We start from the raw sequence: 56,478 nt of genomic DNA, 5'->3' as shown, positions 1-56,478 counted from the left end.
ATCACGCCTAGAAATGATCACAGGTGTACACCGCGCGCTTCCGTTCGAGGCCGGTTGTGACAGGCCGGACGCTCTGCTGCAGGACCCGCCTGCCGCTCGGGGCGGCTGGAGCACTCCACCGGCCTCGCTCACGACCGACGCCTCGCAGGAGTCGCCCTGATCACCCCACCCCAGGGGGACCACGACGCGGTGCTGCCGAACCCGGTCGGGGACCGGGGCGAGCGGCCGTAGCTCGACGTCGATGTCATTCCTTGCGGGTGGACCGGCCGGCTTGGCGGCCCAGGACGCAGTGGCCGGGTCAGGATGGGACATGAAGGCCTCCGGACGGTGCAGATTCGACACCTTCACCACGCCGGAGGCCTTCGCCATTCACCAAGACCCACGCGTCAACAACGCTCATGGGTTCAACACGCTGGGATCGTCGTCGCACTGGCCGCGCATCTCTCCTGCGCCGTGTGGGCCCGGTTGGTCCGCCGCTGACACAGGTCGGTTCTGCTGCCCGCGTCACTGCCCATACAGCCCATCGGCATCGCCCTCCCGGCACTGCTCGGCGCTGCTCGGCGGTGCTCGCCGGTGCGACGCCCGCGCTCCGATCGTCTCCGCCGTGCTGTTCGGTGCCACCTTCATCCGTGTCAGCACGATCGCCCTGTCGATCGGAACGCATCTTCAAGTTCCTTGCATCGGAGCCCTGTTGACCGTCGGGTATGACGCACGCCAGGTCCTCGGCCCGCTGCTCGCCGCGCTGCTGCTGAGCCATGGCTGTCACCAGGCGCTTCTGCCGTGCGGCGCGATGGTCGTCGTGGCTGCGGTCGCGTCCGCCGGATTCTGCCTGCGCTTCCCCGGACCGTCTCGAGCCCGTGATCTCGGCTGGCCTGAGGTCCGCACCCTCCGGGAGGAGTTGGCGCGAGCAGGCTGCTGGCCGGTCTCGGAGTGGACCTTCTGGTCCTTGCAGCGTCGGTGGGCGGAGAGCAGACGTGTCCCCAGCAGGGCGCAGAAGGAGGCGCGCGGTGAGGTGTCGTGCGGCGGTGGCGGTCAGGAGGCGGCGAGCCACAGGTCCGGCCCGAACACCTCGTAGTGGATGTCGGAGGCTGCGGCGCCCCGGTCGAGCAGCTGCCCGCGCACCGCGCGCATGAAGGGGAGCGGACCGCACAGGTAGGCGCGCGTGCCGGGTGCGATCGGTACGTCCGTGAGGTCGACCCGGCCGGTGTGGTGCCCGTCGCCGACGACTTCCTCGGCGGGGTGCTCGTACCAGAAGTGCGCGGTGGCACCAGGGAGTTTGGCCGTCAGCGCCTCGTGGTCGGTGCGTAGCGCGTGCGCGCTGGGTGAGCGGTCCGCGTGCACGACCGTGACAGGTCCTGCGTGGCCGGTGGCCGTGAGCTGCTCCAGCATGGCGAGCATGGGCGTGCAGCCGATGCCCGCCGACGCCAGCAGCAGCGGGGCCTCGTCGGCCACGAGGACCAGATCGCCGTACGGGGCCGAGACGCGCAGCCGGTCTCCTTCGCGGACGTGCGCGTGCAGGTGGCGCGAGACCTCGCCGTCGGGAGTCCCCGCGGCGCCGCGCACCCGCTTCACCGCGATCGAGCGGGTCGTGGCAGACGGTGCGCCGGTAAGGCTGTACTGGCGTATCTGCCGTGCTCCGTCGGCAAGTTGAACCTGGACGGAGACATATTGCCCGGCCTTGAACGCAGGCGCGGGTCGGCCGTCGGCGGGCCGGAGCGCGAACGCGGCGACGTCAGGGGTCGCATCGGTGCGGTCGATGACCTCCCACTCCTGCCACACGTTTGCGTCGACGACACCCGCTTCCGCGTACAGGCGCTTCTCGATCGCGATGAGCGCGTTCGCCATCAGCCAGTACACCTCGTCCCAGGCGTGGGCCACCTCGGGTGTCACCGCGTCGCCGAGGACCTCGGCGATGGCGGCGAAGAGGTGCTCGTGCACTGTGGGGTACTGGTCGGCCCGCACTCCGAGCGACGCGTGCTTGTGGGCGATGCGATGCAGCATCACGTCGGGTCGGTCGTCGGGGTGGTCCACCAGGTAGGTGGCGAAGGCGGCGATGGAGCCGGCGAGGGCCTGGCGCTGGGCCCCGGCGGCCTGATTGCCGCGGTTGAACAGGTCGCGCAGAAGCTCCGGGTGTGCGGCGAACAGCCGCTCGTAGAAGCGTCCCGTGATGTCCTCGATGGCGGCGCCGACGGCGGGGAGCGTGGCGCGGACGACCATGGCCGACTGGTCGGTGAGCATCAGTGGAGCTCCTTAATATGCATTATTGATTCGTATTTAAGGGTGTGGGGAAGGTGAGATGCTGCGGGAGCAGGGTGCTCAGCCGGCCCCGAGGGTGGGGGAGAGGGTGACGAGCAGAGGTCCCGTCGGAGCCTCGACGAGGTCGCTCAGCGTCAAGGGATCGAGGGACGCGAAGAACGCCTCCTGCGCCTGGCGCAGCGCGCCGCGCAGCCGACAGGCCGCACGCAGAGGGCACGGTGTGGTGCCGTCGCAGTCCACGACGTCACCGGCACCCTCCAGCTCCCTTACCAGCCAGCCGATCGACGCCCCGCGTCCGGTGGCGGTGAGCGCGAGCCCGCCACCTCGTCCCCGCCGGGCCTCGATCAGGCCCAGGTGCTGCAGCTTGGCCACAGCCTTCGCGGAGTGGGTGTACGGGACCGCCATGGCGGCTGCGACCTCGCGCGTGGTGGGCTGGTTCCCCTCCTCGACCGCGAGACGCATCAGTACGCGCAGCGACAGGTCCGTGAATCGCGTCAGCCTCATGAGTGCAGACTATAAAAGCTTGCATTTAGGATGCAAGTTAAGTCGCGTGTCCGGTGGGGATGTGAAGGTGGGGGGCGAGGAGCTCTCTCGGCGATCACTCGCCGTGCGGTTGAACACCACGCTCGAGAAACCTACCGGCCGCTGTCCGCTGCGGCGCCCGAACCGCATCTGACCTGGCCGCCCTGACCCCGCGCGAAATCGAAGTGCTGCGGCAGTTCGCACAGGGCCTGAGCAACACGGAACCGGCCGGTCGCCTTCACCTCTCGGAGACCACGCTCAAGACCCCTGTCTCCCGCATCCTCGCCGAACTCGGCTGCGGGACCATGTCCAGGCCATGGTGCTCGCCTGCGAGACCTGCCTGGTCCGGGCGAACGCGGCGCCGGTGTCTACGGCTTCGGCTGCTGCTCCGGAGGGGTCGGGGGAGGTGTCACCGTTTCGCCCTGGATGACGCGCGGCGCCTGATGCGTGTCGCCTGCCGGGGCCTGCTCCTTCATGGCCTTCGCCTCGGATTTGAGGATGCGGGCCGACTTGCCCGCACTGCGGGCAAGCTCGGGCAGCTTCTTCGCGCAGAGCAGCGCAACCACCACGATCAGGATGATGCCTATCTCGCTGATCCCGAACACCTAGTCCTCGCCGCCCTCGTCTTCGTCATCACCTTCGAAGAAGTCCCCGACCTCGTCGACGACTTCGGCAGCGACCATGCCGCCGACCACACCGACGGCGAGGCCGGCCGCGCCCGCCGCGACGACCGTGCCCATGCCCGGGCCGGAGCGGTGCCCACCGTCGTGGTGAGCATGGTCCTCGTGGTGGCCGGCGAATCCGTGACCATGGCCGTACGAGGCGTGGCCGCCGTGAGCCGCGCGGTGCTCGACCAACTGCCGCATCCAGCCGTCCACCACCGCGTTCCAGTCCTGGCGGTGGACGTCGTCATGGGCGATGGTGAACCGGGTGAGTGCGTCGTGACCGCTTGAGAACAGTCCGCCGCGCTTGTCCGCCTCCAGAACGACGTCCATGCCGCTTGGTGTGGCCAGGAAGGTCACCTCGATCTCGTTCACCGCGTGGGCGTACTGCGGCGACGGGGCCAGCTCGATCTCCTGGAAGAAGGGGAGTTGCTGGCTGGTGTGGCCGATGTGCCCGTACTCCAGGTCGGCGGTCTTGAAGCCGAAACCGAGCTGCCCGAACGCTTCCAGGATCGCCTCCTGGACAGGCAGCGGTCCGACAGCGAGCGGGTCGATGTCGCCCTTGTCCTTTGCGCCCGCGACCGCCAGTTCGGTGCGCACACCGAGGACGATGCCGAGCGGTTGGCCGTGCAGCTCGGTGATCGGTGTTTCCCAGGGCAGCGTGACTGTGAACGGCACGCTGTGCTCGGTGTCGGCGGCCAGCCGGAAGCCGCCGCCGACCACGAACCGGCCGAACGCCACGGCGCCGTGGCTCTCGCCGTCCTCGTGCTCGGCCTCGGCGCGGGCGACGAGTTCCAGGGTGATGTGCTCGATGTCGAAGTCGCCGCTGCCGCCCCGGAGATGGACATGGCCGGAGAGGATGCCTCCAGGAGTGGCGGCCCCGGGGGCGAGGACGGTGTCGACGGTGGGGCCGCCCACACCGAGTGAGCCGAGCAGTCGTTTGAACACCATCGAGGCGTTCACTCCTTCGTGCGCGTAAGAGAAGTTTCGAGGGTTGCGGGGATGCCGAGTACGTCAAGGGCAGCATCCGAGTTCTACAAGCCTGTAGAAGCATAGGGGGCGCGGGCCCCTGACTCCGGCTGTACGCCGTCGCGTGGCGGGAAAGGCCGAAAGGTGCCGTCATCGGCGACCGCCCAGGCGCTTGACGAGCGCATTTTGCCGTGCATTTGCCTGGGCCCTGCAGGGCTGCCCCTCTGGCGACAGCCCGGAATCACCCGATTCCCTGAACGAGAAGGAGCCACAGCCCGCGATGAGGTGAGCCGCCCAGTAGCGCCCCCGTGCCGTGTGCCGACCGTCGACCTGTTCCCACGCATCTCGACCGTTCACAGCACTAGAAGAACTGAACTGCCCGCGCCACAGCCCGAAACGGCATTTTTTCCGGCTCAGCTGCCACCCAGGTCGCGAGCTGCATCCGGTGGTGAAAGGTGCCGTCGCTCCCCTTTCGGCACCCGCCGGGAACGGATACCTTCCGGACAGCACACCCGTCGCCACAGGAACCAACAACACCAACCAGGGATGAGGGTGTCCGATGGCTGATGCCGTGAATCGGTCGTGCTCGCGTCGCAGAATGCTCGTGTCCGGCGCCGCGCTGGCCGTGGCGGCCGGGGTCTCGGCTGCCCCACCCGCGCGGGCGGCCGGACGTCGCGGCCAGGTGGTGCCCGTCGCGTGGCGGGCGCTACGCAGGGGACCGGCCCGCGGGGCGGACGCGGAGAGGCTGCACACCATCCTGCTCAACGCGAACCGCTTCGCGCTCACCACCTGGTACACCACCCGCTTCGGCGATCAGGGCGAGGAAGGACCGCTGTCGCTCGGCGGCACGGCCGAGAACAACATCCGTCCCGTCGCGGCGGAGGCCTTCGCGCTCGCCGCGTCGCTCGCCACCGGCGCCTACGACAGCCGGCAGACCGGCGTCACCGAGTCCCGCGCCCGCGCCGTCGCGGTGCGGCTGCTGACCTCCGTGGCGGGACACCACCGGGTCAACGAGGCAGGCGGCTGGGGCAACGTGTGGCAGAGCGCCTTGTGGGCGGCGATGAACGGCTTCGCCGGCTGGCTGCTGTGGGACTCTCTGCCGGACGCCGCCCGCGAGCGGCTTCGCCTGATGGTCGAGGCCGAGGCCGACCGGTTCGTCGGCTACCAGGTCCCGTACTGGAAGGACCGCGACGGAGTCGAGCAGACCCCCGGCGACAGCAAGGCGGAGGAGAACGCCTGGAACGCCATGGTGCTGCAGGTCGCCACCGCGATGATGCCGGAGCATCCGCGCTGGTCCGCGTGGCAGGACAAGAACCTCGAACTCATGATCTCCGCCTTCGCCCGGCCCTCGGACCTCACCAGCCGCACCGTGCTGCACGGCCGCGCCCTCGGCAGCTGGCTCGACGGCTGGAACATGGAGGAGGACGGCCTGGTCATCAACCACGGGATCATCCACCCCGACTACATGGCCACTGCCGTGCAGAACACCCACGCCGTGCTGACCTGCGCGCTCGCCGGCCGGCCGGCCCCGAGAGCGGCCCTGCACAACGTCGACGTGGTCTACGCCGCCCTGGTGGACCGGGAGTTCACCAGCCCGCCCTTCCAGGCACCGGGCGGCACGATGTACGTCCGCGGCTCCCACGAGCTCTACTTTCCGCAGGGCACCGACTGGGGCGTGGCCCGACGGATGGACTTCGTGGCGATGGACGTCATCACCCGAGAACTGCGCCTGGACCGCGCGGCTAGTGCGGGCGGAGCCTACTGGGAGCCGCTGCACGCCGGGCGCGCTCTCTGGATGCAGCAGCGGAACCCGGACGGGGCCACCTACACCGCCGGGGACGCCGACACGTACGCGGGCCGGGAGGAGTGGGTGGCGATGCACGCCGCCTGGTCCCACCTGACGCGCTGGCTGGTCCACCAGGACGCGGTGCGGGTGACCAACAAGCCGTACTGACCAACCGCCCTGAGCGGAGGACGGGGCAGCCCGACTCGTTGCGTTGCCGCCTCAAACGCCCACATCGTGACACTGGCGGTACCGGCAGCGGCCCCGCTTCCTCGTACAAGCGCTGCTGCCGCGAGCCTGGGAATGGACCGCGGTCACCGCCGGGACGGTGCATCGGATCAGTGACGGCGGAAGCGCACCCCCCAGCCCAGCAGCCGCATGGCAACAGTTCTGGTCGTGACATGAGGGGGCGTCGTGACAGCCACCAATCGGTGAGTGTTCCTGCCGCGAGGGAAGCCCAAACAGCTGGGTGAGCGTGTCACCCGTCCACTCCACCCCGCGGGCCGTTTGGGCGGACAGGTGGTGCGATGGAAGTCGGTGGCGTCGTCTACGAAGGAGCTGGTCATGCACGAGATGTGGGTTGGAGCGGATGCCGCGGGCGGTGGGCTGGTGTGGCACGTACTGGCGACCGGCGCGGCCACCACGCTGTGCGGACAGCTCAGGCAGGGTGAGAGTTTCGCCCAACACGACTCGACCGACCGACACTGCCTGGATTGCATGACAGCGTTGCAGGACATCGTGCAAGCGCCGGCGGGGGCTTGATCGGCGACGGTGCTTGCCAAGACCCATGCAGGGTGCCGTCCTCGACAGCATGGACGACCCGTACGGTCACCTCCATGACAAGGGCAGGCTTGGAGCCCCGGGCCCGCTGCTCGCCGTGGGCCCGAGCTCAAGAATGGCGACCGCCCTGCGTTTTCGCAGATCGCCGGTGGTCCAGGAAGCCGTGTTGCATCCCGCCGGGCCGCAGTCGGGCCCGGCGTTCGCGCACTCGATCAGTCGTAGCGCGCGACCGGTGATACCGGGGCGCGGACACACCCGAAGAGGTCCGGAAGCGACGTCCTGGGTGGCCGCCGGCTCCCTAGGAAGAGGCGACTGCTGGCCGGGAGCCGGACAGCCACGGAAAATGTAGGGCACCTGCTTGCGCCGGGCGGTGAGACAGCCTGGGACACGCCGAGATCCTTTCCCCCCGACTGCGAAGAGCCGATGAACGTCGCCGATCAGCAGACCTAGACGTCCCGATGGGGGACCTGTTCGAAGGTGACGGATGGCTCTTGGTGTCGCCGTTTTGTGGTGCCGTTCGGGGGTCCATCCAACGCGACAGATGGGTCGCAGGCGTGGGGCCCACTGGGATGTACCGAGGTGACGGTCACTCCGCTGATCTGGAGTTTTTGCGCTGGCTGGCATGAAAGCGCGCCTTCTTCTGACGGTTTCCGCACGTGTTCATGTCACACCATCTGCGGGTGCGACTCTGGCTGGTGTCGAAGAAGGCGGCTTGGCAGGTGGGTGACGCACACAAGGCCAATCTCCCGTCTCGTTCGCCCGCGATGATGCTGATCGCGTCGGCGGCGATCACGCTGAGGGCATCTTCCACGCAGGAAGCCGAGCCAAGCTGCCATCGCCGCTGACCCTCGGGCGTCAGGACAGCCGCCGCCCGACCTTGAGCGCTGCAGTCATTGATGACTTGGACAGCAGATGCAGGGAGAGCCTCCTGGATCGCGGCCGCTGTCGCGGCGGCGTGAATCGACTCCCTCAGTTCCCGAGCGAGGTCGAGCTGGGCAGCGGTGCAGGAGTCCACGGCGAGGCCGTTCACTGCCAGCCAGTCGATGAGGCGGTGCGGCGTGGGAATGCGTTCCACGGCTTCGCCATGACGCTCCGACAGAGTCCCGGTGAAGCTGGTCGCCAGCACCTTGCCGAGGCGGAAGTCAGGGAACCCAGTGCGCATGGAACCACCTTAGCCGGTTGCGGCGTGACTCGTAGAGCTGCTAGAACCGGCTTAGCCGGTTCGTCGAGAGGTGTAGCCGGTTCAGCGACGGCCAGGAGGTCTCATGTCCCGTCCAACCAGCGACGTGCAAGCATTCGAAGCCCACGCAACTGACGCCGACCTCGAGGATCTGCGCGCGCGGCTGGCCGCGGCGCGACTACCAGAGGCCGAGACGGTCTATCGCGCCGCGCCCGACCCTCGCCGATGGGAGCAGGGCGTTCCACTCGCCGATCTCGTCGATGTCGTGAACTACTGGCGCACCGGATACAACTGGCGGTCCTTCGAAGAGCGCCTCGACGGAATCGGTCAGTTCCGCACGACCATTGATGGTCTGGGGATCCACTTCCTGCACCGCCGATCCGCGCGCGCAGATGCCACTCCTCTGATCTTGACGCACGGGTGGCCGGACAGCATTGCTCGGTTCATCGATGTAGTGGACGAGCTGGCAGATCCGAAAGATGCAGACGCGCCGGCGTTCCACCTCGTGATTCCGTCGCTACCTGGCTTCGGTTACAGCGACAAGCCGGCCACCACCGGGTGGGGAACCGAAAGGATCGCGGCCGCATGGGTGGAACTGATGGGCCGGCTTGGCTACAGCAAGTTCGCGGCCCACGGCGGCGACTGGGGAGGCAACATCACCACGGTCCTCGGCGGCAGGTTCCCGGCGCACGTTCTCGGCATCCACACCACGTTCGCAGAGGGACCGCCCGGGTCGACAACGGACGGGCTGACAGCGGTCGAGCGCAAATGGGCCGAGGAAACCCGCGACTTCTGGCGCCACCGCGCGGCGTACGCGAAGCAGCAGGCGACCCGACCGCAGACCATCGGCTACTCGCTCGTCGACTCACCGATCGGGCTTCTCGCCTGGATCCTCGACAAGTTCGCCGAGTGGTCGGACACCGAAGACAGCCCGTTCGAGACGATTTCCAGAGACAGGGTGCTTGACGACGTGACCCTGTATTGGTTGACGCGTACCGGCGCATCGTCGGCTCGCATTTACTACGAGAGCCACAACGCGCTCGATCCCGAACTCCGGGTCGACGTCCCGTCAGCGATCACTATGTATCCCCGCGACGTCGAGAAGTGCCCGCGTCCCTGGGCGCAGGAGCGGTACCGGCAGATCGTCCGATGGAGGGAGCCCGAAACGGGGGGACATTTCCCGTCGCTGGAGGTTCCCGAGTATTTCGTCAAAGATCTACAAGAGGGTCTCGCGGCGGTGCTGGCCGCTAATCGCTGAACGCGGCTCGGCGACCCGGCACTCGACGTCACTCATTAAGGCTCAGTAGCCAACAGGCGTACGGGGGGAGACTGAGGCTGCCTGGCCAGGCAGGGAGTCAGGCTTTGGCCTCCGAGTATCGGGCCACTTCGGCCGCGTATTCGGCGAGGATTGCGCCGTTCTTCCACCGGTCCACGGAGGTGACGCCGATGCCTGGCAGTTGGCAGCTCACCGCTCCCGAGAGTTCTGCACCCAGATCCCGCAGGGCCGCGTGCTTCGTCGCCCGGGTCCTCGCGCCCAGGTTCTTCATGTGCTCGAGTGATGGTTAGCTCGCGCCCCTGTACAGCGGGGCTGGACGGTCTGCGCTGCCGGGCTGGTTGCTGCCCAGGCTGCGGCGACCAAGGGACGGTGTACGTCGGCCCGTCGGATGCAGACGCCGATGGCGAGCTGATCTGGTACGGATGAGGCCGTCACCTGCCGGAGTCTGGAGCACAGTCCGCTGTGTTGCAGGACGAGATCGGGGATGACGCCCGTGCCGTAACCCAGAGCGACCAGGGTGAGCAGCGCTTCATGGCCTTCGGTCTCGGCGGCGATGTGTGGACGGACACCCAGCTCTCGGAACCACTGGTCTGCGGCAGCGCGCGCGAGTCCCTGCCGTGGCAGGACGAAGGGTTCATCCGCGGCTCTGAACTCCCCGTGGGGCGACGTGATGTCGGCCTGGACGAGGACGAGCGGACTCCGTGCGATCTGCCGGGCGAGCAGGGTGGCGGGAATCCGGGCTGGAAGGGCTGCGACGGCAAGGTCGGCCTCGCCCTGGTCGAGCAGGGCAAGGGCGGACGCGGCGTCACCGGTGCGCAAGGAGATGCTCACGCGCGGATGCGCGTCGCGCAGGGGGCTCAGCAGGTCGGGCAGAAGGCTGTGGCATGCGGTCACGGAGGCGAACACCCGCAGGTGCCCCTCGAGTTCGTCGTCAGCAGTGCCGTCGGTGCGGTAACGGGCCCATAGGTCCAGGGCTTCGGCTGCGTACTGGCGGAAGGCGCGGCCGTGCGTGGTCAGGCATACCCCGTGAGGACCGCGGTCCAGGAGGTGCTGTCCGGTGGCGGCCTCAAGCCGCCGCACGGTGCGGGACAGTGTGGCAGGGCTGACGTGACAGTCAGCCGCGGTGCGGGTGAAGCTGAGTGTCTCCGCGAGGTGGAGGAAGAGACGGTACTGGTCGTGGTCCTGCACCTTTCACCTTTCGCAATGCCGTGATGCGCAAGTTGCCGTTGCCGTAGGTCCTGCGGGGAGCCTACAAACGGGGCATGCCACGATGCGACACCACACCTGCCTGTCCCGCCTGGTACTTCTCCGAATATGGGCCGGTCGGCATCGACTTGGGCAGCAAGGCCGCGGTCGCTGCCTACGACCGCAACCAGGGCACTGACCCACACAATGATGACGCGCTGCTGGACCGCTTGGGCGTCACCGAAGGAACTCAACTGGTCGATCTCGCGTGTGGTACCGGCTCACTGGCCGTCCAGGCCGCACGGCGCGGGGCCGTCGCGCACGGTGTGGACGTCTCCGAGGAAATGCTGGACTTCGCCAAGGCGCGGGCCGATCGGTTCGGCGTTGCACCGCGATGGCACCACGCCGGCTTTCTCGACTACACCCACCAGGGCCCTCTCGCCGACGTGGTGACCACGAAGGCGGCCCTGCACCAGCTCCCGGACTTCTGGAAGCAACAGGCGCTGCTCAACGCAGCAGCGATGCTCCGTCCCGGCGGGTCCTTCTATTTGTGGGACGTGATCTTCAGCTTCGAGCCGTCCAGCGCCCGGACACACCTACAGCAGTGGATCGACACGGCAGGCCGCCCGGAGGGCGAAGGCTTCACCAAGGCCGACTTCGAAGTCCACGTTCGAGAGGAGTTCTCCACCTACACCTGGATCGTCGAGGGCATGCTGCAACGATCCGGGTTCGACATCGTCTCCCACGATTTTCCCTGTCCTACTCATGCAGAGTTCCACTGCCGCCGCCGCTAGCAGCCGTTCACAACAGGCCTCGTTCGGCCGGCCAAAGAAGCAAGCATTGGCCCGCGCCGGTTTCGCCGGCTTCGGACGATCGCTGCACGCGCCCGGTTACCCACCACACCGGCCACGGTCAACGATCACGGAGGCGACGCGCCACCGCAAACCATGCACGAGCTCGTTAGAGAGGAGGAATCGAATCCGCATCGAATTCGACGACGTCTGCAGCGGCGGAGCTCGCCAGGGGCTGAGCGGTCCAGATCCACTTGCCGGCCACGGTATAGCGTGTGCCCCACCGTTGGGAAAGCGCTGCGACGAGCTGCAGCCCGCGGCCTCCCTCGTCTGTTTCGGACGCGTGGCGGATGCGAGGCATGGTCAGACTTCCGTCGGACACTTCGCAGATCAAGTCCTTGCCCCGCAGCAACCGCAGCCGCACGGGCCCTTTTGCGTACCGGACGACATTTCCCACCAGTTCGCTGGCCAGCAGCTCCGTGGTCGTGGTCAGCTCCTCAAGCCCCCAATCCGCCAGCTGCCGCCGTACATAGCCGCGTGCCTGGCCGGCTGCTTGCGGTTCATCCGGCAGTGACCATGTGGCAACGTGGTCGGCGGCGAGTGGGTGGACCCGTGCGATGAGGAGTGCGCTGTCGTCAGCGGTGGGCTGGTCGGACGGTAGCAGTCCGGCAACCAAGTGGTCGCTCAGCCGGTCAAGGTCCTTTTTGTTGGTGGTATTGAGTAGTCGCTCCAGCTCGGCCAGGCCCTGATCGATCGGGCGTACCAACGACTCGATCAATCCGTCGGTGTAGAAGACGAGCAGGCTCTCTCCCGGGACGGTCAGTTCTGTCGTTCTGAAGGGCGGATCCGCGGCGCCCAGCGGCGGATCCGACACTGTATCGAGGAAGTGCACCGATCCATCCGGACGGACCACGGCCGGGGGAGGGTGCCCGGCGCTCACGATCGAGCATCGCCCGTCGGTGGAGTCGTAGAGCGCGTACAGGCAGGTAGCGTACGAATCCTCGCCGAGTTCGCCGATGGCGTCGTTCAGGTGGCTCATGATCTCGTCGGGAGGCAGTTCCAGGTCGGCGAGAGTGCGCACCGCCGTGCGGAGCCGCCCCATGGTGGCTGCCTCGGACAGTCCGTGGCCCATGACGTCGCCGATGACGAAGGCGACCCGGCCCGCCGAGAGGGGAATGACGTCGTACCAGTCCCCACCCACTTCCATGCCTTGACCGGCAGGTAGGTAGCGGGCGGCGGTCGTGCACTCGGCCAGTTGCGGCAAGTCCTTCGGGAGGAGGTTGCGCTGCAGTTCGTGTGAGCGCGTGTGCTCCGCCTCGTAGAGCCGGGCGCGTTCCAGAGCGTGGGCGACGAGCGCGCTGATGGCTGTGAGCAGTGTGCTTTCTTCGCTGCTCAGAGAGGGGTTCGGTTGTTTGAACATGATGACGCACACGCCGAAGGTGTGACCGGATGCGGTCAACGGCAGGTAGATGGCAGCGTTCATGCCGGTTGCATCCGCGAGGTCGGCCATCTGGGGATAACGCGCTCGGAATTCCTGTTTTGAGTTCACGACGACGGGGTTGCCGGTGGTGATTGCCTCGCTGATCGGATCTCGCTCCATGAGTGCACGGCCGTTGACGCTGCTGAGAAGGTCCTTCGGTACTCCGCGTGCTCCGACGGTGTGCAGTTGGCCGTCCTCCACGATGTGCATGAGCAGGCTGTCGCCGGCAAACCCGGGGAGAACTGTCTGAGCCACCGCGTCGATGACATCCTGGGAAGTGGTTGCCTTCGAGAGCGCCGCTGTCAGCTCGGTGGTTCGCGTCGCGCGCTCCACAGCGGCTTGTTGTGCCGCGACACGCGCTGCCTCTTCCTTTCGCTGTGTGGTGACATCGGTTGCGTAGATGGTGATTCCGTCCGGCGCGGGGACCATCCGAAGGTGAAAGAAGTGTCCGCCTGCTCCCTCGACATCGAATTCCGCGGGAGTTCCCTCGGCAGCCGCCTTGCGGCAGCCGGCCTCCAGGCCGCGCACTTGCCGAATGGCAGGCAGTTCCCAGAGGACGCGACCGAAGAGTTCCTCGTCCGGATAGCCGAGTGTCCGCTCGGCCTCCAGATTGGTGAAGACGATCTTCCAGTCGTGGTCAAGGGCGAGAAACCCATCACGCATATGACGCAAGACCCGGCTGAGGGCATTTCTGGCAGAGGGCGACTCATTGCTCTCCCACGCCCGCCCGATCATGCGGTACGGCTCGCCGTCCTCGTCGAGCACGACCCTGGCGCGCGTCTGAGTCCATCCATAGCGGCCATCCGGCCGAAGAACGCGGTATTCGGCCTCGAAAACGGTCTCGTCCCGGATGGCCTTCTCGACGGCAGCCAAGGTGGAGGGCAGATCGTCCGGATGGACGATCTTCATCCAGCTGTCGACCCGCGGCACGAAACTCTCCGGATCGGCGCCGTACACGATCATGGCAGCGTCGTCCCACAGCAGTTCGCCCGTCCTCATGTTCCAGTCCCAGGTGCCTACTTGCACAGCGCGCAGGTCACCGCTGATGCTTCCCCCCGTTTCCTCCCGAAGACGTCCGGCCGGCGGTGGCGCGATCCTGGCCCGCTCCTGCACCCAGGCGGCCACAGCGCACATGAACTCCCACTGCTCAGAGGTCGGTTGTGCGCCCTGTGTAACGACGGTCAGTGCGCCCCTCGGCCGGTCGGCGCCCAGCAGAGGAACCGCCGCCAGGCCTGTGCCCGACCACTGCGCGCCCTGGGTGCCGTCATCGGACGACTGCGGGTGCGGCGCCCACGCCCGGCGTCCCCGGCGCACTGCCAGGGCCGGCGCGTCCGTGCCCTCCTGATCGATGATCTCCGGCAACCCCGCATCGCCGGGTGGCAGACCCATGGAGGCCACCAGGCGCAGCGCAGACATGGGGCCGCGTAGGTGCACCGCGCCGCCTAGGCCGCCTAGCTCCGCGACTGCGTGCAGCAAGGCTAGTCGGAGGACCTCGCTCTCTGCGATACCCGCCTCTACGCCTTCGAGTAGAGCAAGCCTGCCGTTCATTTCAGGGTATATTTTAGCCTCTTTTCGGGCATTCCAGTCCAATCGGCAAACTCTGTGCCGAACAAGCAAGACGGTAAAGCCCAGCCGGAGGCCGGCCAGGCAACCACCGCAGGCGACAGGGCCGAACCGAGCAACAGCGAGACATTCGTGCTCCATCCGGAGTAGGCCACTGGTCACTTGGAAACGTCGGCTGGTACTCCCGAGACCCCTCTCCCTCGCGTTCCCACCGGACACCTGTGCCGTCACCACGCGGACACCCGACAAGGCCGGCTGTTCTCTGGCAGGCGATCTAGGCGGGAGGTCATGGACCGACTCCTCACCTGTCGACCCGAATGCACCGGATGGCAAGCTGACCAAGAACAACCTCTGGCGTGAAGCCGGCGTCAGCCACGCCGCCACGAACCGACCTGCCGGAGTCCTGGTCGAGTGGAACGCTCTCGCGCAGTCAGATCTCGCAGATGTTCGGTGAGTGCCCGCTGGGAAATGCTCGCCGGTCAGTCTTCGAAGTCCGGCTTCCTTCGGATGTCATGGTTCGCTTCCCGCTCGTGAGGTGAGAACGCCGTGGCGCTGGTCGGTGCCGCGGGCGCTAGTTTCATTTCACAGGCGGGGGTTGGTCGACCTCGGGCTGTCAAAGCTGTCCGCTTCCGGACCGCACCGGCTGACCGTCCAGCCTGACCGCGCTTGTGGTGGTGCGTGTGACCAGCGAGACCCGTGATCGCCATACCCCCGAAGGGGCGCGAAGTATTCATTCCTGGAAGGTGAGTTGAACAGTGTGGGCGGGCGACTGGATGTCCGACCTGCGCGCCTGGACGTTGCCCTGTTTGGCAGCGACGAGACGGCCGGAGGCACCTCTTCAGCGACTGGCTCCCCATCGCGTGGTAACGACTGTTACCATCGCGGTATGGCGAAGAAGACGCAGCTGGGCGCGCGGGTGGATGGGGACGTCGCGGAACTCGCGAAGAAGCGTGCCGCTGACCTGGGACTGAGCGTGGGCGACTACCTCGCCCGGCTGGTGCAGGACGATGCCAGCGGCCTGCGTGCCCGTGCGATGGACGCGGCTGCCCGCTTCCTGGCCGAGCACCAAGAGGTCTTCGACGAGGCTGAACAGGCCCAGCAGACACCTCGGGGAGCGCGCGCGGCCTGATGGAACTGCACATCGACGTTCCCTGGATCCTTGAGGTCGCCGAGGCCGCCGGAGCCGACGATCCGGCCCCTGATGATTATGGCGTTCCCGTCTCGGCGGTGGCCCGTCACCGGGCCGAGCTGTTCGAGCAACCCGTCTACGACGGCCCCTATACCAAAGCTGCCGCCCTGGTACACAGCCTGGGCCGGTGCCGCTGGCTGGAACGCTCGAACCTGGCCGTCGCCGCCGCTACCGGTGTCATGTACCTCGACGCGGCCGGCATTCCCGTCAAGCCTGCCCGCGAGGACGCCATCGCCCTCAAGGACCTGCTCCTCGATCCCGCCTGCACTGCGGGGAAGATCGCCGCGTTGCTGCGGACCTGGCCTACCGCCACCTGACGCTGGATACCCGGCGCCGCTTCAGCTGGAGTGGTGCCGCTCGCGTGGGGTGCCGCGGCGAGATGCGATTGCCCAGAGCAGGCGCCCGCCATCTTGAGCCCCGCCCACCCCGACACCGAGACCCCGGCAGCCGACGCCAAGTTCACGCAGGCGGCGGGTACGGCGTGGTAGTGGCTGCGTCCACGCGAACGCGCAGTGCTTCGGGAAGTGTTCGGCCTTCTCTGCCTGGTGAGCTATTCAGGAGTTTCGACAGCGATGGGCTCGGTCCCAGCAGTGCCGTCGAGTTGCGGATCCGTGCTGTCGAGCACGAGCTCGATCGGACGGCGTGACCGAGGGCCAGTTGCCGAACCACTGCTCGGCGCCGAGGGCCTCGAATCGTTCTATCTCGATGAACCCCAGCTTCGCCGCGAGGCACATCGAGCCGACACCGGCGGTCTGGGGGGCGAGCACGACTGGTTCGCTGGGAAGCATCCCGGCAAACCAGTCGAGTGCTGCTACGCACGCCTCGGCGACGTACCCGCATCTCCGCACCTGCGGCAGGAACAGGTAACCGAGCTTGGCCGTTGCACATGGTCCGGCCGGAAGTGATCCTTTTCGCCGCCGATTCAGGCCACCAGCGGGGCTGTTGTGGTCTGGCGCGGCTGCACGGTCATCCGGAGTGCCTGCGGGCGTACGGTGGCCCGGGCCACCGGGCGCACAGTCTCACCAGCCGGAAGTTCGAGCCGTGTCCGGCGGACGATCGTGGCGATGGCGGTGATCATCTCGGTGAGCGCGAAACGGTCACCGATGCACTTGTGCGCGCCCGTCCCGAAGGGGATGTGGCCACTCGAGGGGGCAGGCTGTGTGGCCTGCAGCCAGCGATCGGGGTCGAACCGCAAGGGATCGGGGGAGACTTCGGGGTCGCGATGCCACGCGTGCTGACAGTAGGCCAGCTCAACGCCGGCGGGCAGGGTCCAATTTCCCAGGCGAGTCTCGGTAGTGGTCCGACGCGTCACCAGGAAGCCGGTGTGGTGCAGCCTCAGTGCCTCGTCGACGACGCGGCGCAGATAGGGCAGGCGCATGACGTCGCCGAAGGCGATCGGCCGCTCGCCGACGACCTGGTGCAGCTCGTCCAGGACGCCGGCCTCAATGGCGGGGTTGCGGGAGAGCTCGTACAGCAGCCAGGACAGCACCGAGGCAGTCGTCTCCGTCCCGGCCACGGCGAGGGTGATGATCTCACTGGAAATCTCGTGCGCGCTCAGGGGTTCGCCGGTTTCTGAGTCTGTTGCGTGCAGCAACATGGAGAGCATGTCACCGGTGTCGTGCCCGGACGCCCGCAGCTCGTCGACAGCGCGGCCCACGGTGGCCCGCACACCGTCGCGGGCCCGGTCGAAACGGCGGTTGAACGGCAGCGGCACCTTGGCCGCCCAAGTGGGCAGCATGATGCGCGCGCCGACGCCCGTCATGACGATGGACAGGTCACGGCGCAACTGGCGGAACGTTTCACCCTGCAGTGAGCCGCCGAACACGGTCTTCGCGAGCATGTTGAGGGAGAGTTCGACCATCGCCTCGCGAACGTCCAAGGTCTGACCGGACTGCCAGGCGTCGACAGCGGTGTTCACCTCGTCGCGCATGATGTCGACGTACCGAGTGATCTCAGGCGTGGCGAAGGCGGGCTGGAGCTGGCGCCGCTTGCGACGGTGGTCCTGTCCGGCCGCGGTGACCACGCTGTCACCGCCCAGGACTTCGCCCATGGCTTCAAAGAACTTGCCTTTGCCGAGCGTGTTGTTCTTGAGCATGGCGTGGATGAGGTCGGGGTCCTGGACGACGACGGTGGGGGTACCCGGGAGAGTGATCTCCACCAGGGGGCCGTAGTTCGTGCGCAGCGATGCGGTGAACGCCAAGGGGTCACGCATGAGCGGGATTACGTGGCCCAGGAGCGGCAGTGAGCCTTTGGCCTTGGGTATGGGGGGCGGTGTCACGGGCGTCATGCTCCCTTCGACGCGATCACAGCGGAAGTGATCACAGCGCCCTATGACTTCCCTGCTCGTCCTGCCGCAATCTCCGCATGCGCGTCGGCTCTGCCACGTGCTGCACCATCGGTGTGGGCGGCACGTGGTCCTGTTCGATACGGCGCAGGGTTTCCTTGACGAGGAGGTCGGTCAGGGGCGGGCGATCCGAACCTGCCAGGCGCGCGTACCTATTGGCAGACGTTCCTCGCCGCATGGGACGGTCACGTCGAGATGCGGCACCTACCAGCGGTGGCCACAGCTGGCCACCGCGGCCGCGATCGGCACCCAACGCGTGAGTCATCGCCTCCACGGCCGCGTCAGGGTCGCCTTCCACGTAGTGCAGAGAGACCCGTATGCCTCTGCCGACTCGGGTGACCTGGTACGCGAATGCGCTGGTGCGGTGTATGTCCCCGGCGCGACAGCCCAGGGCAAGGCGTTCACTCGACTGAGGAGCCGTTCGAACCCAGAATCTGTCGTCAGTCTCCAGATGACCGATTCCCAGGGCCTCGTGGTCGTAGGCGGTCAGTGCGGGCACGACTGGCTGGCCGCTCATCAACCTGGTTCCACTCATCAGGCGGCCCCTTGGAATCGATCATCTGGGGCACCGGGAGCCGCGCTACCGGCGGACCGCCGAGATCAGTCCGCCAGGCCGCTCCTCGCGCCGCGGCGGGGTGCTGATCGGGCGGCCGTAGGCGGCAGCACGCTCGCGCAGGGTGTGGCTTTCGGCCTCCCAGCCGTGCCCGGCCAGCCAGCCCACCGGGTCGTCGGGCATCTCCGAGACCCACATGGACGCCGCCGATCCCGGCGCGGCGTCCGCGCCGAAGCGCTCGATCGCGCCGCGCGAGCCCAACGTCAGTCCCATCCGACTGCGTGCCGCCGACTGCGAGCTGATGCGGGCCAGCAACAGCTCCACCGCGTCCTCGGACAGATAGATCAGCAGTCCTTCGGCGATCCATACGGTCGGCGCCGCCGGGTCGTGCCCTGCGGAGGCCAGCGCGCCCGGCCAGTCCTCACGCAGATCCACCGCGACGGTGATCCGCTCACAGCGTGCCACGGCCCGCTCCTGGCGCAGCACCGAAGCCTTGAAGTCCAGTGGCGCGGCGGTGTCGACCTCGAACAGCCGGGTGCCCTCGGGCCAGTCCATCCGGAAGGCCCGGCTGTCCATGCCGGCGCCGAGCAGCACGACCTGCCGGACCCCGGACGCGGAGGCCTGCTGCAAGAGGTCGTCGAGGAACTTCGTCCTGATGACGATGGAGAACGACACGGCCAGCCGGCGGCGTCGCGCGGCCTCGTCGTCGGGCAGCTGCGGCGAGGAGGGCCACAGGCCGCCGGCTGCGGCGAAGGCCTGTGCCAGGGGGTCGCGGAACAGCGCGGTCTCCCGCTCGGTCTCCAGCGCCCGGACCCTGGCCACTCCCACCGCCGTGGCCCACACTCCCGACGGCTGTACCCGCTCCTGCTCATCAGTCACCGCGCCAGCCTAGATGGTCGATGTCGAGGGGGCTGATGAGGGGAGGCAGGTCCATGCGTGGGAGCCCTGGCTCCTCAGTGCACGCTCGAGAGGCTGACATTTCGGCGCCAGTCACCCTGGCAGCTCTCACCGCAGCGCGCCACCTTCTTCGCTGTGAAGGCCGCAAGGTCGAACTGCGGGCAACCCAATCCAGGCGGATACGGCCGAAGGCCTGCGGAAGCGCTGTGCGTTCTCGTGGACGAACCGACTTGCGACAGCGCCTGTCGCCTTGCCGTAAGCGTGGCATTCTCGTCGGTGTGTGTGATGCCCGCGCGGCCGCGTGCCTGGCCCAAGTAGATTGATCGCAAGTGTCGTTGAGGCTGGCTCGAAGGGCTGGGGCATGGCTTTGGAGATCAAGCCGATCGGGGAAGTGGTCGAAGGCCGCAGGGAGGTCGCTGATGACTACTGGGGTGGCGTCGAGTCGGTGATCCAGCTCGATGAGGCCGAGTTCCCCCTCGACTCGGTACAGGGCCTTGCGGAGTTCTCACACCTGGTTGTGGTGTGGCACTTCGACCAGGCATCGCCCAGTGATGTCGAGTACCACGCTCGAAGCCCGCGCGGGAACACCCAGTGGCCGGCCACGGGCACGTTCGCCCATCGCAACCATCGGCGCCCCAACCAACTGGCACAGAGCTTTCCCCGACTGCTCAAGGTTGATGGACTCAGTTTGCGGGTGACTGATCTGGATGCGGTGGTGGGCACGAAGATTTACGACCTGTCGCCGTACTTCACCGAGATGGGGCCACGCGGAACGGTCCATGAACCGGCATGGCCCGGCGAGATGCTGGCCGACTACTGGACGGACAACTCCTGACAGGCCTTGCGAGCGCGCCGGCGAGCAGAGCACTGACTGCCATTTCACCTCGATACTCGCTCCCTCGGCCAGTACCGGCACGTGGCTACGAAGCCCTCTGACAGAGCAGCGATGACCGCGTGACTCAGGCGGAAGCCGGGCGGGCCGGGCGGGCGGGGCGTGCGGGTTCAGTGCTGCATCGTCCGGAACCGTGTTCAGACGGAACCGGGGATCGGTGTGGCGGTCAGAAGAAGACGGCGATGGCCTCGAGAGGACGGTAGGTGGGGTGTGCGGACTGGCCGTTTTAGACAAGGGCCATGGCGAGTACGGCCTGGTCGTCTCCCTCGGAGGTGGCCGACCAGTTCCTGGTGTCGGTCTTCAGGAACGCGACGACCGTCTCCGGATCCGTCCTCTGTGTGCCGCAGAAGTGTTCGGTGAGCCGTTCCAGGACAGGGTAGAAGTCGCCGTCGGAGTTGCGGGCTTCGCTGATGCCGTCCGTGTAGAGGACGAGGACTTCGCCGGGCTGCAGCCTGTGCAAGGTCGTCGTCAGCCCCGGGACGGGAGAGAGCTCCTTGAGTCCGAGGGGGAGTGCGGGGGCTGTCGCCAGGATGCGGGCGCCCTGGGGGCCGACGGCGATCGGGGGCGGGTGGCCGCGGTCCATGATGCGTACGGTGTCCTGGGCGAGTTCCAGTACCAGTGCGGTCACGAACAGCTCGGGGTCGCCGACCGCTGTCCGTGCCACGTTGCGGTCGATGCTGAGCTCCAGCCGGTCCGTCAGGAGGGGGAGATCTTTCCATTCATGCGCGGACACCCGGAAGCCCGCCAGGACCGCGGCCACCGCCTGCACCGCGTTGAGTCCCTTGCCCCGCACGTCGCCGATGATCGCCCGTACTCCGAACGGCGTCTCACACACGTCGAAGAGGTCACCACCGACCAGCGTGCCTCCCTCCCCGGCTGTGTAGTAGGCGGCGGCGCGCACGTGTCCGATCCGGGGCGGTACGGGCCGCAACAGGGTCCGCTGCAACGCCTCCGCCACCGAATTCGCCCGGATCAGATGCCTCTGCGCGCGCTCCCGCTGGACGGAGAGCAGGACGCTGACCACGCCGATGAGGAATGTCGCCATGTACAGCGCCACATGGTGCTGCTCGTCGAAGTGGCCCGGACGGCGCCACGCCATCAGCATCTGCAGTCCTAGACACACCACCACCGAAAGGGCGGTGCCTCTTGGCCCGCGCGTTGCGGCGGTCAGCGGGGGAACGCCTGTGAGCAGGAAACTGGCCGGCTCCCGCCCGCCCACGGCGGCCTCCGAGATCAAGTCCAGGCCCACTGCCGCGAACGGGAGCCACCACACCCACCCGCGGCTCCACACGGACAGCCGCCCACCCGGCGAAGAGGATTCCAAGGACACCTGCGCACTGTAGAACCACACCACCCGTCCCACCGTCCCGGCGCGCGCCGTCATCTTCGGCAGCAACGGCCAGGACCGCACGACTGCCGGTACTTGGATCGAGATGGTCAGCCGGTTCACCCAACCCCTGCGATGGCGCGCAGGTACACCTCGGCTCCGGCTCCCGCCCCCGATGCCCGTGCCGCCGTGCTCTCGGGCGCGGTCCTGCCCGAAGCCGTTCCCGCGCAACTTCTTTCCGTGATCGACGAGTTCACCCGGCATATGGACAGGCACCTGGCCGAGGCCGTCCGGGTCGGTCGCCGCTACGCCGCCCGCCGAGGTGAGTGGCAGCGCCTGGCCCTGTACGCACTCACCGGAACTCCCGCATACAACTACTTTGCCGTCGGAGCCGTCGGAGCCGTCGGAGCCGTCGGAGCCGTCGGAGCCGTCGGAGCCCGCCCGCAGTCGCGCTCCCAGCCTTGAACGGCGCCAGGTTCTCCCTCGTGCTTCACCGGTGTTGCTTCAGCGCCTTCGTGCCGCGAACGGCGGAAGCAGGGCGTTCGAGGCGGCCCGGGAAGACACTCGACGCGCCGTCCACCCCCGCCACGACCTCGTCCTTTACACTTTCGCCGTCACATAGCGTGAGGAGTGATGTGAGAAGAGTGATCGAAGTGCTGCGTAGCCCGCGGCGCCCCCTCGTGCTCGGCACGGTGCTGACCGTCGCGCTCGCCGCGCAGTCAGCTCTGATCGTCGCCCAGCAAATGCAGATCGACGATCTGCAGATGCAGCCCGTCGATGTCCAGGCGAACGTTGAGCCCGGCCCTTCAGGGCCGTCTGGTCCCGCAGGTCCCGTTGGTCCCGCTGGCCCTATCGGTCCGGCAGGCAAGGACGGCACCAACGGGAAGGACGGGAAGGACGGCACGAACGGGAAGGACGGCAAGGACGGCGCGAACGGGAAAGATGCTGTCGCTCCGCCGGCCCCGGCTGCAAGTTAGGCACGCGGCCGCACTGGCCGGCTCCTGCGGCCTGCGCTGGAGGGTATTCCGCTCGTGCGCGGGGCTGGACAGTGCAGTCGAAGTGGTGGACAGCGCCCGGACGGGGTGCAGCGCCGCCGAGGTGGCCGGAGGCACCCGTGGCACGGCGCGGGATCGTCGACCCGCCGTCAGGGGACGGTCCTGGAACGTCGCATTCATAGTGGTTGTGGCCCGAAAGCAGACACCGAAACTCGTGACACCTCTTGGGCTTCTCCATGTGCCGAGGGCGGCCGAAGCAGATGGACGTGGTTCCGCACAGCTGCCTGCGCTGCGCCCGTGACGTGCTTCAACCCCTGCCCGCTGTGACCGGCAGAAGTGAGGTGTCCGGTCGCCCCGGGAAGGGCGCTCGACGCAGAGGTCGGTCCCCTGCGGCGCCCCTGCTTTTTGCTCCTTGTCATCGCACAACGTGAGGAATGATGTGGGAAGTTTGAAAGAGGCGTGGCGTGGCCCGCAACGGCGCCTTGCACTCGGCGCAGCGCTGACCGTCATCCTCGTCGCGCAGGCAGCTGTGATCGTCGCCCACCAGCAGCAGATCGACGAACTCCAAGCACGGCGCATCGCCCTCCAGGGGAACAGCATCCGGCAGGGTCTGCCCGGCCCGCCTGGCCCCTCCGGTCCCTCCGGCCCGGCCGGCCCCACCGGCCCGACAGGTGTGCCGGGGAGGCACGGACACGACGGCTATCACGGCGTACCAGGGCACGACGGAAGGACAGGGAGGCATGGCAGGAACGGGGTCGTCATCTACCTCAGGCCGTGCCGCCATGCGGCCGCCTGTACCCACTGCCCTTCAAGGCAGTCAGTGGTCAGTAAGCGTCCCTTTCATCAGTCGCCCGGGTCTGCCCGGGGTCCGCGAGGTGCTGGAGTTTGCCGGCGGTGAGTTCGGCACGACGGGGATTTGGTGTCGGTCAGCCACACGCCGCGCCTGACCTGGGTGTGCCACCGGCCCGGGCACGGACCTGGTGATGGCTGAGGGTCAGCCGCATGCGTGCCTCGTGGCAGCGGAAACAGAATGCTGCCTCGAGGCACCTCCGGCCAACCACAGCGCTCAGTCTCGACAGCCCATGACCTCGACCGGCCGACCGTGTGAGGCTTGCAAGCCCTGGAGCGTTGGCTTCCCAGCATCACGGCACAACAGCCCGGGTCCGAGGGCGCCCTCGTACACCAGGGTGCTCCAGCCCGGCGAGATGCCGTGCCGGTGCTGCTCGCTGTCGGGCAAGGGGCAGGCACGAAGCACACCGCCGGCGGGGACATGGACATGTGCGGTGTGCTTCGTGCCATGTTCGGTGGGCAGCCGCTCGGGGGGCGCGTCAGGCGGTCACCTCGACGGGCGCCGACGTACGCGTACGCACTGTGCCGTCCGCCGCGACCGACACCGTCAACTCGTGCCCGGCCACGTTCAGACCGGAGACGGTGAGCGGCAGCAGCCGGCTCTCTACCGGGCGGATGGTCAGGGCTCCTTCCGGTGCGTTCGCCTGGAGGCCGAGGAGCGCCTGGAGCAGGGCGACGGATGACGCGGCGGCCCAGGCCTGGGGGCGGCACGACGCCGGATACGGGGCAGGGCGGGCGGACGCGGAACGGGCCGTACCCGCGAAGAGTTCGGGAAGGCGGGAGTCGAAGGCGGGCCCGGCCGCGATCAGGTTCTCGGCGAGGCGCCGGGCGTGGTCCGGGAACCCGGCGCGGGCGAGTCCCTGCACGGCGATGGCGGTGTCGTGCGGCCAGACGCTGCCGATGTGGTAACCGAGCGGGTTGTAGCCGCCGTTGCTCGTCGCGTAGGTGCGCAGACCGAACGCGTCGGACAGAGCGGGGGAGAGGAGGCGTTTTGCGAGGGCGGCTTCCTCTTCGGGGTTGAGCAGGCCGGTGCCGAGCAGATGGCCCATGCCGGAGGTGACGGCGTCGACCGGCCGCTTGTCGGCGTCGAGCGCGATGGCCACGTAGGGGCCGTGTTCGTCAGAGACCCAGAAGGTGCGCCGGAAGGCCTCCTGGAGGCGTCCGGCCCAGGCCCGGTAGCGGTCTGCGCCAGGTCGGTTGAAGGCGTCGAGGAGATCGGCACCGGCGACGGCCGCCTCGTACGCGTACGCCTGCACCTCGCACAGCGCGATGGGCGCGGTCGCGAGGGAGCCGTCCCTGAAGCGCACCGAGTCGCCGGAGTCCTTCCAGCCCTGGTTGGCGAGGCCGGTGCCGGTGGAGTCGATGTACTCCAACAGGCCGTCGCCGTCCGGATCGCCGTACTCCACCAGCCAACTGAGGGCGGCTTCGAGGTGTGGCAGCAGGTCGGCGACCTCCGTGGACGGCATGCCCCAGCGCCAGGCGTCGTGCAGCAGGCAGATCCACAGGGGGGTGGCGTCGATGGTGCCGTAGTACTGCGCGGGCAGGCGGGTGCCGTCGTCGAGTTCCTGCGTCTCGGCGCGTACCTCATGGAGGATCTTGCCGGGCTGTTCCTCGGTGGAGGCAACGACGTTGCGGCCCTGTCGGCGCGCGAGCGTGCGCAGGGTGCCGGCCGCGAGTTTCGTCCCCAGCGGCAGCAGCATGCGCGCCGTCCACAGGGAGTCACGGCCGAACAAGGTCAGGTACCAGGGCGCGCCCGCGCCGGTGAAGACGTCGCCGGGAGCCTCGGGGTCGCAGAGCAGGAGGCCGGCGAGGTCCTGCTCGGCCCGGCCGACGAGGCGGGTGAAGTCGCTGTCCGCGCTGTCGAGTCGGAGCTGCCCCCAGGGGCGGTCCTCGTGGGCCGCCGGGCCGAAGGGGGTCGGGGTGTCGGTGGCGGCGCGGCCTTCGAGGACGCAGGTCCAGCTCTCACCCGGAGCGAGGTGGACCTCGAAGGTGAAGGCGCCGCGGTGGCCCAGGGTCGAGACGCCGGTCGGTGCGGTGGTGTCGCCGGTGCGGGCGGTGAGCGTCATCCGCGCGTCGTGCGCGGACCATGTCAGTCGGCCGTCCTCGCCTCGCGGTTCGCACAGGGGAGTGGAGGCCCCGCTCTTGACGGCGTCCATGGCGGCGAAGTCGCTCTCGGCGGTGACGGTGACGGTCGACCGGGCGTGCAGAGAGCCGTGGTTGGTGAGGGACAGCGTCTCGGTGAACCGGCCCGGTGCGACGGTGCGTTCCCTCAGCAGGGTCACTGCCGGGTCGGCGGTCTGCTGCGCTGTTCCGCGCAGAACCGCGTCGAACGTGGCCCGGTCGGTGCTCTGCAGCACGGAGTTGGTGGGGGCCGGGCGGCCGCCGTCGACGGTCAGGTGCAAGGAGCGCAGAAAGCGGCGGTCGCCGTGGTAGAACCCGTCGACCGGCGCCGCGAGGTCGCCGTCGGGGCGTGAAGCCACGAAAGAGGGCGCCGACAGGACGAGCACCGCATCGTGGACGAACGGCTGGCCGCCGGACTCGAAGACGGGTGCGGGAAGGTCGAGCGACTGCGCCGGGGACTGCGTCTGCTGCGGGATCTGCTGCGTCATCGAGACGGGACCTCTGGCCTTCGTTGCTGCCGTGTGCGGCATGTACAGTGACGGAAATTCGTGCTTGGATCGATCCAATCAGGCATTGGATCGATCCAAGCCGGTTCGTGTCCACACCGTACCCGACGTTCTGTATGGATTGAAATGAACAAAGATGTTCCCGGCGGGGGTTCAGGACCGGCGGCACGGCCGCCGACGATGGCCGATGTCGCCCGCCGTGCCGAGGTGGGCAAGCAGACGGTGTCCAATGCGCTCAACAAGCCGGAACTGCTGCGGCCCGAGACGCTGGCCCGGGTGAAGGCCGCCATCGAGGAGCTCGGATATCGGCCCCACACCGCGGCCCGCTCGCTGCGCCGCCGTGAGTCGCGGACGATCGGATTCGCCCTCGAACGCAGCGTCGCCGGGCGCTCCAACGCGGTGAACGACCGCTTCCTGCACGCGCTGGCGGCCGCGGCCGGATACCGGCTCCTCGTGTTCTCGGTCGACTCCCGCGAGCAGGAGATCGAGCGCTACGACGAACTGCTGGGGGAGCAGGCCGTCGACGCGTTCGTCCTCGACCGCACCGCCGCCGACGACCCGCGCCACCGCTGGCTCCACGACCGGTCCGTGCCCTTCGCCGCGTTCGGCCGCTCCTGGAGCGACGAGGGCTTCGGCGACTGGGTGGACGTCGACGGCGCGGCGGGCATCGAGGCCGCGACCGAACACCTGGCCGCCGCCGGGCACCGGAAGATCGGCCTGCTGGGCTGGCCCGCCGGCAGTGGGACCGGTGACGACCGTACGCAGGGCTGGCGGCGCACCATGAAGCGGCGCGGCCTGCCCACGCGCGGGCTCACCGCGGCGGCCGCCAACCGGCCCGACGCCGCCCGCCGGGCCGCGAGCACGCTGCTGGACAACGGCGTGACCGCGATCGTGGCCGTGAGCGACGCGCTGGCACTGGGCTGTTACGACGCTCTGCGGGAGCGCGGGCAACAGCCGGGCACGGACGTCGCGGTGACCGGCTTTGACGACTCACCCTTCGCGGAACTCCTCGACCCGCCCCTGACCTCCGTGGAGCAGCCGCTCGAAGAGGCTGCCGCGGAATGCGTGCGGATGCTCGTCGAGCGGATCGCCGACCCCCGACGCCCCTATGAGCAGCGGCTGTTGACGCCCCGGCTCGTGGTCAGGGACAGCTCCGGACCCGCTGCCGCGGGCGCCTGACCTCGCAGCCCCTTCCATCCCCACCACACGGCACTCACCTTCACCAAAGGAACGATCATGAGCCGCACCCAACTGCCTCTCGTCGCCTGCGTTCTGTCGGTCTCCCTGCTGTCCACCGCCTGCTCATCGGGGTTCGACAAGGACGCCGGGCAGGAGAACTCGGGCAAGCAGGACATCAGGGTCCTGATAGCCACCTCCGGCTCCGCCGAGACCAGTGCGGTGAAAGAGGTGGCCGCCGCCTGGGCGAAGGACTCGGGCAACTCCGTCACGGTGGACGTCGCGCAGAACATCGACCAGCAGCTCGGCCAGGCCTTCGCCGGCAGCAACCCGCCCGACGTGTTCTACACATCGGGCGACCAGTTCTCCACGTACGCCCAGCGCGGCGCGCTGTACGCCTACGGGGACAAGCTCGACGACCGCGACGACTTCAGCCCTGTCCTCACCCGGGCCTTCACCTACAACGACAAGCTGTACTGCGCGCCGAAGGACCAGTCGACCCTCGGGCTCGCCGTGAACACCACCTTGTGGAAGAAGGCCGGGCTCACCGAGGCCGACTACCCCAAGACATGGCAAGAGCTCGAAGCCGTCGCCAAGAAGCTCACCAGGAAGGGGGTCACCGGCCTCTCCTTCAACCCCGACTACGCCGAGATCGGCCCCTTCTTCAAGCAGTCCGGGTCATGGCTGACGAACCCCGGGCAGACCAGGATGACCGCGACCGACGCCGCCAACGTCAAGGCACTGACGTTCGTCAAGAAGCTGCTCAACGAAGGTGTCCTGAAGTATCCGAAGGACCTGGGGTCCGGGTGGGGCGGCGAGGCCTTCGGCAAGGGCAAGGCCGCGATGACCGTCGAGGGCAACTGGCTGGCCGGGGCGATGAAGAAGGACTACCCCGACACCGCGTACAAGGTGCTCTCCCTGCCGGAAGGCCCCGGGGGCAAGGGCACGATGGCCTTCACCAACTGCTGGGGCGTCGCCGCCAAGAGCAAGCACCACGACGCCGCCGTCGACCTGATCGAGCAACTCACCGCCGACTCCGCCCAGTTGAAGTTCGCCAAAACGCTCGGCGTCATGCCGTCGAAGACGACCCTGTTCGACACCTACAAGCAGCAGAACCCCGGGTCGACCGCATGGGCCGACGGCGCCGCCTACGCCCAACTGCCCGTAACCGCACCCGGAATGCGGCAGGTCATGGCCGAGTTCAACACCTCCTTGGCCCAACTGGCCGACAGTGACCCGAAGAAGCTCCTGAGCGACCTGCAGAAGAACGGCACGAGCGTCCTGGGCGGTAACGCTCGATGAGCACCGTCACCGCCACCGGCACGTCGGGTGCCGAACCCGGTTCTCAGAGCCCCCCGGCCCCGCGCCGCAGGCCGCGCCGTGAGGGCCGCCAGGGGCTGTGGGGCTGGACCTTCGTCAGCCCCATGGTCGTGGTGCTCGGACTGTTCCTGGCGCTCCCCGTCGTCATGGCCCTGTGGGTGAGCCTGCTGGACTGGGACGGCCAGTCGAACCCGTTCTCAGGAGCGGCCGACTTCGTCGGACTCGCCAACTACAAGGCTCTGTTCGCCGACCAGGGACTGACCCGGACGCTGTTCATGACGTCCCTGCGCAACAACCTCTACTACGTCCTGCTGGTCGTCCCACTGCAGACAGCGCTCGCGCTGGGCCTGGCTCTCGCCGTCAACCAGCGGCGCCTCAAAGGCAAGGGCGCCTTCCGCACGGCGTTCTACTTCCCGTCCGTCACCAGCTCCATCGCCGTGTCCACGGTGTTCCTCTTCCTGTTCCAGAGCAGCGGAGCCGTCAACAACCTGCTGAAGTGGGTCGGCATCCAAGGACCGAACTGGTTCACCGACGCACGGGGTCTCGTGTGGGTGGCGCTCGGCGGGGTCGGCATCGTCGACCCGGACAGCCCGCCCGCCGCCCTCGCCGACCACGGTGTGCTCGGCCTGTCATGGTGGGACTGGTTCTCCGGACCGTCCGTCGCGATGTGCACCATCATCCTGCTGGTGATCTGGACGACGTCCGGCACCTTCATGCTGATGTTCCTCGCCGCCCTGCAGGACATCCCCGAGGCCCAGCTGGAGTCCGCCCGCCTCGACGGCGCCAATCGCCGGCAGACGCTGCGCCACGTCATCCTGCCGGCACTGCGCCCCGTCCTCTTCCTGGTGATCACGCTCGGTCTGATCGGCACCTGGCAGGTATTCGACCAGGTGTACGTGATGAGCCAGGGCCAGCCCGCGAACACCACCCTGACCCCCGCCTTCCTCTCGTACAGCCTGAGTTTCAAGGACGCGCAGTACGGGACCGGCGCCGCGATCTCCTTCGTTCTGCTGGCGATCATCCTCGTCATGACGGGGATCCAGCGCTTCGCGCTGCGCGAGCGCGACGGCCGTGGACGGCGTCGCACGAGGAGGACCACCCGATGACCACTTCGACGGTGACACAGCACGCGTCGGCCACCGCGCGGAGCCGGGCGCGTGAGCGGCGGCGCAACGCACAACTCGTGGGCACGCTGGTGATGTCGGCGGTGGCACTGGCCTACCTCATGCCGTTCGTCATCCAGGTGGCCACGACGTTCAAGACCGATCCCCAGGCCGCCGCCTCGCCCCTCGGCCTCGTACCGGACCCGCTCTCACTGGCGTCCTACCGGCAGCTGTTCAGCGGCTCCGAGGGCGTGGCGTTCCCGACCTGGCTGGGCAACTCCGTGTTCATCGCGGTGGTCGTGACGGCGGGACGGGTCTTCTTCGACTCGCTGGCCGGCTACGCACTCGCCCGCCTGCGCTTTCGCGGCCGCGGACTGCTGACCGTGCTACTCATCTCGGTGATGGCCGTGCCCGGCGTCGTCCTGATGATCCCCAAGTTCCTGGTGGTGCAGTACCTGGGCATCTACGACACCTACACGGCGATGATCGTGCCGCTGCTGGTGGACGCCGTCGGTGTCTTCGTCATGAAGCAGTTCTTCGAGTCCGTTCCGCGGGAGATCGAGGAGGCGGCCCGCGTCGACGGCGCCGGCATCCTGCGCACCTACTGGTCGGTGGTCCTGCCGATGGCCAGGCCCGCGCTGATCACCCTCACGATCCTGTCCTTCCAGGGCTCGTGGAACGAGTTCACCCACTTCGTGGTCACCGCACAGTCCGCCGACCACGCCACGCTGACCACCGGTCTCGCCCAGTTCGTCTCGGGCGGCCTGGGATCCGGCACCCAGTACCCACTGAAGCTCACTGCCGCCCTGCTCGCCACGATTCCGGTCGCGATCGTCTTCTTCGTCTTCCAACGCCACTTCGTACGCGGCGGAAACGCGGGAGCGCTCAAGGAGTGAGCGCACGACGGGGTGGCGGACAGCGACGGCTGCCACCCCACTCCAACCACTCTCCTCTTACCGCCGCTCCCTCTTTCCGCTGCGCGATCCGTTCGACCGGGTGTGACCAACGTGGGCGCGTGCTCTGTGACGGACGGCTGGCCGTTCGTACCCGCTGGCCTGATCCCGATCCTCACCCTCGGCTCCGTCTCACCGGGATGACGTAGTCGGCCAAACACCGGCAAGGAAGAGCGCCGCAAGCTCAGTTCCAGACGGTGTGCCGTCAGGCCGCGCCCACGGCCGGGTCGGCCTTGACCTCTTTCGAGCTCCGCACCGTACCGAGCACGCCGCACCCGGCCGAGCCCCGAGGTCGGCATGTCGAGCCTCGCGGAGGAAGGGCCTTGGACGCGGGTGGGCTGATGGGTGAGGTCATGGCCAGCCGTTCGTGCATATGCGGAACGAGTGTGCGGCAGGCACGACCCGCAACCTCTCCCCAGGGCATGGCCGTTAGGCGGACCATGCACCCCGAATTTGCCATCAGCCACCGTGACGAGAACGGCTGGACCGTCGTCGAGGTCCACGGCGAGGTCGACGCCTCCACCGTGCCGCGCATCCGGGAGTACGTGAGCGCCTGCATCGAAGCGGGCCGGCACCGTCTCATCGTGGACTTGGAGGGGGTTTCCTTCATGGACTCGACGGGCCTGGGGCTCTTCGTCCGCATCGGCAAGTGGATCCGTGCACACGCCGGTGACCTGAGGCTGGTGATCACGAACCCGAATGTCCTCCAGATCTTCCGCATCACGAACCTGCACCGGTCCTTACAGATCTATGGCTCGGCGGAAGCCGCGATGGAGTGACATGAGAGGCGACGAAACGGCTCCGCCGGCGTGTAGAGAGCGGATTGGTGTGCGAACTCTTCCGAACACGTTGCGAACGGCTGACGCCCAACCCGGCTGGTGTCGGGCACATGGCTGCGTTCGATCTTCCAGACGTAAGTGCGATGGCGCGCGAGTCGTCGGCGCGCGGCTGCATCGGGGTAGGGGATGGGCAGGGTGAGTCCTGACGGTGACGGTCAACTCGAAGGCATGACAAGGGGGTTCGTCACCCTATCCGGCGGCGAACGTGAGCGGTGCGACATCATGCTCAGGTATTCCAGGGATGACCCGCTGGTCGTCGGCCTGATCGTGTCCCGGCCCGGCCACAGCAGCGTCTGCTGGGTCATCTCGCGGGACCTGCTGTCCGCCGGGCTCACCGGTACATCGGGCATAGGAGACATCACCGTGGAGCCTGTGGCCGAGCAGAGCAAGCCGCTCGCGGTCCTGCTACGAGTCCGCAATGAGCGGGGCGAGTCCCGCATCCACATCGATCACCAGGCCCTGCTGCTCTACCTGGAGTACAGCCACGCGATGATGCCGTTCGGTAGCGAGGCACAGTCGAGGCAGGCTGACGCGGAACTCGACCAATTGCTCGACGAGGGTCAGGACCCGCCCGCCGTGCAGTAAACGGACAGGAACGCCCCTGGATGCGCTGTGCTTCGACGCCGGTGTATGCCCGTTCCTGTCTGTGTGTGCCTGTGATCTCGTCCAGTGGACGAGAGCCGTTCCTGGAAGAGATCCCGCTGGACAACTACCGGGGCCTGTCGGCAGCTGCGCACTCAGCTCGACTGGAGCCGGGGCAACTCGTCAACGCGCTGCGCCGGGCCCTCAGGTCCTTGCTGAGTGGGGCTTCGCACCCGGTGCAGCAGAAGGATGAGCTCTGCAAGGGTGACTAGTGCCCACCGTGCCCCTCGGCGCAGCAGAGGGCCGTGCGCTCGGTCCTCGAACTCCCGGCCGGCCCGGGCAACTCAGCGTGTGCGCGTCACGGAATGCGTGCCGGAGCCCGAGCTGTGACAGCCCTGGAGTACTGCCGAGGCAGCGGCGAAGCGCTGTTTGATCACGCGACAAGGCATCGGTCCCGCCGGCGGCGGTTCGGCAGCGCGTCGCGACGCCGCGAGGGGCGCACCGTCGCATTTCGAAAAATAGTAGCCATGGACATAGTAGCTATGTACTCTATTTGTCATGAGCAAGGTCTTGCCGGGCCCCACGCCCGGATTCCTGGTATGGCGGCTCGCCAACAAGTGGCGCGTCGCGGTCGATCGCGCAGTGGCTCCGCTGGGCCTCACGCACGCGCAGTACGCACTGGTGGCGTCGTTGCACGGCATGCAGCGCGCCGGAGAGCGGCCCAGTCAGCGCCAACTCGCCGACCACACCGGCCTGGAGGCGCTCTACGTCTCGAAGCTGGCGCGCGCCCTGGAGTCGGCCGGCCTGATCGAACGCACCCGCAACCCCCGCGACCCGCGCGCCGTGCAGCTCGACCTCACCGAACAGGGCCAGTCCGTCGCGCGGCAGGCCATCGCGGTGGTCCAAGAGCTGCATCAGCAGTTGCTGGAGCCACTCGGCGGCCGAGACGCCCTGCGGACCCGCGCGTTCACCGACGAACTGACGACCCTGCTCGACGCACCTCTCGCTCCATCCGTACCGAACGACGAGAGCACTCAGGAGAGCACACCATGACCACCACTGCACCCACCAACGCACCCGCCGCCGACGCCCGCGCCCTCGGCCTGGCCCACTACGCCGCCCGCGGCGTCCTGGAGCACGTCCTGGCCCGGCACGGCAGCACGTTCCAGCAGCAGGTCGCTCTGCGCGCCGCCCTCACCACCGACGCCCCGCAAGCGCCGGACGACCTCATCGCCCAGGTCCAGGGCTCCCTCAAGGCCGATCCGGCCGACATCCGCGCCACCCTCGACGAGCTGCTCGCCAAGAAGCTGCTCGATACGGACGGCGCGCACCTCCGTCCCACGGACGCAGGGCGCGAGCTGCTCGCAACCGTCGGCGCGGAGACCACCCCTATCAGCGCCCGCATCTGGGGCGGGATACCCGCCGAGGACCTGGCCGCCGCCGGCCGCGTCCTCGCCCTGGTCACCGAGCGCGCCAACGCGGAGCTCGCGGCACTGACAGCCTGACCTCCCGGCCAGGCCTGTGACTGGCCTTGATCAGGGGGTGGTTCGCGTGGGGAACTCAACCCGGTAACGGGGTGGTCCAGGACGGCCCTGACTTCGTGATCACACCAGCCACGGCCTCGCTGCGCACAGTTCCTTCCGGCGAATCGGGTGGATGCGCGTCATGCCGAAGAGGATTTTGATCCTGAGGTGAGGAGGGCGGTCCGCGCACGGAGGTACCGCCACGCCTCACGATCTTTCCGCTGCCCTTCCGCTGCCCATTCGAGTCCAAGTTCGGCGAGGGCGGTGAGCTTGCCGGCGGTCAGAGTCGCCGGCGGGTTTTGGCCCTGGAGAGAAATGCTCCGAGCTTCACCTCTGACCCCTCCGGCAACGCCTCGACGTGGCCTCTTGGCGCCGGCCGCTAACTCACCCGCCCTCACCTGCTGCGTGAGGGACGCAAACCCCCGTTCGGGACGGTGGCCCCGCGTTGCGCACGGGACGCGGGGCCACCGACGGCACGCCGTCCGCGGCGCCCACACCGACCGTATGGCCGCCCGATCACAATTGCCCGCCGGGCTACTCCAGTCGCCGGTCCCCTTGAGGTCAGCACTCCTCCGGCAGAGCGGCGTTGAAGGGAATTGAGGTCGAGCTCTGGTGAGCTCGCCGCGCGTCTGACAGCGCGCACAGAGTTCGGTCCCTTCCTGGTCCCTCCGTGTGGCTCCTTACCGCATCCATCACCCCTCATTTCACGGAAGGACAGACGAAGAGCCCCGGCGACCGCGCGAAACGGCCCCGGGGTGTGGCCGACTACGAGGAGTCGACGTGATCGAGCGTGGCGAGCAAAGCGGGCCCGCGGAACTGGGGGACAGCCCCGCGGACTTGGCGTACCGCGCCCTCCTGACCCACGCCACGACATGCCATCGATGCGCGGCCAACTGGAGAGAGTGCCCCATCCGCCGCGCGCTGTCCGAGAGGCTGAGGCAGGTCCGCTGATGAGTGAAGTACCGCCGGCTCAGGTGGGGCGCACGCCCTACGTCGCGTCGGTTCCAGTCGGAGAAGTGATCAACCGATCCGGTTGACGTTCTCGGCCTGCGGTCCCCTTTGCCCCTGGGTGACGTCGAACTCGACCGCCTCGCCCTCGTTCAGCTCCTTGTAGCCGGTGCCTTGGATTGCGGAATAGTGCACGAATACGTCACTTCCGCCACCGTCCTGCTCGATGAAGCCGAATCCCTTTTCGGCGTTGAACCACTTCACGCGGCCAGTTGCCATCGCTGTCGATCCTTCGTGATGTCCCACGGCACCGACTCGCGGCACCGGCCGCAGCGGCACACGGCTCCGGCGGGACAAGTATCTATCAATCGTGAGAAATCGCCAGGATTGCCGTGCCGTGTGCAGACGTCGGCAGCAACCGGTCAGCGCCGACTTTCAGCGCCGCAGCCTCTTGGTGTTCTGACGCGGTGTGGTTGCCTGTCGCGTACGCCCCGCGCCAGATGTCCCCCTCGGTGACGATCGCGGCCGACGGGCGCAGATTCCCTTCCAGCGCCTCAGCACTGCAGTTCGAGCACACCCTCACCCGCAGGCAACGGCCTCGCCCTTTCCGCCAGCGACCAGCTCGCCACCGTGATCCTGTCCGGGTCACCGCTGACACCTGGTCCCGATGCCCGACCCGCCCCAGGTGCACCGCAACCCCGGGGCGGGGCCGGGTGTCGTCCAGGTCGGCTCCGCCCACCCGACGCAGCTCCAGCTCATGACCAACGCCGAAGCCGCCGGCCGGCTCACCGCCACCGCCGGTCGGTGAAGGTATCGGCCATTGCCGAGTACGAAGATCGTTGGATCTTTCGCGGGCGCAGTGTGGGCGACTCCCGAGGAGTTCACCGGACTGGTGGTGGAACTGGAGGCACTGGTCGCCGTCGTACGGGACACCCCCGGCGACAGCCGCATGCGTCACGTCATCAGCCGCGGTGAGGTCTCCGACAACGCGACGGGGGAGGAGGACGAGGACCAGGCCCCCTGCCCCCGTACACGTGCAGACCCCGGGAGGGGCTCCCGACCGTCCGTTACGAGGCCCGGGTCTACGGGCCCGGGACAACGAGCATGTGCCTACACCCCTCGGGCCTTACTGGGGGTGACCGGGAAGGATGCCTCGTCGCGGTCCGTGCCGTCGGTGATCCACCATCTGTCCTCGCCAAGAAGGGCCAGTTCTGCGCGGCGGTCGCCGTCCCAGTCGTGGACGGCGAAGAGCGTGCCATACATGGGGCCGTCGTCACCCGGCACGGAGCGTTTGGTGGCGCGCCAGGGCTTCGACCCGAGCCCGTGCTCGGAGCCGCCCCGCAGCACCTCGATCCGGGCGTCCCCCGTCTCCTTCTTCTTGGTGAGCTGTACGGCCAGGTCGTCGCAGCCGTCGCCGTTGAAGTCTCCGGCGGCGAGCCTGGTGCCGAAGCCTTCCTTGAAGTCGCCGCCATCCATGGTGATCCATTTCCCCGGCTCTTTCCCGTAGCGGACGCTGACCTGGCCGCGCCGGGGAGGTGTGTCGATCTCGTCGTAGCTATCGACGAAGCTCCGTCCGATGGCGACGTCCTGCCGCCCGTCGCCGTCGAAGTCGCCGAAGGCGACGTTCTCGCCCTCCGGCAGCCGCTCGGGTTCCTTACTCAAGCCGCCGGCAGTACGGGCGCCTCCGGTGAACAGCAGGGGCGGATCCCACGGGGAGTCGTAGAGCGCGAGATCGGTGGCGCGGTCCTCGTTCGCGTCCCCGGCGACCAGCACGGGTGACGCGCCCTCGTGGACCGGGCTGGGAATCTCCAAGGTCCGGGTGGGAGCGCCAGAGCGCTGGAACGGTCCCTTGAGGACGACCAGTTCCTGATCCTCGTTCGAGAACCTGAAGACCGCGAGGTCGGTGTGACCGTCCCCGTCGAAGTCGCCGGCGATCGGCGCGGTGTTGTATCCGCTGCCCGGCAGTGGGACGCGCCCGTGCGGTCCGCCGGCTTGCGGGCCCTTGGGGCCTCCCCACAGGACCTGGGCGGCGCCGCTGACGATGAGGTCGGCGTGCCCGTCCTCATCCAGGTCGGCGATCGTGGGTTGCCACGGATCGTCGCCCGTCTGAATGTCGTCCGGCACACCGAGGTCGTCGCGGGTGAGGACGGTCGTGCGGTCGTGGTCCGGACCGTGCTCGGAGCCAGGCACGATGATCACGTCGAAGTTCTCCGTGTCGGAGATCTCGTGCACCAGATCGATGAAGCCGTCCCCGTCGAGGTCGAGGGCCGAGGGCGTGTCCGGGCGCGCCGAATCGGCCCGTCGGCAAGGGCTGTTGGGCACCGAGCGCGCGCCGTCGGACGGGAGGAGGACAAGGAACGCCACCACCGCCGCCACTACGAGGGAGGCCGAGGCGGCGTGCCACATGCGCAGGTGGCGGAAGAACGGACCGCCTGCTGTTGGAAAGTGCATCAGCCCACTTCACGGGCGTGGACGCGGCCCGCACAAGGAAGCGGATCATTTTGTTACGGGGGTGATGCGCGGGCGGCCCTTACCCCCCCGTTCCGGCCCACGGGTGCGTGAGGCGGAGACCTGGTCCAGGAGCTGGGTCCCGGCCACCGAGTCCTGCACACTCGCTGCTGGGACCGAGGAACCCTTCGAGGAACGGAGGAACGGAGGAACGGAGGAACGGAGGGACGGAGGGACGGAGGGGCGGAGGGGCGGAGGCGGGCGAAGCGCTTGGCGCTGTCCCCGGTCAACTCCACGGCCGTCAGGCCAACTTCCTTGTGGAGAGCGCCCAGCCGATGGACGACGGCTTCGCGCGCGGCCTGGACGGATGACGAAGGGGAGCCGGGTATGGTCCGGCTGCCAGTGTTTTGTGATCAGCGGATCTGGTAGAGGTCGTGAGGACCGGCGCAGCTCCAGCCCGCGTCGAACGCTAGGTGCACAGCTTCGCGGCAGCGGCAGGGCGAGCGGCCCCCTCGGTCAGCTGGCAGGAAGTTGCCGGCGGCCTGCCGACCTTGGGGCGTCTGTGTCTCAGGTGACGACGTCGACTATGGGTACATCGGTGCAGCCATTGGGCAGAGTCGACTGGAACCCGAACAGGCTCAGTTGCCCCGCTTTCGCATCCCCGCGGTCGTCAGCACCAACGTCGGCACCGACACCAGCACAGCCCACCCCAGACGTCGTGTCTGGAGCGAGGCGCACGTTGTCTCCGCCCCCCTCTCCATCGATCCGTAATTGGGGGTCCATTCGGTGCCGAGGACGGAGTGGCACTTGGAGAGGGGGTAGCCCGAGCTGATGTCGGGTGCGCTGGTCAGCAGCCATAGGGTCGTAGCGAACCCGGCGCATGCGAGAAGCCATATGAATGTTCTGGTCATACCGTGACCCTAGAGGCTCGTTCCCTAGGTGCGGCCTGTCGTGGATGCCTTGGAACCGCATCGGTGAAGTCGCTGTCCTCATCAGGCAGTTCGGTGAAGCCCTCCGATCACTGTCTCCGGTGCCCCGAGGGGGTCGACTCCCCATCCGGGGGCGAGGGATGGCTCGGTCGAAGCCGTGGGAGGCTGACGACGAGTTGTGGGCGGTGTTCGAGCCGCTGTCGCCCAAGGTCGAGCGTCGGCTTCGGCACCCGTGGCCCAAGCGGCATCCAGGCGTGTGGACTCTTCAAGTCAGTGCCGTTGCCGCCGGCCGCAGAGTGACCGTGCCCGCTGGAAGAAGGCCTTCGAGGCACGGATGGGCCAGATAGCGGTCCGCTTCGCGCGGAGTCCAACCCTGGTCCCAGGTACGGTACTTGGTACTGGGACCACTGTCGGACATGACGCCCAAGAATTGTCAGGTCAACTACAGAGTAGTTAGCCGGTGGTTTCGTCCACGAGAACGGCCGACTGCCGGGCCAGCTCGGCCCGGCAGTGCCAACCCGTCCGACGGGGGCTACCCCCGCACGTTCAGCGCCGGGCGCAGTTTGAGGTGGTGCGTCGGACGGCCCGGATCCTGCAGTCTTCTGACCAGCAGCTCTACGGCCGCGGCGCCCACCGCCTTCCGAGGGGGCGCCACTCCAGTGACTGGGGGGTCGGCCAGGGCGGCGAGCTCGTCGTCGTAGGTGACGACGGCCAGGTCGTCGGGGACCTGCACGCCGGCCGCGCGCGGCCGGCTCACCAGTGGAAGGGCGATGGAGTCGTTGTGCACCAGGACCGCGTCGAGTCGGCCGTCCTTGATGGCGTGCACCAATTGATCGCACTTGCGGTCCAAGTCGGCCATATCGTTCTCCTCCAGCGCACACGGCACCTCGGGAGGGCAGGGCTGCAGCCCCAGAGCGGTCAGGGCCTGCTCGTAGCCGACCTGCAGCATGGGAGCGGTCAGCGTGTCGAACCGCAGCAACGCGATACGGCGGCGCCCCTTGTTGGGCCAGATGGCGCACGGCCAGATGGGCACCGTATTCATGGTCGGTGGCGACGGCCTCAACAGGACAACTCGGAATCTGTCGTGTGCGGCTTCTCGAGCTGCACGACACCGCAGGGGTGAGGCGACCCGGGCCGTTGGTCCTGGTTGCGCACGACGATCGGCACCGGAATTTCGTCGTAGTGGGCCCCTTCGGCTCGGCCACCGCTCCCTGGGTTCTCCAGGGCTGAGACATGCATCATGGTGTGAGCCAGGCGACCGCCGGATCACCGAACCGGGCATTTCTCACTCATCTTCGGTGACGCGGATGATCGTCTTGCCGGGGGTGCGCTTGTCCGGGGCGAACGCGGCTGCCGTCTCGGCGAGCGGCCGGACCGCGCCGACGATCGGCTTGAGGCGGCCGTCCCGCAGCCGCTGAGCGAGGTCGGCAAGGCGGGCCCGGTCGGGTTCGACGACGAAGAAGACGGCTCGCCCGTCGCGGGGGTGGACGGTGACCGGCTCGGCGATGGTGACCAGGGTGCCGCCGGGGCGGACCAGTGCGGTGGAGCGTGCGAGGATCTCGCCGCCGATCACGTCGAGCACCACGTCAACCTCGCCGATGTCCTCCAGTTTCTCCGCCTGGAGGTCGACGAAGGCGTCCGCGCCCAGGCCGAGGACGGTGTCGCGGTCGCCGGCCCGGCCAGTGCCGATCACCCGGGCGCCCACCCCGCGGGCCAGCTGCACAGCGATGGAGCCGACACCGCCCGCGGAGCCGTGGATGAGAACGCTCTGGCCGGTGAGCAGGTGGGCGTGGTCGAACAGGGCCTGCCAGGCGGTGAGCCCGGAGATCGGCAGTGCGGCGGCCGTGACGTGGTCGACATCGGCCGGGAGCGGGGCGAGGTTGCGGGCCTCGACCGCCGTGTACTGGGCCAGCGAGCCGTTGCGGGTCCAGTCGGTCAGGCCGAACACGCGCTGCCCGACCGTCAGGCCGGTGGTGCCGTAGCCCAACTCGGTGACCACACCGGACAGCTCGTGGCCGGGCACACTCGGGGTTCGGTCACGACCGGCCCGGTCGGTCCAGGTGCCGGGCCAGTCCAGCTCGCCCGGCGTGAACCCGGCAGCGTGGACCTGCACAATCACGTCGTTCTCGGCGGCGTGCGGACGGGGCAGCTCGGTGAGGGCCAGGCCGCTGACACCGGCGTCACGGTCCTGGACGGTGATGGCTCGCATGAAGGGTTCCTCTGAGAAGGGATGTTCAGGAGAGACGGGCATCGCGCCTTGTGGGCGCCGGCATCGGTCCTTCAAGAGGCCGACCGCCCGCTCTGACCAACCTCAGCGCCACCCGTCCATGCCCGCCACCGCACACAACCGCGAACGAGGAGGGCCGGTAGGCGCCGTCGTAGTCACGCTTCCGACCCTAAGGACAGAGCGGCCCAAATGCGTGGGCCAATTGCATGGCCTTCCGGCGGGCCATTTTCCGAACCTTCGTCACCCACACACTGCGTCGTACACATCCTTGGCGGTGCTCACAGCGTTCACTACGGGGATGATCTTCTCGCCCGCGGTCCTGAGGATGAGCGTTCCCCCTTCCCAGGCAAAGCCGAAGCCCTTCTTGAGGTACTTCGAGATCATTGATGGGCTCATCCCGGTCCGGGCGACGGCGGGGAGTTGCTGTGTCTGCGGAAGTAGGTTGCCCAGCGCGCTGCTGACAGTGCCGGATGGGCAACGGAGATCAGGTCCACGGCAGGTTGCACGCTTTCCCATGGGGCCAGGTGGGTGGCCAGGCCACCTTGAGCCGGTTCCGAAGCGATGCCTGACCGGTTGGGTTCAGCCACGGGAGGTTGTCCTACATGGCCAGGGTGGAGGGGTTGGCCCAGTCCGGTTCCGGATCGGGGGAGCCCGTAGGCGGCGTTGATCCTTTGACCCATCTCTCACCAGGTCTTCGCCGTCTCCTGACGCGTGATCCCTATCCGGGCGGCGTATGAAACCCACGTCTCGCCAGGGCGCTGCTGGAAGGGAGAGATGTGGATGCCTCGCTCTCCGGCGTCTCTGGACCGGCATCCGATCGGCAGGAATGCCTTCTCGCCGCTTGATCACGGGACTTCCTTGCGGACAGACTGCGCTGGTGAGTGCTGACCTGCCCGCCTTCCGCTACCACCCCGATCCGCTCGCCAGCGGGTCCATCCGCGAGAGCACCGAGACATGCGTGTGCTGCAGCCGCGCCATGGGGTGGATCTATACAGCTACCTTCTTCACCGCCCAAGAGGTCAACGGCCCCTTGTGCCCCTGGTGCATCTCAGACGGCAGTGCGGCTGAAAGGTTCGCCGGCGAATTCACCGATTCCTACGGACTCGACGGCGTCAGCGAGGAGATCCTGCACGAGGTGACCCGCCGCACTCCCGGCTTTCATGCTTGGCAGGATCCGCGCTGGCTCGCTCACTGCCACGACGCGGCCGCCTTCATCAGCGAGGTCGGATACAGCGAACTAGCGGCCCACCCCGAGGCCCTCGACCAGCTCAGGCAAGACCTGCGTATGGACGGCTGGCACGACGCGGCCCAACTGGAGCAGTTCCTGACCCACCTCGGCGAGGGGGCTACTGCCATGCTCTTCCGCTGCACCATCTGCGGCACCCACCTCGCCTACGCCGACGCCTCATGACTCAGCGGCCAGCTGGCATCCCGCCAGATCGAACCGACGCTCGATTCAAAGGATCCGCACTGCTGGTCCTTGACGGTTGACCGACGCTCTGCTGACAGAACCGTGGCTGCCGTCCAGCAGAGCGCCAAAGGGCCGTACTGGACCGCGTCAGAAGAGGTCCAGTAGTTCCTCCAGGGACGCGATGGAGGGAACATCCGAAGTTGTCGAGCTGCGGCAGACCGCGCGTCCTGCGTATCCGAGTGTGATCGCGGCGGCGACCAGGCTCGGATCGTCGTCGACGAACAGGCATTGTGCGGGGGCGAGATTCAGCGCGGTGCTGGCGTGGTGGTACATGCGCGGGTCCGGCTTGTCGCAGCCTAGTTCGGCAGAGATCGCGTACGCCTCGAAGAACTGGCCGATCCCAAGTCCGGCGTGGAGGTCGGGCAGATCGGGCCAGGCGTCCGAGACCACCGCCATCCGCACGCCCCGCCGGCTCAGCTCTTCCAGAGTTCCCATGACCTCCGGGTACGTCTCCAGGACCGTGGCGGGCGGGACCTCACGACGCAGGTCGGCGAGGAGCCGCACGGTTGGTTCCACACCGAGGTCACGAAGCATCACCCGGTGGTAGTCGTCATAGTCGGGTGTCGACGACGAGGCGGCGAAGAATTGGTCGCCCGTGATGATGGCCGCCGCGAACTGATCCGGCGTGATCGAGGGGGCGTGGGAGAGGACGGTCTGCTCGAAGTCGGCTCGTGGGTTCCATCGGCCGCCGATCGGCTGCATCAGCACGCCGCCTGAGTCGAAGAGAACAGCACGGAGATCGTCAGGGGAGGAGCGGTGTGTCGTCACCCCTCCAGTCTGGTGGTCGGCCGCCCCGCTGGCCGCTGAATCGACGCCCACTGGCATATGCCGCAGGTTGTGTTGCCTGCACGCACTTGAGACGTCGGAGCGTCGGTCTCGGTTGGGTGACGTCGTTGCGGTTGCCACCGGTCAGGATGACCGCGAGCGGGGTGCCGCCCGCCACTTCAACGCCCAGGAGGCCGGTGTCAGTGACCACGAGTTGCAGGAGATCGCCGCCGAAGCGCTCAAGGAGGAGTAATTCCAGGATGGCGGCCGGCGCGCCGGGTCTCTGGAGGAGGTGTGCTTGATGGCCGTCGAGCGCCTGGAGTTCGACTGGTAATCGTCCCTGAGGCGGCCGCGATCCCCGGAGCACATTGTTGAGCCGAAGCACGTCAGTTGTCACATGGGCAGGCTTGTTGTCACTCCGATTGGGCGTTCGACTCTTGCTGGGGGCTATGTCCAGCAGGGCAAGCTACCGAACGGCAGGTCAGCAAACGCGGGTCAGTCCTCGCTCCGGTGGGTGACCAGGGCGTCGGTGCGATCGCCGGGGAACTCGTACCAGCGACGCTGCAGGCACACGAACTCCACGTCGGCGCGTACGAGCCGCATGAAGCCGCAGATGGTGTCGGCGAGTCGCTCCTGGGAGCCGGGGTGGGCGAGGTGGCCGTCGTCGGTGAAGGCCTCGTACGCGCGGGGCAGGCTGAACATGTCGGGGTAGACCCGTGTCCCCAGGTGTTCCAGCGGGACCCGAAGCGCCCACAGGCCGCGGTTGCCGCCGATCATCGACGGGGAGGACGAGACCAGCAGCGCGTGCTTGGTCTTGAACGGCTGTGGCCGAACCCGGGAGACCCAGTCGATGGCGTTCTTCAGAAGTCCTGGAACGGAGGCGTTGTACTCGGGCGACGCGATCACGAACGCATCGCAGCGCTTGATCCTTTCGCACAGGGCCAGGGCACCGGCGGGCAGCCCTTCGGAATCCTCCACATCCCCGTCGTACAGCGGCATGTCGAAATCCCGCATTCTGGCCAGGTCAACCTCGGCACCGGTCTCGACGATCAGGTTCGACGCCAGCGAGGCCAGCTGCGCGTTGGTGGATCCGGTGCGCAGCGCAGCGCCGAATACCAGGACCCGAACGGGAGCCGGCTGAGCGTCCATGGTCATCCTGTGGTCTCTTTCGCCCGGTGGTTGTCCCTGGCGGCCAGTTTTCCTCAGCCGGGTCCCGCCGCACCGGACGACACTCTGCGGCTCCTGAGCGGTGCCCCAGGTGGCTGCGCCAGGCACGCTGCGTCCGGCGCTCGCGGGATGGTCCGAAGGGGCCTGCGGTGGCGTAGGGAAGCAGGGGGTTGCCGCCGCGCCCGCGCGGATGGTCCGAACTACGAGGGGCAGCCCACGTGTTCCTCGAGTCGGCCCTCGCGGCCGCGGGGATGGGCACGCGCTGATCCTCGCCGCCCCCGCGCCCGCAGGGATGTTCGAGGATCAGGGCCTGGAGGTTGCTGGGGAGGGCGTGGCCCTGTCCGGCCTTGTCTGAGGCAGGACAGGGGCCCTCCCGCGGAGCTGGCTGGTCCGCATGTGGGAGTCCCCGCACGAAGGTGAAAGCAGGGGTGGGTGGGACGTGTTTACGGTTGAGTAGCGCAGATCCATTCTGGGTCTTCTGGGGTGTTCCACGGACCTTGGGCGCCGGTGGAAGACCCGAAGGTGCTTCTCGACTTGGCCGTGGGCAACGGGGATCGTCACGGCGCGCAGTCAACGGTCGGGCAGCAGCGGCACAGGACGCACCAGCACTAGCGAGAAGCCCCTGGCGGTCACTTCTGCAGAGTGGGCCGCTGGGCTCCAATCGTGTCCTGAGGCACCGCCCGTCAGCACTCCTCGGCGTGCCGGCAACACCCGGTCTGTTCGGAGCCGGCTGCTGAGTTTCCCTCGCGGCTGTCCGGTCCATCGGGTCGAGCCAACTCTGAGCCTGACAGTGCTGCCTCACGGATGAGGACCGGCGTGCGCTTTTGGCCTGCTCATGCCGTCCTGCGAACGGTGACGACGGGGCAGTGCGCGCGGGTCATCACGGCCTGGCTCACCGACCCCAGGAGCAGTCCGGCAATGCCGCTGCGCCCACGAGCGCCGACAATCAGCAGCTGAGCGGTCTTGCTCGCCTCGAGCAGGACCTCACGCGCTTTGCCGCCCACCAGCTCACGTCTGACGGTGATGTCCGGATAGGCCTCCGTGCGGCCGGCAATCGCCTGAGCCAGCAATTGCTCTGCAGACTCGGGGGTTGTCCCGGGCGATGCCTCGCCCGGCTGCCATGCATGAACGGCCAGGAGTTCAGCCTGGCGCTGCGCGGCTTCGGCGAAGGCGACGTCGACGGCCTCGTCGCTGTCTGGCGAGCCGTCGACCCCGAGTACCACAGGCCCTGCGGCAGCGGGTGTCTGGTGCTTTTCGCGGACCGTCATCACGGGGCAATGGCTGCGGGCCGCCAAGGACACCGGAGTGGATCCCAGCAGCAGGCCCGTGATGCGCCCCATGCCTCTGGAGCCGACGACGATCAGGTCCGCACCCTGTGACTCGGCTTCCAGCACGTGCACCACATCACCCGTCACCACGCTCCTGGTCACCACGACCTCAGGCGCCATGACAAGGGCATGGGCCGCCGCTTCGTGGACCAGCGCGCTGGAAGCCGGGTCCGGCACCATGAGCCTCGGCTTGACCGGAACCTCAGCATGTACCACACGCAACGCCGCACCGCGCCGTGCTGCTGCTGTGGCGGCTGCTTCCACGGCGTTGAGACTCATTGACGAGCCATCCACCCCGACAACGACCAGTCTGCCCATAGCCGGCTGCTCCACTTCAAACTGTGGATTCTCAGCGTCACCCCATCGGCAGGTCGCTGCAATTCTGCGCGCCCCCATGTGCCGCACGATGGTTCTCACCCGGGCCCGGCGACATCCCACCATCGAGGGCCACGGCTCACCATCGGGCGACTTCGATCGCCTCCGGTCGCGCAGTCAACAATCGGGGGTGGCGGCCTGACATTCACACGCCGGCAAGCATTGCCTGCTGCGGTACGGGCTCGGTGAGACTGTCGCCATTGCGTCGCGCGGTCCGCACTGCCCTTCGGCACGTCACGGCGAGTCGTCCGGCCAGCACAACGAGGGCGCCGCAGCTGGGCTGCGGGCCAACGGCCGGCGTGAAGTCGTCCACGAGAAGGCCGAAGACGAGAACCGCCACACCACCGCCGTGAGCGACGAGCACAAGGCCTACCAAGAACGGATCCTGCGGGCCGCGTACGAAAGCGGCTTCTACGGCAACAGCGAGGAACGCACCCGCGTGGGCCGCAGCTGAATACCGACCGACACCCCCGTAGAAGGCGCCGACGGACGCCGCATCGGCTGGGAAGCCCAGTCCGCCTCCGCCGCCACCAACGGACCACGCGGCGTCCGCGCCCGCGCCTCCAATGTGCCCAAGAACGGCATCACCCCCGCCTGGCACACCGACCGCACCGACTACGCCCAGCGCCACGACACGCGCTGGACCCGCAGCAACAACCTCTCTACCTACGTCATCGCCCAGACCGGCGACCTGCGCGTCATCTCAGACTTCCGTGCCCTGGACTTCGGGCACTGCGACATCCGCGCTCTCATGGCCGTGTACGAGGCAGAAGCCCGCGCCCTGATCGTCAAAGCCACCGACGCACTGGCGTGACGACTCTCGCCTGCCCTCGGCTGGGTGTGCATCAGGAATGGGTGTCGGTGCGTCGCGAGGATGCGCGGACCCGGAACCGGGCGGTTGTCAGGACCGGTCCCGCGCTCGGCTCGCCCGCGATGCGCGCCTGGAGAAGATCCAGCAGCGCCAACGTCGTTTCCGCGGCGTGCAGTTCGACCGCAGAGATGGCGGGTCGGCTGTGCCGGGTGTGCTCGGAGTCGGAAGCCGCGGCAAGCATCGTCCTGTCGGGCACAGCGACGCCGCGAGCCGTGAGGCCCGCGAGCACTCCGACCGCCTGACGGCCGGTGTGGCACAGGATCGCATCGGGGATTCCGTCGTCCACGATCGTGTGTGCGATGTTCTCACCGCCGTGCTCGCCGGCGCGCTCGGCCGACATGTAGACGCGCGGCGTGATGCCGACGCTCTCGCACCATGTGCGATACGTCGCCTCGCTGTCGATGTTCCAGGCATTGGGGTCGGTTCCGCGCAACAGTACGATCGATCGGGCACTGGATGCGGCGAAGTGCTCGTAGATGCGCCGGAAGTTGGCGCTGTCGTTCTCGGTGGCCCAGTCGGTGAAATCCGGGCGGCTGGGGTCGCGTCCCAGCGTCACGTACGGGATCCCGCGCCGTTCGAGGAGACCGATCACCGGATCGTCCACGTGCGGCATCGTCACGATGTAGCCATCGAGCGACAGCGCCAGTGGTGGTGTCGGCCGCCTGGTCGGGTCGGGCACGAGCATCAGGCTGAGTCCACGATCCATCGCCTGCGCCGAGGCGGCACCGATGTAGCGCGTGAACACATCGACGCCCCGAGGCGCGTACTCACCCAGCGCGTCCAGCGATCGCATGACGAGCCCGATGGCCCCGACCGACGAGCGTCGCAGGCCGCGCGCGAGTGCATCGGCTTCGTACTCCATCTCCTCGGCGACGGCCCGGACGCGCAGTCGCGTGGCCGCGCTCAGCGTTCCGGTGTCATTGAGAGCCATCGACACCGCCGCGACCGAGACACCCGCGCGCTGGGCGACATCGCGAATGGTCACGCCCTTCGAACGAGCCACGGCAACCTCCTCAGTTCGGACCTTCAGCTGTTGCGTTCGCGCCGCCGGATCGGGGTTTCCGACGCGGGCCGGGCGACGGGGAGAGCAGAGGGCGACATGGGCGACGCATTGTATTAAACGTTTTATGGATCTAGCTTATCGCCCACCTCTCACCGTGACGTGCTTCACAAGCAAAGGTCGGACAGCAACACGATGAAGCTGCACACACTGCGCACGAACACTTCTGACTCCCACGACCGGGGACGCGAGATCGGCACGCGATTCGCGGATCAGGTGCGTGACGTCAGCGCCCGGTACCTCGCGCATTTCGAGGTTCTGGGCATCTCGGAGACGACCGTCCGCGACATCGCCGCCCGCAGTCACGACGCCTTGCGCGACTGGTACCCGGGTCTGGCCGAGGAGTCCGACGGAATCGCCGAGGCGGCAGGGATCGAGCCGTGGCAGGTGGCCGCGGTCGGCGCGCGGACCGAGGTGCTCGCCACAGCGCCCCTGGGGAAGGGTGAGTGCACGACCGCCGTGTACGCGCCGCCCGCGGGCGGGCCGCCCGAGACGATCCAGACGTGGGACTGGCACGACGCGCTCACTCCCGACGGCCTCCTGCTGTCGCTCGTGACCGGAACAGGGCGCCGGGTGAAGCTCTTCACCGAGTTCGGCACGGCCGCGAAGATCGGGGTGAACGATGCCGGCCTCGGCCTGCACTTCAACATCCTCAGGCACCGCTCCGACGACGCCACCGGCGGCGTACCTGTCCATGCGGTGGCCCGCCGCGTCCTCGAGGAGGCGACGACGGTGGCGGAGGCCCGCGACATCGCAGCCTCCGCGACCTTGAGCGCATCCACCGTGCTGACCGTCGCGAGCCACCGTGACGGCCACGCCGAAGCGGCGTCCATCGAGATGTCACCCGCCGGAATCGCCGTGGTGCGGCCCGGCACCGACGGATGGGTCATCCACACGAACCACTTTCTCGATCCCGCTCTCGCCGACGGCGACACCAGTACCCCCGAATCGGCGTCGGTCGAGCGGTACGAGCACGCGCGCGGTGTGCGTGGCGGCATGACCGGCCGCTCAGCGACGGAGCGCGCGGCCGCCTTCTGCGGCACCGACGGCGACGGCGCCGTGGTGTGCGTCCACGCCGACACGTCCCAGCCGCGCCACGAACAGTGGAGCACGTTGCTCACGGCATCTCTCGACCTTCCCGGCTTCGCCCTCGAGCACCGGGCCGGCAACCCCGACACCGCGGCCCGCGCGGGTCTCGACCAGTTCTGAGGAACCCGATGGACAACCACGTGACCATGACCGCTCATCTCTACCGCAACGCCCGCATCTTCACCTCCGACCGACGCACCTGGGCCGAATCGCTCGTGGTGGTGGGCGACCGGCTCGCCTACGTCGGCGACGAAGCCACCGCGATACGCGTGGCCGGACCGGATGCGCTGATCCACGACCTCGACGGCTCGACCGTCCTCCCCGGATTCGTCGACGGCCACGCGCACGTCGTCGGCACCGGCGAAGCGGCGGCCCGGGTCGATCTCTGGGGCGCCAATTCGGTGGAGGAGATCCAGCGGCGCATCCGGACGTGGGCGCGGGAGAACCCCGACGCACCGCGCGTCCTCGCCACCGGGTGGAAGCACGGTGACATCCCGGGCGGCGTACCTGATCGAGGCATGCTCGACGCCGTCGTCGCCGAGCGGCCCGTCTACGCGCAGGCCTACGACTTCCACTCGATCTGGCTGAACTCGGCGGCCCTCGCCGAAGCCGGCATCGATGACGCCACCGCGTCGCCGCCCGGGGGCACGGTCCACCGGGACGAGACGGGCGCGGCCACCGGCCTGGTCGACGAGACCGCGATGCACCACCTCGTGTGGCCGGTGCTCGACGGTTTCACCACGGACGCCGACCGTGACGAGGCCCTGGCGGTCGCCCTCGCGGCGTACGCCGAGTCCGGGGTCGTCGGTTCGACCGAGATGGCGCTGAACGAGGACGACTACGCGGCGATGTGCCGTGCCGACGCGGCGGGCGTCCTGACCACCCGCATCGGCGCGTTCTGGCGCGTCCAGCCCACCGGCGACGAGGCCCGGAATCTGGCCCAGGTCGAGCGCGTGGTCGAACGGGCCACCCACCGATCGACCCCGTTCCTGCGTGTGACCGGCATCAAGGTCATGGTCGACGGAACCGTCGACGGGTGCACCGCATCCCTCGGCAAGCCCTACGCGAACGGCACGACCGCCGACCCGATCTGGAGCCTTGCCGAGCTCGCACCGGTGGTGGCCGCCGCGGACGCGGCCGGCCTGCAGGTCGCCATGCACGCCATCGGTGACGAGGCGATCCGCGTCGCGATCGGCGCCGTCGAGCACGCCGTCGCCGTCAACGGCCCCAAGGAGCGCCGCCACCGCATAGAACACCTCGAAGTCGTCGACGCCGCGGACATCGACCGGCTCGCGGCACTCGGCATCACGGCGAGCATGCAACCCGTGCACGCCGATCCGGCCATCCAGGAGAACTGGCGACGCGTACTCGGCGACGAACGGGTCGAACGCGGCTTCCCCTGGCCGGAGATGACCGATGCCGGGGCCACCCTCGTACTCGGCACCGACTCCCCGACCTCGCCGCACGCGCCGCTGCCCAACATGTTCATCGCGGCGACACGGCGCTCGGCGATGGACCCGTCGCTGCCCGCCAACCTCGCGCGTTACGCGCTGCCGCTCGCGAACGCGATCGTGCATGCCACACGTGACGCCGCCTGGGCGAGCCGCTCCGAGCACCTGCACGGCCGCCTCGCCGAGGGGCTGTACGCCGACTTCATCGTGCTCGACCGGGACATCTTCGCCCGGCCGCTCGAGGAACTGCTCGACACGCGAGTGCTGCGGACGGTCGTCGGTGGCCGCACGGTCCATCACACGCAGCCGGAGGTGAACCGATGACTGACGCGACCATGACCTCGCCCGTGCCCGCAGGGCAGGCCGAGGCGAAGGCGAAGCAGCGGCCCGGCGGGGCGATCCTGCGGTTCGTGTCCCTTCGCATCGCGGGCCTTGCGGTGACCTTGTTCATCGCGAGCCTGGTCGTCTTCGGAGCGCTCTACGCCGCACCGGGAAACCCACTCACGTATCTCACGCACGGTCGCACCATGACCCCCGAAGCGATCGCCGCGATCAAGGCCGAGTACCACCTCGACGACTCCATCTGGCAGCAGTACCTGAGATGGCTGGGCGGCGTGCTGCACGGCGACTTCGGAACCTCGATCATCTACAACCAGCCGGTGTCGTCGCTGGTCGGAAGCCGCGCCTCGGTGACCACGCTGCTCGTCGTCATGGCCGCCGCGATCGTCCTGGTCGTCGGTCTGGCCATCGGCACGCTCGCCGGCCTCAGGCCCGGCTGGCTGTCCCGGTCGGCCATGGCCGGCGCGACCGGAGTCATGGCGGTGCCGACGTTCGTCGGAGCGGTCGTGCTGATCGTCGTGTTCGCGGTCGACCTGAGGTGGTTCCCGGTGTTCGGCGCCGGCCGCGCGGGCCTCGACGAGGTCTACCACCTGGTCCTGCCGGCGGTCGCCCTCGCGCTCGCCTCCGTCGCGTTCGTCGCGCGACTCGCCCAGACCGCGGTCCGGCAGGAGCTGTCGGCCGATCACGTGCAGACGGCGATCAGCCGCGGACTGCCCCGCGGGGCCGTCGTGCGCAGACATGTGATGCGCAATGCCGCGATGCCGGTGCTCACCGTCGCCGGTCTCACGATCGCGGGCCTGATCGCGGGCAGCGTCGTCGTGGAACAGGTCTTCCAGCTCGGCGGGCTCGGCCAGTTCCTCGTCAGTTCGGTCCAGCAGAAGGACTTCCCCGTCGTACAGGCGATCTGTCTGCTGTACGTCGCCGCCTTCATCGTGCTGAACACCCTCATCGACATCGCCTACACACTGCTCGACCCGCGCGTGTCGATCGGGAAGAAGGACTCATGAGCGCAACAGCAGCGGTACGCCGTATCGGAGCCCGAAAGGCCGGCCGGCGCACGACGCGTCGTACGAGCGGCATCGGCATGTCCGGCTGGGTGGCCCTCGCGCTCCTCGGACTCGTCGTCTGCTGCGCCCTCCTCGCGCCGCTCCTCTCACCGCACGACCCCAACACGGTCGATCTCTCCGGCGCTTACCAGAGTTCGAGCGGCACGCACCTGCTGGGAACCGACGCGAGCGGGCGGGACCTTCTCGCGCGCCTCGTCCACGGCTCCCGCACCGCCCTGATCGGACCGTTCCTCGTCGTGGCGATCTCGACGCTCCTCGGGACGATCCTCGCGCTCGCGGCCGTATGGTTCGGCGGCTGGTTCGACCAGATGGTGGTGCGCGTCGTCGACGCGGTGTTCGCCTTCCCCGGCCTGCTGCTCGCGATCCTGGCGACCGCCCTGTTCGGCTCCGGCCTGCCGGCTGCCGTCGCGGCGCTGTCCATCGCCTACATCCCCTACATCGCACGGATCGTGCGCAGCGCGGCGCTGCGCGAGCGCAACCTGCCCTACGTCGCGGCGCTGCGGGTCCAGGGAGTGCACGGGCTGCGGATCGCTCTGCGGCACATCCTGCCCAACGTGGGCGGGCTGATCGTCGCCAACGCGACACTCGCCTTCGGCTTCGCCCTCATGGACCTCGCCGGCCTCTCCTTCATCGGCCTCGGGGTACAGCCGCCGACCTCGGACTGGGGCGCGATGGTCGGCACCGGTATGGCCGGTGTGCTGCAGCAGCACCCGCAGGAGGCCCTGTACGCCAGCGCGCTCATCGTCCTCACCGTCGGCGCCGTCAACATGCTCGGCGACCGGCTCACGGAGCGCTGGGAGGCACGCTCGTGAACACACTTCTCGAAGTTGAGGATCTGACCGTCCAGCTGCCGGTCGCGGGCGAGTTGCGCACCGTGTTGCGCGACGTCTCGTTCTCGCTCGACCGCGGCAGCACACTCGGCCTGGTCGGCGAGTCCGGCTCGGGCAAGTCGATGACGGTGCGCACCATCGCGCGCCTGCTCCCCGACGGCGCCGACGTCCGGGGCGGTGTCCGCTTCGACGGCGCCGAGGTGTTCGACCTGCGTGCCGACGCCCTGCGGTCCTACCGGGCGAAGGACGTCGCGATGATCTTCCAGGACGCGCGGGCCTACACGAACCCCGTACGGACGATCGGCGACTTCCTCACCGAGGCGATGCGCATCAACGACCGGATACCGAAGTCAGCCGCCCGCAAGCGCGCACAGGAGCTGCTCGCCGAGGTCGGAATCACGGACCCGGAGCGCCGGCTGCGGCAGTTCCCGCACGAACTCTCCGGCGGTCTGCTGCAACGGGTGATGATCGCCGCCGCGGTCGCCGCACGGCCCCGGCTCATCCTCGCGGACGAGCCGACGACCGCGCTCGACGTCACCACACAGGCGGAGGTGATGGCGATCCTGAGGCGCATGCAACGCGAGTACGGCATGGCGATGCTCTTCATCACGCACGACCTGGAGCTCGCGGGCGCCGTGTGCGACGAGACGATCGTGCTGTACGCCGGCCAGGTCATGGAGCGTCAGGCCTCGGTGAAGCTGCACGAGGACCCGCTCCACCCGTACACCGCCGCACTGGTGCAGGCGCGGCCCGAGATCGACCGACGCGTCGATCGGCTGCCCGCGATCAGCGGTCACCCGACCACGGCCTACGAGGCACCGGACGGCTGCGCGTTCGCACCGCGCTGTCGCTTCGTGGAGGAGGAGTGCCGGGCAGGGGTGCCGCCCCTGCTGCAGATCGGTCCGTCGCAGACCCGGTGCGTCCAGATGCCCGGCCTGCGCGGCCGGATGGTGCCGCAGACGCCCCTCGGCACCGCTTCGAACGAGGAGGTCCCGCGATGACCCAACAGGCCGCGACCGATCGGGCCAGGACCGATCGGACCAGGTCCGAACCACTGCTCGTGGTCGAGCACCTGACCAAGACGTTCGGTCACGGGCGAGCCCAGGCGACCGCGGTCGCCGACGTGAGCTTCGCCCTGGCCCCGGGCGGATCCCTCGGCATCGTCGGCGAATCCGGCTCCGGCAAGACGACCACCGCGCGGATGATCATCGGCCTGGAGCGTCCCTCCGGCGGTCGCATCACCTACCGAGGCGAGGACCGCACCCATCCGGCGCGTTCCGCCCGCAGTCGCCGCGAGCGGGGCCGGGACATCCAGATCGTCTTCCAGGACCCGTACACCTCCCTCGACCGCCGCCAGCGCGTCGGCGACTGCCTCGCTGAAGTCGTCGGCGTCCACACCCGGCTCGGCCGCGACGAGACCCGGAAGCGCGTGAGCGAACTCGCCGAGCTCGTCGGACTCGACGACCGGCAGCTCGCGGCACTGCCGAGGTCACTGTCCGGAGGACAGCGCCAACGCGTCGCCATCGCCCGCGCGCTCGCCGCCGATCCGGACATCCTCATCCTCGACGAGGCCGTGTCGGCCCTGGACGTCTCGATCCAGGCCCAGATCCTCAATCTGCTCTCGGACATCCGACGCAAGCGTGGCGTGAGCTACCTGTTCATCAGCCACGATCTCGCCGTCATCCGCCAGGTCACCGACGACACGATCGTCATGCGCCACGGCGCCGTCGTCGAGCAAGGGCCCACCGCCGACGTGCTCGACAACCCTCAGGACCCCTACACCCGCCTGCTGCGCGACAGCGTCCCGCGCAGCGGGTGGGACCCCGAAACCCTCACCGCTCGACACTGACCAGGAGTTGCGCCATGAACCCACCCCACCCGCGCAGACAGACAGCGGCGCTCGCCCTAGCCGCCACCACCCTCGTACTGGCCGGCTGCTCCGGAGGAGCAGGCGGCACCACCGGCACCGAAGCCAACAAGTCCTCCGACGCGCTGACCACCTTCACGCCGAAGGGCTCGGGCTCCGTCGACAAGATCACCTGGAACGTCTTCCAGGGTGAGCCGCAGACCGTCGACCCCTTCCAGTCGGCCGACTACACGCCGAACATGATCAACTCGAACATGTGCGAGACCCTCCTCGCCCAGACGCCCGACTTCAAGATCAAGCCCAACCTGGCGACGTCGTACACGAACCCCGACCCGAAGACCTGGGTCTACAAGCTGCGCAGCGGCGTCACCTTCTGGGACGGCTCGCCCATGACCGTCGACGACGTCGTGTGGAGCATGCGCCACAACATGACGGACAAGTCGAGCTTCTACGGCTACCTGTACACGAACGTCGCCTCGGTCACGAAGACGGACACCGCCGAAGTGACCGTCAAGCTCAAGAAGCCCGACTACCTCTTCAACGACGAACTGGCGAGCTACGCCGGCGTCGTGGTCCAGAAGAAGTTCTACGAGCAGCACGGCAAGAAGGTCGGCACGCCCGGCGTCGGTGTCATGTGCACCGGCCCGTACAAGTTCGCCAAGTGGACCCGAGGCCAGTCGATCACCGCGAGCCGCTACGACGGCTACTGGAACAAGTCGCTGCCGCTGAAGGTGAAGAACATCGACTTCACCTTCCTGACCGACGACTCCGCGATCACCTCCGGCCTGCTCTCGGGCCAGATCGACGGCACGTACGGCCCGCCGATGGCCGGCCTGTCCCAACTGCGGGCCTCCTCGGCGGGCAAGCTCTACTCGGGTCCCGCGCCCCTGGCCGTCACCCTGGTGGTCGCGAACAACAAGGGCGCGATGGGCAACGCCGACGTGCGCAAGGCGCTCCAGATGGCCATCGACTGGAAGGGCATCGGCAAGCAGGTGTACGGCGGTGAGGGGACCCCTGCCTCGCTGCAGACCGTTCCCGCCGTGTACGGCTTCGCAAAGGACGACCTGACCTCGTACGCCGACTCGGTCAAGACCGACGGCACCGCCAAGACAGACGCGGCGAAGAAGCTGCTCGCCGGCGTCCCGGCCGACGTGAAGTCGAAGCAGATCAGCCTCGTGGTCCCGCAGCAGGCGGAGACGCAGCAACTGGGCGTCGGGATCAAGGACGCGGCCGACAAGATCGGCCTGAAGTTCAAGCTCAACGTCGTCCCCGCGACCGGCTACTCGAACTACCTGTACGACCCGGCGACGCGCGGCAGCACCGACCTGCTGTACACACAGTTCTGGCCGAACATCCCGAACCCGCTCGACTGGCTGGGCCTCACCGCGGTGACCGGCGGCACCTTCAACCAGTCCGGCTACAAGGGCGTCGACGGGCTCTACGCCAAGGCGATCGGCACGAAGGACGAGAACGCCCGCTCCAAGCTGGTCGTGCAGATGGAGAAGAAGCTGCACGACGAGATGAATCCGATGTTCCCCGGCATCGAGCTGACGAACGACGTGTGGCTCGGCAGCAAGATCACCGGGGCGCCGGCAGCATTCGACTACGTCTACTACCCGTGGGCGGCCCATCTCAGCGGAACTGGCAAGTGACGAGTATCCCGGGCCTCTGACGTTGAGCGCATGCCATCGAAATTCGGCAGGCTGGTTCAGCGATGCCGACCAGGACCTGGGGCGGCGCCTGGTCGGCGAGATCCACCCAGCCGTCGAACTTCGACCAGCCAGGCAAGAGCGAACTGTCCAGGGGAGCAGCCGAGTTCGGACGCAAGTTCGCAGGTCCCTGCGGACCAGACGCTGGTTGAGAATGTGACGGTGTCGTCGGAGCACCCGGCAGACCGCGCCGGATGTCGTCCCGGGCCGGCTCCGCGACCGGAGTCAGCTCCGCGTGTGGGGGTGCCCGTCGTTGCCGGCGGGCACCCCCAGATTTTCAGGACCGTGTGTGGTCAGCCGCGGATGATGTTCTCCGCCTGGGGGCCCTTCTGGCCCTGGGTGATGTCGAAGGTGACCTTTTCGCCTTCGACGAGTTCGCGGTAGCCGTTGCCGCTGATGTTGGAGTAGTGGGCGAAGACGTCGGGGCCTCCGCCGTCCTGCTCGATGAAGCCGAAGCCCTTTTCGCTGTTGAACCACTTCACGGTGCCGCTGGCCATACGTGTGTCCTTCACATCACCCGAGCTCGTCCACGCGGAACAGCTCGGCCTCTATGCGCTCTTGGGGAAGAGCGCTACAACGCTGCTCATCCTGCCCCACACCGAGGCTTTCGCGCATGCGGGGTGGGGCGATGATCGGCCAGATCCTGATGCGGAGAGCAACGGGGCACCGTCGCACGGCTGCTGCGGAGAAGGCCGACCTGGGCTACTTGTTCCTGCCGCGGGCGTGGGGGTTCGGGTACGCCACCCAGGCGTGCGCGGCGGCATTGGCCGGCTCGCCGAAGCGCTGCCCGGCGAACCGGTGGCGCTCACCACTCAGAGCGCCAACGTCGGCTCGACGCGTCTCGCGCCGACTGGGGTTCACCGAAGTGTTGGCGGCAGGCTGGCAGGCGGGTGCAAGCTAGAGCGCCAACCTGATCTGTCG

Annotated in this window: 51 protein-coding genes and 1 pseudogene; 30 read left to right on the top strand and 22 right to left on the bottom strand. The window is 68.2% G+C overall.

Annotated features, from left to right (window positions below; all coding sequences use genetic code 11):
- Positions 1–1,032: 1,032 nt before the first annotated feature.
- Both ACFC96_RS32300 and ACFC96_RS32295 read right to left on the bottom strand, forming a co-directional pair.
- Entirely contained in the window at positions 1,033–2,238 is a 1,206-nt protein-coding gene (locus ACFC96_RS32300) for a globin domain-containing protein (RefSeq protein WP_376615482.1), read from the bottom strand.
- A gap of 78 nt (positions 2,239–2,316) precedes the next feature.
- On the bottom strand, positions 2,317–2,760 hold the full coding sequence (locus tag ACFC96_RS32295; RefSeq protein WP_340457206.1) for an Rrf2 family transcriptional regulator: 444 nt from the start codon (positions 2,758–2,760) through the stop codon (positions 2,317–2,319).
- Between the two features lie 203 nt (positions 2,761–2,963).
- On the opposite strand from ACFC96_RS32295, the pseudogene ACFC96_RS32290 reads away from it, so the two are divergent.
- A pseudogene (locus ACFC96_RS32290) lies at positions 2,964–3,017 on the top strand (hypothetical protein); the annotation flags it as partial.
- A gap of 129 nt (positions 3,018–3,146) precedes the next feature.
- Here the strand turns inward: ACFC96_RS32290 and ACFC96_RS32285 are convergent.
- Positions 3,147–3,383, bottom strand: coding sequence for a twin-arginine translocase TatA/TatE family subunit (locus tag ACFC96_RS32285; protein WP_376615480.1), 237 nt, complete (start codon positions 3,381–3,383; stop codon positions 3,147–3,149).
- Positions 3,384–4,391 (bottom strand): sporulation protein, encoded by a 1,008-nt coding sequence (locus tag ACFC96_RS32280; RefSeq protein ID WP_376615478.1) that lies wholly within the window; start codon positions 4,389–4,391, stop codon positions 3,384–3,386. It abuts the gene before it with no gap.
- 616 nt (positions 4,392–5,007) lie between these two features.
- Between ACFC96_RS32280 and ACFC96_RS32275 the strand changes: the two genes are divergently transcribed.
- Positions 5,008–6,363, top strand: a complete 1,356-nt coding sequence (locus ACFC96_RS32275) for a hypothetical protein (protein WP_340457209.1) — start codon at positions 5,008–5,010, stop codon at positions 6,361–6,363.
- A 393-nt stretch (positions 6,364–6,756) separates the two neighbouring features.
- Positions 6,757–6,954 carry a hypothetical protein gene (locus tag ACFC96_RS32270; RefSeq protein WP_340457210.1) on the top strand — a complete coding sequence of 66 codons (198 nt, stop codon included), beginning with the start codon at positions 6,757–6,759 and terminating at the stop codon, positions 6,952–6,954.
- 604 nt (positions 6,955–7,558) lie between these two features.
- Here the strand turns inward: ACFC96_RS32270 and ACFC96_RS32265 are convergent.
- Positions 7,559–8,134, bottom strand: a complete 576-nt coding sequence (locus tag ACFC96_RS32265; RefSeq protein WP_376263952.1) for a CGNR zinc finger domain-containing protein — start codon at positions 8,132–8,134, stop codon at positions 7,559–7,561.
- Between the two features lie 103 nt (positions 8,135–8,237).
- Between ACFC96_RS32265 and ACFC96_RS32260 the strand changes: the two genes are divergently transcribed.
- On the top strand, positions 8,238–9,410 hold the full coding sequence (locus ACFC96_RS32260; protein WP_376263955.1) for an epoxide hydrolase family protein: 1,173 nt from the start codon (positions 8,238–8,240) through the stop codon (positions 9,408–9,410).
- A gap of 97 nt (positions 9,411–9,507) precedes the next feature.
- On the opposite strand, the gene ACFC96_RS32255 is transcribed toward ACFC96_RS32260, so the two are convergent.
- Positions 9,508–9,699, bottom strand: coding sequence for a hypothetical protein (locus ACFC96_RS32255; protein ID WP_376615476.1), 192 nt, complete (start codon positions 9,697–9,699; stop codon positions 9,508–9,510).
- Positions 9,696–10,616, bottom strand: coding sequence for an HTH-type transcriptional activator IlvY (gene ilvY, locus ACFC96_RS32250; RefSeq protein ID WP_376615474.1), 921 nt, complete (start codon positions 10,614–10,616; stop codon positions 9,696–9,698). Before ilvY ends, ACFC96_RS32255 begins: the two co-directional genes overlap by 4 nt.
- A 74-nt stretch (positions 10,617–10,690) precedes the next feature.
- Here ilvY and ACFC96_RS32245 point away from each other — a divergent pair, with 74 nt between their 5' ends.
- Positions 10,691–11,407: a class I SAM-dependent methyltransferase gene (locus tag ACFC96_RS32245; protein WP_376615472.1), complete on the top strand. Its 717-nt coding sequence runs from the start codon at positions 10,691–10,693 to the stop codon at positions 11,405–11,407.
- A 166-nt stretch (positions 11,408–11,573) separates the two neighbouring features.
- Here the strand turns inward: ACFC96_RS32245 and ACFC96_RS32240 are convergent, their stop codons facing one another.
- Positions 11,574–14,432: a SpoIIE family protein phosphatase gene (locus tag ACFC96_RS32240; protein ID WP_376264012.1), complete on the bottom strand. Its 2,859-nt coding sequence runs from the start codon at positions 14,430–14,432 to the stop codon at positions 11,574–11,576.
- A 901-nt stretch (positions 14,433–15,333) separates the two neighbouring features.
- Between ACFC96_RS32240 and ACFC96_RS32235 the strand changes: the two genes are divergently transcribed.
- A complete protein-coding gene (locus ACFC96_RS32235) occupies positions 15,334–15,576 on the top strand; it encodes a hypothetical protein (RefSeq protein WP_340457217.1) in 243 nt (80 codons plus the stop codon).
- Complete coding sequence (locus ACFC96_RS32230) at positions 15,576–15,953, top strand: fic family toxin-antitoxin system, toxin component (RefSeq protein ID WP_376615471.1); 378 nt, start codon at positions 15,576–15,578, stop codon at positions 15,951–15,953. The genes ACFC96_RS32235 and ACFC96_RS32230 overlap by 1 nt, the downstream gene beginning before the upstream one ends.
- Before the next feature lie 605 nt (positions 15,954–16,558).
- Here ACFC96_RS32230 and ACFC96_RS32225 read toward each other — a convergent pair.
- Both ACFC96_RS32225 and ACFC96_RS32220 read right to left on the bottom strand, forming a co-directional pair.
- The gene (locus tag ACFC96_RS32225; RefSeq protein ID WP_376615469.1) at positions 16,559–17,923 is read right to left on the bottom strand and encodes a cytochrome P450; all 1,365 of its coding nucleotides are present in this window, start codon (positions 17,921–17,923) and stop codon (positions 16,559–16,561) included.
- A 637-nt stretch (positions 17,924–18,560) separates the two neighbouring features.
- Positions 18,561–19,376, bottom strand: coding sequence for a class I SAM-dependent methyltransferase (locus ACFC96_RS32220; protein WP_376615523.1), 816 nt, complete (start codon positions 19,374–19,376; stop codon positions 18,561–18,563).
- A 415-nt stretch (positions 19,377–19,791) separates the two neighbouring features.
- Here ACFC96_RS32220 and ACFC96_RS32215 point away from each other — a divergent pair, with 415 nt between their 5' ends.
- Positions 19,792–20,265 (top strand): TrmO family methyltransferase, encoded by a 474-nt coding sequence (locus ACFC96_RS32215; RefSeq protein ID WP_376263967.1) that lies wholly within the window; start codon positions 19,792–19,794, stop codon positions 20,263–20,265.
- A 283-nt stretch (positions 20,266–20,548) separates the two neighbouring features.
- Here ACFC96_RS32215 and ACFC96_RS32210 read toward each other — a convergent pair whose 3' ends face one another.
- The gene (locus ACFC96_RS32210) at positions 20,549–21,652 is read right to left on the bottom strand and encodes a PP2C family protein-serine/threonine phosphatase (RefSeq protein ID WP_376615467.1); all 1,104 of its coding nucleotides are present in this window, start codon (positions 21,650–21,652) and stop codon (positions 20,549–20,551) included.
- 132 nt (positions 21,653–21,784) lie between these two features.
- Here ACFC96_RS32210 and ACFC96_RS32205 point away from each other — a divergent pair, with 132 nt between their 5' ends.
- Together ACFC96_RS32205 and ACFC96_RS32200 are read left to right on the top strand one after the other, a co-directional pair.
- Entirely contained in the window at positions 21,785–22,114 is a 330-nt protein-coding gene (locus ACFC96_RS32205) for a hypothetical protein (protein ID WP_376615465.1), read from the top strand.
- A gap of 179 nt (positions 22,115–22,293) precedes the next feature.
- Entirely contained in the window at positions 22,294–22,626 is a 333-nt protein-coding gene (locus ACFC96_RS32200) for a hypothetical protein (protein WP_340457226.1), read from the top strand.
- A gap of 1,346 nt (positions 22,627–23,972) precedes the next feature.
- Here the strand turns inward: ACFC96_RS32200 and ACFC96_RS32195 are convergent.
- Entirely contained in the window at positions 23,973–26,102 is a 2,130-nt protein-coding gene (locus ACFC96_RS32195) for a glycogen debranching N-terminal domain-containing protein (RefSeq protein ID WP_376615463.1), read from the bottom strand.
- Positions 26,103–26,246: 144 nt separating this feature from the next.
- Here ACFC96_RS32195 and ACFC96_RS32190 point away from each other — a divergent pair, with 144 nt between their 5' ends.
- From ACFC96_RS32190 to ACFC96_RS32155, 8 genes are all read left to right on the top strand, one after another.
- On the top strand, positions 26,247–27,299 hold the full coding sequence (locus ACFC96_RS32190) for a LacI family DNA-binding transcriptional regulator (RefSeq protein ID WP_376615461.1): 1,053 nt from the start codon (positions 26,247–26,249) through the stop codon (positions 27,297–27,299).
- A gap of 57 nt (positions 27,300–27,356) precedes the next feature.
- Positions 27,357–28,598 (top strand): extracellular solute-binding protein, encoded by a 1,242-nt coding sequence (locus tag ACFC96_RS32185; RefSeq protein ID WP_376615459.1) that lies wholly within the window; start codon positions 27,357–27,359, stop codon positions 28,596–28,598.
- Entirely contained in the window at positions 28,595–29,722 is a 1,128-nt protein-coding gene (locus ACFC96_RS32180; RefSeq protein WP_376615457.1) for a carbohydrate ABC transporter permease, read from the top strand. The genes ACFC96_RS32185 and ACFC96_RS32180 overlap by 4 nt, the downstream gene beginning before the upstream one ends.
- A complete protein-coding gene (locus tag ACFC96_RS32175) occupies positions 29,719–30,615 on the top strand; it encodes a carbohydrate ABC transporter permease (protein WP_376615455.1) in 897 nt (298 codons plus the stop codon). Before ACFC96_RS32180 ends, ACFC96_RS32175 begins: the two co-directional genes overlap by 4 nt.
- Before the next feature lie 497 nt (positions 30,616–31,112).
- Positions 31,113–31,451 carry an STAS domain-containing protein gene (locus tag ACFC96_RS32170; protein ID WP_376263988.1) on the top strand — a complete coding sequence of 113 codons (339 nt, stop codon included), beginning with the start codon at positions 31,113–31,115 and terminating at the stop codon, positions 31,449–31,451.
- A gap of 282 nt (positions 31,452–31,733) precedes the next feature.
- Complete coding sequence (locus tag ACFC96_RS32165; RefSeq protein WP_376615454.1) at positions 31,734–32,096, top strand: SsgA family sporulation/cell division regulator; 363 nt, start codon at positions 31,734–31,736, stop codon at positions 32,094–32,096.
- Between the two features lie 555 nt (positions 32,097–32,651).
- Positions 32,652–33,146: a MarR family winged helix-turn-helix transcriptional regulator gene (locus ACFC96_RS32160; protein WP_376267161.1), complete on the top strand. Its 495-nt coding sequence runs from the start codon at positions 32,652–32,654 to the stop codon at positions 33,144–33,146.
- Positions 33,143–33,598, top strand: coding sequence for a MarR family transcriptional regulator (locus ACFC96_RS32155; RefSeq protein WP_376228367.1), 456 nt, complete (start codon positions 33,143–33,145; stop codon positions 33,596–33,598). The genes ACFC96_RS32160 and ACFC96_RS32155 overlap by 4 nt, the downstream gene beginning before the upstream one ends.
- A gap of 1,038 nt (positions 33,599–34,636) precedes the next feature.
- Here the strand turns inward: ACFC96_RS32155 and ACFC96_RS32150 are convergent.
- Positions 34,637–34,843: a cold-shock protein gene (locus tag ACFC96_RS32150; protein WP_340457238.1), complete on the bottom strand. Its 207-nt coding sequence runs from the start codon at positions 34,841–34,843 to the stop codon at positions 34,637–34,639.
- A gap of 388 nt (positions 34,844–35,231) precedes the next feature.
- On the opposite strand from ACFC96_RS32150, the gene ACFC96_RS32145 reads away from it, so the two are divergent.
- On the top strand, positions 35,232–35,372 hold the full coding sequence (locus tag ACFC96_RS32145) for a hypothetical protein (protein ID WP_376615452.1): 141 nt from the start codon (positions 35,232–35,234) through the stop codon (positions 35,370–35,372).
- Between the two features lie 302 nt (positions 35,373–35,674).
- Here the strand turns inward: ACFC96_RS32145 and ACFC96_RS32140 are convergent, their stop codons facing one another.
- From ACFC96_RS32140 to ACFC96_RS32125, 4 genes are all read right to left on the bottom strand, one after another.
- On the bottom strand, positions 35,675–37,015 hold the full coding sequence (locus ACFC96_RS32140; protein ID WP_376615451.1) for an FG-GAP and VCBS repeat-containing protein: 1,341 nt from the start codon (positions 37,013–37,015) through the stop codon (positions 35,675–35,677).
- A 1,458-nt stretch (positions 37,016–38,473) separates the two neighbouring features.
- A complete protein-coding gene (locus tag ACFC96_RS32135) occupies positions 38,474–38,974 on the bottom strand; it encodes a substrate-binding domain-containing protein (RefSeq protein ID WP_376615449.1) in 501 nt (166 codons plus the stop codon).
- Between the two features lie 252 nt (positions 38,975–39,226).
- The gene (locus ACFC96_RS32130) at positions 39,227–40,150 is read right to left on the bottom strand and encodes an NADP-dependent oxidoreductase (protein WP_376615447.1); all 924 of its coding nucleotides are present in this window, start codon (positions 40,148–40,150) and stop codon (positions 39,227–39,229) included.
- A 258-nt stretch (positions 40,151–40,408) separates the two neighbouring features.
- Complete coding sequence (locus ACFC96_RS32125; protein ID WP_376615445.1) at positions 40,409–40,552, bottom strand: hypothetical protein; 144 nt, start codon at positions 40,550–40,552, stop codon at positions 40,409–40,411.
- 493 nt (positions 40,553–41,045) lie between these two features.
- On the opposite strand from ACFC96_RS32125, the gene ACFC96_RS32120 reads away from it, so the two are divergent.
- A complete protein-coding gene (locus ACFC96_RS32120) occupies positions 41,046–41,579 on the top strand; it encodes a CbrC family protein (protein WP_376226486.1) in 534 nt (177 codons plus the stop codon).
- A gap of 147 nt (positions 41,580–41,726) precedes the next feature.
- Here ACFC96_RS32120 and ACFC96_RS32115 read toward each other — a convergent pair whose 3' ends face one another.
- On the bottom strand, positions 41,727–42,407 hold the full coding sequence (locus ACFC96_RS32115) for an HAD family hydrolase (protein ID WP_376615443.1): 681 nt from the start codon (positions 42,405–42,407) through the stop codon (positions 41,727–41,729).
- 112 nt (positions 42,408–42,519) lie between these two features.
- On the opposite strand from ACFC96_RS32115, the gene ACFC96_RS32110 reads away from it, so the two are divergent.
- The gene (locus ACFC96_RS32110) at positions 42,520–42,657 is read left to right on the top strand and encodes a hypothetical protein (protein ID WP_376615441.1); all 138 of its coding nucleotides are present in this window, start codon (positions 42,520–42,522) and stop codon (positions 42,655–42,657) included.
- A gap of 242 nt (positions 42,658–42,899) precedes the next feature.
- Here ACFC96_RS32110 and ACFC96_RS32105 read toward each other — a convergent pair whose 3' ends face one another.
- The gene (locus tag ACFC96_RS32105; RefSeq protein ID WP_376615439.1) at positions 42,900–43,559 is read right to left on the bottom strand and encodes an NADPH-dependent FMN reductase; all 660 of its coding nucleotides are present in this window, start codon (positions 43,557–43,559) and stop codon (positions 42,900–42,902) included.
- An 845-nt stretch (positions 43,560–44,404) separates the two neighbouring features.
- On the bottom strand, positions 44,405–45,217 hold the full coding sequence (locus ACFC96_RS32100) for a universal stress protein (RefSeq protein WP_376615438.1): 813 nt from the start codon (positions 45,215–45,217) through the stop codon (positions 44,405–44,407).
- A 625-nt stretch (positions 45,218–45,842) separates the two neighbouring features.
- Here ACFC96_RS32100 and ACFC96_RS32095 point away from each other — a divergent pair.
- On the top strand, positions 45,843–46,088 hold the full coding sequence (locus ACFC96_RS32095; protein WP_376615436.1) for a hypothetical protein: 246 nt from the start codon (positions 45,843–45,845) through the stop codon (positions 46,086–46,088).
- Positions 46,089–46,119: 31 nt separating this feature from the next.
- Here ACFC96_RS32095 and ACFC96_RS32090 read toward each other — a convergent pair whose 3' ends face one another.
- Positions 46,120–47,148 carry a LacI family DNA-binding transcriptional regulator gene (locus ACFC96_RS32090; RefSeq protein ID WP_376615434.1) on the bottom strand — a complete coding sequence of 343 codons (1,029 nt, stop codon included), beginning with the start codon at positions 47,146–47,148 and terminating at the stop codon, positions 46,120–46,122.
- 192 nt (positions 47,149–47,340) lie between these two features.
- Here ACFC96_RS32090 and ACFC96_RS32085 point away from each other — a divergent pair, with 192 nt between their 5' ends.
- From ACFC96_RS32085 to ACFC96_RS32055, 7 genes are read left to right on the top strand one after another with little or no spacing between them, the layout of a single operon-like run.
- A complete protein-coding gene (locus ACFC96_RS32085; protein WP_376615433.1) occupies positions 47,341–48,414 on the top strand; it encodes a C45 family autoproteolytic acyltransferase/hydolase in 1,074 nt (357 codons plus the stop codon).
- Positions 48,415–48,422: 8 nt separating this feature from the next.
- Positions 48,423–50,069, top strand: coding sequence for an amidohydrolase (locus ACFC96_RS32080; protein WP_376615432.1), 1,647 nt, complete (start codon positions 48,423–48,425; stop codon positions 50,067–50,069).
- Positions 50,066–51,091, top strand: coding sequence for an ABC transporter permease (locus tag ACFC96_RS32075; protein ID WP_376615430.1), 1,026 nt, complete (start codon positions 50,066–50,068; stop codon positions 51,089–51,091). Before ACFC96_RS32080 ends, ACFC96_RS32075 begins: the two co-directional genes overlap by 4 nt.
- Positions 51,088–51,963, top strand: coding sequence for an ABC transporter permease (locus ACFC96_RS32070; RefSeq protein WP_376615428.1), 876 nt, complete (start codon positions 51,088–51,090; stop codon positions 51,961–51,963). Before ACFC96_RS32075 ends, ACFC96_RS32070 begins: the two co-directional genes overlap by 4 nt.
- Complete coding sequence (locus tag ACFC96_RS32065) at positions 51,960–52,982, top strand: ABC transporter ATP-binding protein (protein WP_376615426.1); 1,023 nt, start codon at positions 51,960–51,962, stop codon at positions 52,980–52,982. The genes ACFC96_RS32070 and ACFC96_RS32065 overlap by 4 nt, the downstream gene beginning before the upstream one ends.
- Entirely contained in the window at positions 52,979–53,830 is an 852-nt protein-coding gene (locus tag ACFC96_RS32060) for an ABC transporter ATP-binding protein (RefSeq protein WP_376615425.1), read from the top strand. Before ACFC96_RS32065 ends, ACFC96_RS32060 begins: the two co-directional genes overlap by 4 nt.
- A 14-nt stretch (positions 53,831–53,844) precedes the next feature.
- Positions 53,845–55,500, top strand: a complete 1,656-nt coding sequence (locus tag ACFC96_RS32055; RefSeq protein ID WP_376615423.1) for an ABC transporter substrate-binding protein — start codon at positions 53,845–53,847, stop codon at positions 55,498–55,500.
- A 350-nt stretch (positions 55,501–55,850) separates the two neighbouring features.
- Here ACFC96_RS32055 and ACFC96_RS32050 read toward each other — a convergent pair whose 3' ends face one another.
- The gene (locus ACFC96_RS32050; RefSeq protein ID WP_340458024.1) at positions 55,851–56,054 is read right to left on the bottom strand and encodes a cold-shock protein; all 204 of its coding nucleotides are present in this window, start codon (positions 56,052–56,054) and stop codon (positions 55,851–55,853) included.
- A gap of 53 nt (positions 56,055–56,107) precedes the next feature.
- Between ACFC96_RS32050 and ACFC96_RS32045 the strand changes: the two genes are divergently transcribed.
- Entirely contained in the window at positions 56,108–56,458 is a 351-nt protein-coding gene (locus ACFC96_RS32045) for a GNAT family N-acetyltransferase (RefSeq protein ID WP_376615421.1), read from the top strand.
- Positions 56,459–56,478 lie beyond the last annotated feature (20 nt).

The sequence above is a fragment of the Streptomyces sp. NPDC055955 genome (assembly GCF_042270245.1).
GTDB lineage: Bacteria > Actinomycetota > Actinomycetes > Streptomycetales > Streptomycetaceae > Streptomyces.
Note: the sequence above shows the minus strand (reverse complement) of the source record. Positions and strands in the feature narration are given on the sequence as shown.

Excerpts from the sequence above, each read along its gene's own strand:
- ACFC96_RS32240 (WP_376264012.1), bottom strand. The coding sequence starts at position 14,432 with ATGAACGGCAGGCTTGCTCTACTCGAAGGCGTAGAGGCGGGTATCGCA.
- ACFC96_RS32275 (WP_340457209.1), top strand. The coding sequence starts at position 5,008 with ATGCTCGTGTCCGGCGCCGCGCTGGCCGTGGCGGCCGGGGTCTCGGCT.
- ACFC96_RS32105 (WP_376615439.1), bottom strand. The coding sequence starts at position 43,559 with ATGACCATGGACGCTCAGCCGGCTCCCGTTCGGGTCCTGGTATTCGGC.
- ACFC96_RS32260 (WP_376263955.1), top strand. The coding sequence starts at position 8,238 with ATGTCCCGTCCAACCAGCGACGTGCAAGCATTCGAAGCCCACGCAACT.
- ACFC96_RS32270 (WP_340457210.1), top strand. The coding sequence starts at position 6,757 with ATGCACGAGATGTGGGTTGGAGCGGATGCCGCGGGCGGTGGGCTGGTG.
- ACFC96_RS32075 (WP_376615430.1), top strand. The coding sequence starts at position 50,066 with ATGACTGACGCGACCATGACCTCGCCCGTGCCCGCAGGGCAGGCCGAG.
- ACFC96_RS32215 (WP_376263967.1), top strand. The coding sequence starts at position 19,792 with ATGGCTTTGGAGATCAAGCCGATCGGGGAAGTGGTCGAAGGCCGCAGG.
- ACFC96_RS32190 (WP_376615461.1), top strand. The coding sequence starts at position 26,247 with ATGAACAAAGATGTTCCCGGCGGGGGTTCAGGACCGGCGGCACGGCCG.
- ACFC96_RS32295 (WP_340457206.1), bottom strand. The coding sequence starts at position 2,760 with ATGAGGCTGACGCGATTCACGGACCTGTCGCTGCGCGTACTGATGCGT.
- ACFC96_RS32280 (WP_376615478.1), bottom strand. The coding sequence starts at position 4,391 with ATGGTGTTCAAACGACTGCTCGGCTCACTCGGTGTGGGCGGCCCCACC.
- ACFC96_RS32070 (WP_376615428.1), top strand. The coding sequence starts at position 51,088 with ATGAGCGCAACAGCAGCGGTACGCCGTATCGGAGCCCGAAAGGCCGGC.
- ACFC96_RS32265 (WP_376263952.1), bottom strand. The coding sequence starts at position 8,134 with ATGCGCACTGGGTTCCCTGACTTCCGCCTCGGCAAGGTGCTGGCGACC.
- ACFC96_RS32205 (WP_376615465.1), top strand. The coding sequence starts at position 21,785 with ATGGCGCGCAGGTACACCTCGGCTCCGGCTCCCGCCCCCGATGCCCGT.
- ACFC96_RS32085 (WP_376615433.1), top strand. The coding sequence starts at position 47,341 with ATGAAGCTGCACACACTGCGCACGAACACTTCTGACTCCCACGACCGG.
- ACFC96_RS32245 (WP_376615472.1), top strand. The coding sequence starts at position 10,691 with ATGCCACGATGCGACACCACACCTGCCTGTCCCGCCTGGTACTTCTCC.
- ACFC96_RS32160 (WP_376267161.1), top strand. The coding sequence starts at position 32,652 with ATGAGCAAGGTCTTGCCGGGCCCCACGCCCGGATTCCTGGTATGGCGG.
- ACFC96_RS32225 (WP_376615469.1), bottom strand. The coding sequence starts at position 17,923 with ATGACGCCCGTGACACCGCCCCCCATACCCAAGGCCAAAGGCTCACTG.
- ACFC96_RS32300 (WP_376615482.1), bottom strand. The coding sequence starts at position 2,238 with ATGCTCACCGACCAGTCGGCCATGGTCGTCCGCGCCACGCTCCCCGCC.
- ACFC96_RS32060 (WP_376615425.1), top strand. The coding sequence starts at position 52,979 with ATGACCCAACAGGCCGCGACCGATCGGGCCAGGACCGATCGGACCAGG.
- ACFC96_RS32170 (WP_376263988.1), top strand. The coding sequence starts at position 31,113 with ATGCACCCCGAATTTGCCATCAGCCACCGTGACGAGAACGGCTGGACC.
- ACFC96_RS32230 (WP_376615471.1), top strand. The coding sequence starts at position 15,576 with ATGGAACTGCACATCGACGTTCCCTGGATCCTTGAGGTCGCCGAGGCC.
- ACFC96_RS32145 (WP_376615452.1), top strand. The coding sequence starts at position 35,232 with ATGCCCGACCCGCCCCAGGTGCACCGCAACCCCGGGGCGGGGCCGGGT.
- ACFC96_RS32180 (WP_376615457.1), top strand. The coding sequence starts at position 28,595 with ATGAGCACCGTCACCGCCACCGGCACGTCGGGTGCCGAACCCGGTTCT.
- ACFC96_RS32165 (WP_376615454.1), top strand. The coding sequence starts at position 31,734 with ATGCTCAGGTATTCCAGGGATGACCCGCTGGTCGTCGGCCTGATCGTG.
- ACFC96_RS32175 (WP_376615455.1), top strand. The coding sequence starts at position 29,719 with ATGACCACTTCGACGGTGACACAGCACGCGTCGGCCACCGCGCGGAGC.
- ACFC96_RS32130 (WP_376615447.1), bottom strand. The coding sequence starts at position 40,150 with ATGCGAGCCATCACCGTCCAGGACCGTGACGCCGGTGTCAGCGGCCTG.
- ACFC96_RS32235 (WP_340457217.1), top strand. The coding sequence starts at position 15,334 with ATGGCGAAGAAGACGCAGCTGGGCGCGCGGGTGGATGGGGACGTCGCG.
- ACFC96_RS32045 (WP_376615421.1), top strand. The coding sequence starts at position 56,108 with ATGCGCTCTTGGGGAAGAGCGCTACAACGCTGCTCATCCTGCCCCACA.
- ACFC96_RS32100 (WP_376615438.1), bottom strand. The coding sequence starts at position 45,217 with ATGGGCAGACTGGTCGTTGTCGGGGTGGATGGCTCGTCAATGAGTCTC.
- ACFC96_RS32150 (WP_340457238.1), bottom strand. The coding sequence starts at position 34,843 with ATGGCAACTGGCCGCGTGAAGTGGTTCAACGCCGAAAAGGGATTCGGC.
- ACFC96_RS32140 (WP_376615451.1), bottom strand. The coding sequence starts at position 37,015 with ATGCACTTTCCAACAGCAGGCGGTCCGTTCTTCCGCCACCTGCGCATG.
- ACFC96_RS32185 (WP_376615459.1), top strand. The coding sequence starts at position 27,357 with ATGAGCCGCACCCAACTGCCTCTCGTCGCCTGCGTTCTGTCGGTCTCC.
- ACFC96_RS32055 (WP_376615423.1), top strand. The coding sequence starts at position 53,845 with ATGAACCCACCCCACCCGCGCAGACAGACAGCGGCGCTCGCCCTAGCC.
- ACFC96_RS32195 (WP_376615463.1), bottom strand. The coding sequence starts at position 26,102 with ATGACGCAGCAGATCCCGCAGCAGACGCAGTCCCCGGCGCAGTCGCTC.
- ACFC96_RS32255 (WP_376615476.1), bottom strand. The coding sequence starts at position 9,699 with ATGAAGAACCTGGGCGCGAGGACCCGGGCGACGAAGCACGCGGCCCTG.
- ACFC96_RS32125 (WP_376615445.1), bottom strand. The coding sequence starts at position 40,552 with ATGATCTCGAAGTACCTCAAGAAGGGCTTCGGCTTTGCCTGGGAAGGG.
- ACFC96_RS32155 (WP_376228367.1), top strand. The coding sequence starts at position 33,143 with ATGACCACCACTGCACCCACCAACGCACCCGCCGCCGACGCCCGCGCC.
- ACFC96_RS32050 (WP_340458024.1), bottom strand. The coding sequence starts at position 56,054 with ATGGCCAGCGGCACCGTGAAGTGGTTCAACAGCGAAAAGGGCTTCGGC.
- ACFC96_RS32080 (WP_376615432.1), top strand. The coding sequence starts at position 48,423 with ATGGACAACCACGTGACCATGACCGCTCATCTCTACCGCAACGCCCGC.